Origin of the sequence: Streptomyces sp. NPDC020681 (assembly GCF_044334895.1) — a bacterium.
Classification (GTDB): domain Bacteria; phylum Actinomycetota; class Actinomycetes; order Streptomycetales; family Streptomycetaceae; genus Streptomyces.
In genome coordinates this window covers 109,259-166,929 of the sequence record NZ_JBIRTX010000005.1, presented here as the reverse complement: position 1 = coordinate 166,929, position 57,671 = coordinate 109,259, and the positions used below count along the sequence as shown (strand labels likewise).

General features: G+C 70.2%; 46 protein-coding genes and 1 pseudogene (2 of these 47 running past the window's edge). 29 read left to right on the top strand and 18 right to left on the bottom strand.

The window, feature by feature from the left end:
* Together ACH4YL_RS13790 and ACH4YL_RS13785 are read right to left on the bottom strand one after the other, a co-directional pair.
* Window positions 1–283, bottom strand: partial view of a GMC oxidoreductase gene (locus ACH4YL_RS13790; RefSeq protein WP_398507503.1) — the 5' portion only. 1,352 nt of this gene lie to the left of the window's left edge; the window shows 283 of its 1,635 coding nt (coding positions 1–283); it begins with the start codon at window positions 281–283; its stop codon lies beyond the left edge, outside the window.
* A gap of 155 nt (window positions 284–438) precedes the next feature.
* Window positions 439–1,206: an SDR family oxidoreductase gene (locus ACH4YL_RS13785; protein ID WP_398507502.1), complete on the bottom strand. Its 768-nt coding sequence runs from the start codon at window positions 1,204–1,206 to the stop codon at window positions 439–441.
* Between the two features lie 269 nt (window positions 1,207–1,475).
* Here ACH4YL_RS13785 and ACH4YL_RS13780 point away from each other — a divergent pair, with 269 nt between their 5' ends.
* Entirely contained in the window at window positions 1,476–1,778 is a 303-nt protein-coding gene (locus tag ACH4YL_RS13780) for a hypothetical protein (RefSeq protein WP_398507501.1), read from the top strand.
* A gap of 27 nt (window positions 1,779–1,805) precedes the next feature.
* Here the strand turns inward: ACH4YL_RS13780 and ACH4YL_RS13775 are convergent, their stop codons facing one another.
* Window positions 1,806–3,170 (bottom strand): RNA polymerase subunit sigma-70, encoded by a 1,365-nt coding sequence (locus ACH4YL_RS13775; protein WP_398507500.1) that lies wholly within the window; start codon window positions 3,168–3,170, stop codon window positions 1,806–1,808.
* 44 nt (window positions 3,171–3,214) lie between these two features.
* Window positions 3,215–3,667 carry a nuclear transport factor 2 family protein gene (locus ACH4YL_RS13770; RefSeq protein WP_398507499.1) on the bottom strand — a complete coding sequence of 151 codons (453 nt, stop codon included), beginning with the start codon at window positions 3,665–3,667 and terminating at the stop codon, window positions 3,215–3,217.
* Between the two features lie 75 nt (window positions 3,668–3,742).
* Between ACH4YL_RS13770 and ACH4YL_RS13765 the strand changes: the two genes are divergently transcribed.
* The 11 genes from ACH4YL_RS13765 (at window position 3,743) to ACH4YL_RS13715 (ending at window position 21,668) form a co-directional block, all read left to right on the top strand.
* Window positions 3,743–4,249: a winged helix-turn-helix transcriptional regulator gene (locus ACH4YL_RS13765; protein ID WP_398507498.1), complete on the top strand. Its 507-nt coding sequence runs from the start codon at window positions 3,743–3,745 to the stop codon at window positions 4,247–4,249.
* Window positions 4,250–4,440: 191 nt separating this feature from the next.
* Window positions 4,441–5,175 (top strand): ABC transporter ATP-binding protein, encoded by a 735-nt coding sequence (locus ACH4YL_RS13760; RefSeq protein ID WP_398507497.1) that lies wholly within the window; start codon window positions 4,441–4,443, stop codon window positions 5,173–5,175.
* 196 nt (window positions 5,176–5,371) lie between these two features.
* Entirely contained in the window at window positions 5,372–8,713 is a 3,342-nt protein-coding gene (locus tag ACH4YL_RS13755) for an FtsX-like permease family protein (protein ID WP_398507496.1), read from the top strand.
* Window position 8,714: 1 nt separating this feature from the next.
* Window positions 8,715–11,444, top strand: coding sequence for an FtsX-like permease family protein (locus tag ACH4YL_RS13750; RefSeq protein WP_398507495.1), 2,730 nt, complete (start codon window positions 8,715–8,717; stop codon window positions 11,442–11,444).
* Window positions 11,441–12,412 carry an ABC transporter ATP-binding protein gene (locus ACH4YL_RS13745; RefSeq protein WP_398507494.1) on the top strand — a complete coding sequence of 324 codons (972 nt, stop codon included), beginning with the start codon at window positions 11,441–11,443 and terminating at the stop codon, window positions 12,410–12,412. Before ACH4YL_RS13750 ends, ACH4YL_RS13745 begins: the two co-directional genes overlap by 4 nt.
* A gap of 468 nt (window positions 12,413–12,880) precedes the next feature.
* A complete protein-coding gene (locus ACH4YL_RS13740; RefSeq protein WP_398507493.1) occupies window positions 12,881–14,092 on the top strand; it encodes an isochorismate synthase in 1,212 nt (403 codons plus the stop codon).
* A complete protein-coding gene (locus ACH4YL_RS13735; RefSeq protein WP_398507492.1) occupies window positions 14,089–15,711 on the top strand; it encodes a (2,3-dihydroxybenzoyl)adenylate synthase in 1,623 nt (540 codons plus the stop codon). Before ACH4YL_RS13740 ends, ACH4YL_RS13735 begins: the two co-directional genes overlap by 4 nt.
* 35 nt (window positions 15,712–15,746) lie before the next feature.
* Window positions 15,747–16,379 (top strand): isochorismatase family protein, encoded by a 633-nt coding sequence (locus ACH4YL_RS13730; protein WP_398507491.1) that lies wholly within the window; start codon window positions 15,747–15,749, stop codon window positions 16,377–16,379.
* A 5-nt stretch (window positions 16,380–16,384) separates the two neighbouring features.
* Window positions 16,385–16,615, top strand: coding sequence for a phosphopantetheine-binding protein (locus ACH4YL_RS13725; protein WP_398507490.1), 231 nt, complete (start codon window positions 16,385–16,387; stop codon window positions 16,613–16,615).
* On the top strand, window positions 16,612–20,544 hold the full coding sequence (locus ACH4YL_RS13720; RefSeq protein ID WP_398507489.1) for an amino acid adenylation domain-containing protein: 3,933 nt from the start codon (window positions 16,612–16,614) through the stop codon (window positions 20,542–20,544). Before ACH4YL_RS13725 ends, ACH4YL_RS13720 begins: the two co-directional genes overlap by 4 nt.
* Before the next feature lie 53 nt (window positions 20,545–20,597).
* Window positions 20,598–21,668: a YncE family protein gene (locus ACH4YL_RS13715; RefSeq protein ID WP_398507488.1), complete on the top strand. Its 1,071-nt coding sequence runs from the start codon at window positions 20,598–20,600 to the stop codon at window positions 21,666–21,668.
* Here ACH4YL_RS13715 and ACH4YL_RS13710 read toward each other — a convergent pair.
* A complete protein-coding gene (locus ACH4YL_RS13710; protein WP_398507487.1) occupies window positions 21,596–22,669 on the bottom strand; it encodes an alpha/beta fold hydrolase in 1,074 nt (357 codons plus the stop codon). The two genes, ACH4YL_RS13715 and ACH4YL_RS13710, sit on opposite strands and share 73 nt — an antisense overlap.
* Between ACH4YL_RS13710 and ACH4YL_RS13705 the strand changes: the two genes are divergently transcribed.
* The gene (locus tag ACH4YL_RS13705; protein WP_398507486.1) at window positions 22,661–22,843 is read left to right on the top strand and encodes a hypothetical protein; all 183 of its coding nucleotides are present in this window, start codon (window positions 22,661–22,663) and stop codon (window positions 22,841–22,843) included. The two genes, ACH4YL_RS13710 and ACH4YL_RS13705, sit on opposite strands and share 9 nt — an antisense overlap.
* Window positions 22,844–22,849: 6 nt before the next feature.
* On the opposite strand, the gene ACH4YL_RS13700 is transcribed toward ACH4YL_RS13705, so the two are convergent.
* Window positions 22,850–25,222, bottom strand: coding sequence for an ABC transporter permease (locus ACH4YL_RS13700; RefSeq protein ID WP_398507485.1), 2,373 nt, complete (start codon window positions 25,220–25,222; stop codon window positions 22,850–22,852).
* The gene (locus ACH4YL_RS13695; protein ID WP_398507484.1) at window positions 25,219–25,911 is read right to left on the bottom strand and encodes an ABC transporter ATP-binding protein; all 693 of its coding nucleotides are present in this window, start codon (window positions 25,909–25,911) and stop codon (window positions 25,219–25,221) included. The genes ACH4YL_RS13700 and ACH4YL_RS13695 overlap by 4 nt, the downstream gene beginning before the upstream one ends.
* Window positions 25,912–26,125: 214 nt before the next feature.
* On the opposite strand from ACH4YL_RS13695, the gene ACH4YL_RS13690 reads away from it, so the two are divergent.
* From ACH4YL_RS13690 to ACH4YL_RS13665, 6 genes are all read left to right on the top strand, one after another.
* A complete protein-coding gene (locus ACH4YL_RS13690) occupies window positions 26,126–27,421 on the top strand; it encodes a sensor histidine kinase (RefSeq protein ID WP_398507483.1) in 1,296 nt (431 codons plus the stop codon).
* Window positions 27,406–28,134, top strand: coding sequence for a response regulator (locus ACH4YL_RS13685; protein ID WP_398507482.1), 729 nt, complete (start codon window positions 27,406–27,408; stop codon window positions 28,132–28,134). Before ACH4YL_RS13690 ends, ACH4YL_RS13685 begins: the two co-directional genes overlap by 16 nt.
* 215 nt (window positions 28,135–28,349) lie before the next feature.
* On the top strand, window positions 28,350–29,822 hold the full coding sequence (locus tag ACH4YL_RS13680) for a hypothetical protein (protein WP_398507481.1): 1,473 nt from the start codon (window positions 28,350–28,352) through the stop codon (window positions 29,820–29,822).
* A gap of 163 nt (window positions 29,823–29,985) precedes the next feature.
* Complete coding sequence (locus ACH4YL_RS13675; RefSeq protein ID WP_398507480.1) at window positions 29,986–30,378, top strand: GntR family transcriptional regulator; 393 nt, start codon at window positions 29,986–29,988, stop codon at window positions 30,376–30,378.
* Window positions 30,375–31,259: an ABC transporter ATP-binding protein gene (locus tag ACH4YL_RS13670; protein WP_398507479.1), complete on the top strand. Its 885-nt coding sequence runs from the start codon at window positions 30,375–30,377 to the stop codon at window positions 31,257–31,259. The genes ACH4YL_RS13675 and ACH4YL_RS13670 overlap by 4 nt, the downstream gene beginning before the upstream one ends.
* Complete coding sequence (locus tag ACH4YL_RS13665) at window positions 31,256–32,269, top strand: hypothetical protein (protein WP_398507478.1); 1,014 nt, start codon at window positions 31,256–31,258, stop codon at window positions 32,267–32,269. Before ACH4YL_RS13670 ends, ACH4YL_RS13665 begins: the two co-directional genes overlap by 4 nt.
* Window positions 32,270–32,301: 32 nt before the next feature.
* Here the strand turns inward: ACH4YL_RS13665 and ACH4YL_RS13660 are convergent, their stop codons facing one another.
* From ACH4YL_RS13660 to ACH4YL_RS13645, 4 genes are all read right to left on the bottom strand, one after another.
* Entirely contained in the window at window positions 32,302–33,291 is a 990-nt protein-coding gene (locus ACH4YL_RS13660; RefSeq protein WP_398507477.1) for a TolB family protein, read from the bottom strand.
* Window positions 33,288–34,529 (bottom strand): MFS transporter, encoded by a 1,242-nt coding sequence (locus ACH4YL_RS13655; protein WP_398507476.1) that lies wholly within the window; start codon window positions 34,527–34,529, stop codon window positions 33,288–33,290. The genes ACH4YL_RS13660 and ACH4YL_RS13655 overlap by 4 nt, the downstream gene beginning before the upstream one ends.
* Window positions 34,529–35,803: a discoidin domain-containing protein gene (locus tag ACH4YL_RS13650; protein WP_398507475.1), complete on the bottom strand. Its 1,275-nt coding sequence runs from the start codon at window positions 35,801–35,803 to the stop codon at window positions 34,529–34,531. The genes ACH4YL_RS13655 and ACH4YL_RS13650 overlap by 1 nt, the downstream gene beginning before the upstream one ends.
* A gap of 255 nt (window positions 35,804–36,058) precedes the next feature.
* The gene (locus ACH4YL_RS13645) at window positions 36,059–37,048 is read right to left on the bottom strand and encodes an acetylxylan esterase (protein ID WP_398507474.1); all 990 of its coding nucleotides are present in this window, start codon (window positions 37,046–37,048) and stop codon (window positions 36,059–36,061) included.
* Window positions 37,049–37,202: 154 nt separating this feature from the next.
* On the opposite strand from ACH4YL_RS13645, the gene ACH4YL_RS13640 reads away from it, so the two are divergent.
* The 6 genes from ACH4YL_RS13640 to ACH4YL_RS13615 all read left to right on the top strand — a co-directional run bounded on the left by ACH4YL_RS13640 (window position 37,203) and on the right by ACH4YL_RS13615 (window position 45,172).
* Complete coding sequence (locus tag ACH4YL_RS13640; protein ID WP_398507473.1) at window positions 37,203–38,306, top strand: LacI family DNA-binding transcriptional regulator; 1,104 nt, start codon at window positions 37,203–37,205, stop codon at window positions 38,304–38,306.
* Between the two features lie 68 nt (window positions 38,307–38,374).
* Window positions 38,375–39,973 (top strand): FAD-dependent oxidoreductase, encoded by a 1,599-nt coding sequence (locus tag ACH4YL_RS13635; RefSeq protein ID WP_398507472.1) that lies wholly within the window; start codon window positions 38,375–38,377, stop codon window positions 39,971–39,973.
* A 105-nt stretch (window positions 39,974–40,078) separates the two neighbouring features.
* Window positions 40,079–42,208, top strand: a complete 2,130-nt coding sequence (locus ACH4YL_RS13630) for a hydantoinase/oxoprolinase family protein (RefSeq protein ID WP_398507471.1) — start codon at window positions 40,079–40,081, stop codon at window positions 42,206–42,208.
* Window positions 42,205–42,837, top strand: coding sequence for a hypothetical protein (locus ACH4YL_RS13625; RefSeq protein ID WP_398507470.1), 633 nt, complete (start codon window positions 42,205–42,207; stop codon window positions 42,835–42,837). Before ACH4YL_RS13630 ends, ACH4YL_RS13625 begins: the two co-directional genes overlap by 4 nt.
* Window positions 42,838–42,842: 5 nt before the next feature.
* Window positions 42,843–44,123: a TRAP transporter large permease subunit gene (locus ACH4YL_RS13620; RefSeq protein WP_398507469.1), complete on the top strand. Its 1,281-nt coding sequence runs from the start codon at window positions 42,843–42,845 to the stop codon at window positions 44,121–44,123.
* Between the two features lie 44 nt (window positions 44,124–44,167).
* Window positions 44,168–45,172: a hypothetical protein gene (locus ACH4YL_RS13615; RefSeq protein ID WP_398507468.1), complete on the top strand. Its 1,005-nt coding sequence runs from the start codon at window positions 44,168–44,170 to the stop codon at window positions 45,170–45,172.
* Window positions 45,173–45,221: 49 nt separating this feature from the next.
* Here the strand turns inward: ACH4YL_RS13615 and ACH4YL_RS13610 are convergent, their stop codons facing one another.
* From ACH4YL_RS13610 to ACH4YL_RS13580, 7 genes are all read right to left on the bottom strand, one after another.
* Entirely contained in the window at window positions 45,222–46,193 is a 972-nt protein-coding gene (locus ACH4YL_RS13610) for an antibiotic biosynthesis monooxygenase (protein ID WP_398507467.1), read from the bottom strand.
* Between the two features lie 4 nt (window positions 46,194–46,197).
* The gene (locus ACH4YL_RS13605; RefSeq protein ID WP_398507466.1) at window positions 46,198–48,918 is read right to left on the bottom strand and encodes a molybdopterin-dependent oxidoreductase; all 2,721 of its coding nucleotides are present in this window, start codon (window positions 48,916–48,918) and stop codon (window positions 46,198–46,200) included.
* Window positions 48,915–49,742, bottom strand: coding sequence for an FAD binding domain-containing protein (locus ACH4YL_RS13600; RefSeq protein WP_398507465.1), 828 nt, complete (start codon window positions 49,740–49,742; stop codon window positions 48,915–48,917). Before ACH4YL_RS13600 ends, ACH4YL_RS13605 begins: the two co-directional genes overlap by 4 nt.
* Before the next feature lie 338 nt (window positions 49,743–50,080).
* A complete protein-coding gene (locus tag ACH4YL_RS13595; protein WP_398507464.1) occupies window positions 50,081–50,911 on the bottom strand; it encodes an alpha/beta fold hydrolase in 831 nt (276 codons plus the stop codon).
* Window positions 50,912–51,235: 324 nt separating this feature from the next.
* Window positions 51,236–52,021 carry a YqjF family protein gene (locus tag ACH4YL_RS13590; protein ID WP_398507463.1) on the bottom strand — a complete coding sequence of 262 codons (786 nt, stop codon included), beginning with the start codon at window positions 52,019–52,021 and terminating at the stop codon, window positions 51,236–51,238.
* Window positions 52,022–52,151: 130 nt separating this feature from the next.
* Window positions 52,152–53,138 (bottom strand): phosphotransferase family protein, encoded by a 987-nt coding sequence (locus ACH4YL_RS13585; RefSeq protein WP_398507462.1) that lies wholly within the window; start codon window positions 53,136–53,138, stop codon window positions 52,152–52,154.
* 81 nt (window positions 53,139–53,219) lie between these two features.
* On the bottom strand, window positions 53,220–53,804 hold the full coding sequence (locus tag ACH4YL_RS13580) for an ester cyclase (RefSeq protein ID WP_398507461.1): 585 nt from the start codon (window positions 53,802–53,804) through the stop codon (window positions 53,220–53,222).
* Between the two features lie 153 nt (window positions 53,805–53,957).
* On the opposite strand from ACH4YL_RS13580, the gene ACH4YL_RS13575 reads away from it, so the two are divergent.
* The 4 genes and pseudogenes from ACH4YL_RS13575 to helR all read left to right on the top strand — a co-directional run.
* The gene (locus ACH4YL_RS13575; protein WP_398507460.1) at window positions 53,958–54,569 is read left to right on the top strand and encodes a TetR/AcrR family transcriptional regulator; all 612 of its coding nucleotides are present in this window, start codon (window positions 53,958–53,960) and stop codon (window positions 54,567–54,569) included.
* Window positions 54,570–54,796: 227 nt separating this feature from the next.
* Entirely contained in the window at window positions 54,797–55,282 is a 486-nt protein-coding gene (locus ACH4YL_RS13570) for a VanZ family protein (protein ID WP_398507870.1), read from the top strand.
* A gap of 211 nt (window positions 55,283–55,493) precedes the next feature.
* A pseudogene (locus ACH4YL_RS13565) lies at window positions 55,494–55,700 on the top strand (glycosyltransferase); the annotation flags it as partial.
* A 59-nt stretch (window positions 55,701–55,759) separates the two neighbouring features.
* A protein-coding gene (helR, locus tag ACH4YL_RS13560) for an RNA polymerase recycling motor ATPase HelR (protein WP_398507459.1) crosses the window boundary here: on the top strand, window positions 55,760–57,671 show its 5' portion. 239 nt of this gene lie beyond the right edge of the window; the window shows 1,912 of its 2,151 coding nt (coding positions 1–1,912); it begins with the start codon at window positions 55,760–55,762; its stop codon lies beyond the right edge, outside the window.

The window sequence follows — 57,671 nt, the reverse complement described above, 5'->3', positions numbered from 1 at the left end:
TGCCGTCCGAACCGGGGGTGTCCCAGGCCATGCCCATCTCGATCATGTGCACGTTGACGCCGGCCTGGGCGAGACGCAGAGCGGCGACGGAGCCGCCGTATCCGGTGCCGATCACCAGGACGGGGACGTGGGCTCCGGGGGTGATCACGGCGGTGGCCGCCGCCTGGGCCGCGGTGTGGTGACCCGTTAAGGCCACGGCTCCAAGAATAGAACCGGTTCCAGCGATGAATCTGCGGCGTGATACGCCGTCAGAACCCGTACCACGCTTGACAGAATCGCTCATGTGACATTCCTCACTCTCGGTGGAGTGAGAACAGGTTCTACTGTTTCTGGCCTGTTAAGTCACGGCATACCAAAAAGTAACTTGTGTCCGATCTTGTACTGAAGGGAACCGGCCAGTCGCCGGCCGCGGCGGAAGGAGCCGCGGCCGACACGACGTCAGCTGGCGAACATTCCCGCGGTCGCGTTGACCCAGGTACCCGTGATGGAGCAGCCGGCGTCGGAGGCGAGGAACGTCGCCAGCGCGGCGATGTCGGCGATCCGCGGCGAGCGCCTGGTCATCCGCAGGTTGTCGAGGTGACCGCGAATGCCCTGGACAGCGGCCTCGTCCAGACCTGTGGCTCCGGCCGCGGCCAGCTTCTCCGCCGTCAGACTGTCGGTGACGCCGGCGGTCCAGATCCCGCAGACGCGGACTCCCGCAGGGCCGACCTCCTGGGCGAACTGGCGGATCAGCGCGTCGATCGCACCGTCCGCCGCGGCCGTGCCCCCGAGCATCGGACTGCCGTTGGCGGACCCGCTGTCCAGCGACAGGATGACGCCCGAACCCTGCGCGGCCATCCGGCGGGCCGCGGCCCGGGCGGTGATGAACTGGCAGGCGATGCCCTGCACGACCGGCCTCGTGTAGTCCGCGAGCGACATCTCCGTGAGCGGCACGCCCTGGAAGTCCCCTCGCGGCACGAGGTTGAGCGAGATGTCGATCCGGCCGGCCCGCTCGACGACCGAGGACGCATGAGCCTCGACGGCCGCTTCGTCACGGGCATCGAGCACGTCGTACTCGGCACCGGTCCCGGAGGCGGCCTCCCGCAGCGTGGACTCTGTTCGGCCCACCAAAAACACCCGCGCGCCGGCCGCGGCGTACGCCTTCGCGACACCTGCGCCCAGCGAACCAGCACCGCCGTAGATGACCGCGACCTTGTCCTTCAGCATGGCTCTCGTCTCCCTGCACGGGGGCGCCGTGTGCGCCCGTCGCCCCGTACGACGTGCCTGCCGCGCAAACTCATCGTTCGCCGCGCATTGAGCTGGTGAGCCGATTGGACGCCCTCGTCCGTCCTGCGTCCGGCCGGCCGAGGATGCGGGTGGCAACCCGAGCCCGAATGGCTGCTCCGAAGTGCCGGGCCGGCCTGACCCGCTTAGTTTGGCCGTGCCGTGCCGCACCGGCAGAGGCGCGCGCACCGAGGCGACAGAGAGGAACCGCCATGGCAGTCGTGATGACCTTTGTGTGGCCCGAGATCACACCCGACCTGTACGACGCGGTGCGCGAACGGGTGCGCTGGGAAAAGGACGTTCCGGACGGGTGCGTGCTGCACGTGTGCTGGTTCGCGGACGACGGCTTCCACGTGCTCGACATCTGGGAGTCGGAGCAGCAGTTCGCACAGTTCATCGCCGACCGGATCGCACCTGTGCTCAAGGGCGAACTGGGTGTGAAGAGCGACCCCCCGGCGGAGTTCGCCCCGCTCTACAGGCGATTTGTCGCGCCAGGCGTCAGCGGCGCTGCCTGAACTCCTCGCGCTGGACATCACGGGTACTCAGAGCGTCATCGGCAACCCGAACGCCGGGAAGAGATGCGGCTCGAACGTGGTGATCTCCGCGATCTGCCCTTCCTCGACACGCAGCACGTCGATCACCTGAGCCCTGAAGACACTGGTGCCGGGACGCTGCAGATAACCGGCGACCGACAACTGGCCATTGGCACGCACCGGCAGGAACCGCCAGTTTCCCGCGAACATCGGTGACGCCGGATCAAGGTTCGGCCGGACGAACGCGAAGAGCGCGTCGCGACTGGTGAACCAGAACGGATTCGGCGGCATCGTCAGCACCGCGTCCGCACGCACCAGCTCGACCATCGCGTCCACATCGGCCCGGTCGGCCGCGGCCATATAGCGATTCAGCAGCGCCAGATCCTCCGCGCTGGGCTCCTCCGCCGCCGACCAGTCCTCGCGCCGCCCCGGTAGCGCCTCCCGCAAGGCGGACCTGGCCCGCTGGACGGCACTGTTCGCCGAAGCCAGGCTGGAGCCCAGCAGATCGGCCGTCTCCTGGGCCGACCACCCGGCGACATCGCGCAGAATCACCGCCGCCCGCTGCCGCGCCGGCAGCCGCTGAATGGCCGTCAAGAAGACCAGCTCGAGCGTCTCGCTCGCCACCGCCTGATCGTCCGGCTCGTGCTGCGGCGTAGGCGACTCGGGCAACTGGTCGTCGGGGAACGGCTGCAGCCACGGCAGCCGTGGCGGCGGCGGCCCGTCACCGGAGTCCATGCCCGGCACCGGCTCGTAGGCGGTCGGTCGCCGGTTGTGCTTCCGCAGAAAGTCCAGGCAGACATTGGTGGCGATCTTGTAGAGCCAGGCCCGTGGATTCTCGACGCCCTCCAGTGTCGCCCGCCCCCGCCAGGCCCGCAGGAATGTCTCCTGCGTCAGGTCCTCCGCCTCGTCGTACGAGCCGAGCAGCCGGTAGCAGTGCACGCGCAGCTCACGCCGGTGCTGATCGGCGAGAACGCCGAAGGCGGCCTCACCGTCGTCACCGGGATTCGTCACATCGTCCGGCGTGACGAATCCCGTATCGGTGACGTCCGACGGGACACCCTCGGGCGCGGCAGATTTTTCACGCGCCTCACGCGCCTCACGCGCCTCACGCGCCTCGCGGGCCAGCCGCCGCAGCTGCGCGAACCGTGGCGACAGCGCCTCAACGTCCGCGTGGAAAGCCAGCGGGGGAGTCGGCCGCACCTTCCGCAGCCGGTCACCGATCTCGGTGATCAGCTCTTCGACAGGCACCCCGGCAGGCTTTCGCCGCTCCCGGTACGCGCGCTGCCGGCACGCCTGCGAGCAGTACGAAGCGGCCCGCCCAGGCCCGCCACCGGTCTCGATCGCGCGCCCACAGATCCGACACTTCGCCGTCATGCCTCACACGCTAAGGCCCACCGCCACCGAACCGGGGCGCACGGTCAGTCCGAGATCGGAGCCGCATGCGCCTCGGCGACACCGCTCGCCGCCACCGTGTCGAGCGCCCGCTCGAGCACCGCGGTGTCCTCCAGCGTGCGGACCTCGGTGATCTTGGCCCAGCGCAGATGCATGAACTGCATGAACACGTTCTCGTACCGGCTCCCGCCCGGCAGTTCTGCGCTGACGGAGACGCGGGTCGCGACGCGCGTTGCCCACGGGGGACCGGTGACGATGACCTCGTCGACCCGGAACCGCGGGTCCGGAATCAGCCGGGCGCCCCGCTCGGCCCAGCGGCGCAACGCGTCCAGGGTGTGGCGCTCGCCGGAGAGCGCGTGGTCGCCGTAGAAGCGGTAAGTGAACGTGGGAGCCATCGCGCTCGCCAGGGACTGGGGTTTGCCGGCGCTCATGTCGGCGAACGTGCGGCGGATCTTCGTGGCGACGATGCGGTGGTACACGGCGACCTCCAAGTTCAATGGTGCAACTGAGTCAAACACAGTCAGTTCAATGCTGCAATGCACTAGGGTTGAGCCGTGCGCCAGACCAGCTACTCCGCGATGCAATGTTCGATGGCCCATGCGCTGGAAGCGGTGGGCGACTGGTGGTCGCCGCTGATCCTGCGGGACCTGTACTTCGGCTTCCGCCGCTTCGAGGACCTCGTCGAAGACCTCGGCATCTCACGCAACCTGCTGACCGCGCGCCTGCGGACACTCACCGAACACGGCATCGTCGACCGCTCGCAGTACCAGGACCGCCCGCCGCGTCACGAGTACACACTCTCCGAGGCAGGTCGCGAGCTCGTGCCGATCCTGATGGCACTGACGGCGTGGGGCGACCGCTGGACCACCCCGGACGGAGGGCCGCCGGTCCTGTTCCGCCACGCCGCCTGCGGCCAGGAATTCGTTCCGTCGGTCACCTGCTCCGCCTGCGGCCGAACCGTACGTTCCGAAGACGTCGAGCCCGTCCCGGGACCCGGAGCGAAGACCGCACCCGGGACGATGCTCGTACACCGCTTCGTCGACGGCGAAAGCGGCGCGTGACATCACGCAAGTGAAATCATGCATTCCGACGTGCAGCCCGCCGCGGAGGAGCACGAGCTGCACGCGACCACAACGTCAGGGTGTCAAGGGTGACGCGGCATGACCGTGATGGCCTTCTGACGTCCGGCCATTGCCCGGCCGTACGCCCCTGCACATACTGAGCCGGACCGATTCCGTACGGGGGATTTCTGATGACCGAGAGCACCAGCGCGCACACCGGCACGGCCGTCGCCGTCGACCGGGACGACGAACCCATGGTGCGGGTGGAGAACTTGCACCGCTCCTTCGGTACCGGGGCCGCCGCCGTGCACGCGCTGCGTGGTGTGTCGTTCGACGTTCCGCGTGGCGAACTCGTCGCGCTCAAGGGCAGATCGGGTTCCGGGAAGACCACGCTCCTCAATCTGGTCGGTGGACTCGACTCTCCCGACCAGGGACGCATCACCGTCGGCGGTACCGATCTGGCCGGGCTCGGCGAGAACGGGCTGCTGGAGCTGCGCCGTGACCGGATCGGCTTCATCTTCCAGAGCTTCGGGCTGATCCCGATCCTGACGGCCGCCGAGAACGTCGGCGTGCCGATGCGGCTGCGCAGGACCGACCCGCAGGAGCGCGAGGAGCGTGTCGAGCTGCTTCTCGAGCTCGTCGGCCTGGCCGATCACGCGGCGCAGCGGCCCGGTGAACTCTCGGGTGGCCAGCAGCAGCGTGTCGCCATCGCCCGCGCGCTCGCCAACCGGCCGGCCCTGTTGATCGCGGACGAGCCGACGGGGCAGCTGGATGCGGAGACCGGGCTGGCGGTGATGGAGCTGCTGCGTGCCGTGGTGCGGGGAGAGGGCGTGACGGCGCTGGTGGCCACGCATGACGCTCAGTTGCTCGGGCTGGCCGACCGGGTGCTGGAGCTCAACGACGGGCTTGTCGTCGAGCAGCTCTGACGCCGCCGCACCGTCCAGCTGCTCGGATCGGTCGGTCCTCGGGCCGGAATCCGGTGTTCCCGTGCCGGAATCCGGTCACGATCTCATCAAGTCCTGCGTGAGAGCGGTTTCCTCCGCACGCCGACTCTGAAAGCATCCCGTTTCGAAAGGGCTTTCGGGGGACGTACGGCGTGAAAATCAGGGGGCGGGGCGACCGGTGGCGGGGTTTGTGTTTCTCCGTGTGCGTGGACACCGGTTGCTGCTCACAGCCGCATTGCTCGCGGTTCTGCTCACCACGGCCGTGCTGGCCGCCCTGGCGGCCTTCGCGGGCTCTGTCGGAGACGCCGGGCTGCGTCACGCTCTTGAGACCAGGAACGCCGGGGCGGCCTCGCTGGTCATCACCTCGGAGAATCCCGGCAGTCCCGGCGCCGACCGCGCTGCGGCCGGGCGGGCTGCACGGCTCGGGGCGCAGCAGTCCTTCGACGGACTCCCGGTGACTCTGCGGCAGTTCGACCGGTCGGGGCCGTACGGACTGCCGCGCAGTCTGCAGTCGGCGGCTGCCAGGAAGGGTGAACCTGATCTCACCAGGTTCGCGGTGGTGGACCGTTCGCGGGTCCGGCTGTCGGCGGGCCAGTGGCCGGTGGCGGGTCCGGGCGGGCCGGTGACCGAGGTCGCCGTGCCCGAGGTGGCGGCCAAGCGGCTGAAGCTCGCGCCGGGGCCGCGGGTGCTGAGTCTTGCCGACCGGCTGGGCGGTCCCGCGGTACGGGTACGGGTCACCGGCGTCTATCGTCCGGCTGATCGAAGCGATCCGTACTGGCAGTTGGACGAGTTGCGCGGGCGTGGTGTGCGCAAGGACTCGTTCACGATGTACGGGCCGCTGCTCACCGACGCCGCGGTCCTCGGCTCGGGCCGCATCAGCCAGGACGGTCCGTCGTGGCTGGCCACCGCGGACTTCGGCCGGCTGAGTGCGGACCGGATCGGCTCCTTGAGGACGGCGGCGAAGGGCAGCCAGAAGTTCCTCGCGGCGCAGCCTGAGCTGAAGCATGGTGTGGTGGCCCGCACTTCGCTGCCCGATGTGCTGGGTCAGTTGGAGCGCGCGCTGCTGGTGTCGCGCGCGACGTTGCTGATCGTCTCGTTGCAGTTGGTGCTGCTCGCCGCGTACGCGCTGCTGCTGGTGGCACGGCTGTTGAGCACGGAGCGCGAGGGCGAGACCCAGGTGCTGCTGGCCCGTGGCGCGTCGCGGGGGCGGCTTGCCTCGCTGTCCGCGCTGGAGGCGTTGCTGCTTGCGCTGCCGGCCGCCGTGTGCGCACCGCTGCTGGCCGGGCCGCTCACGCGACTGCTGGCCGGGCAGGGGCTGCTGGCCAGGATCGGGCTGGACCTCGACACCGGTCTGACCGCGCAGGTCTGGCTGGTCGGCGCGGTGGCGGCGCTGGCCTGCGCGGTGGCCGTGGTGGCGCCGGCACTCACGGCGGGCCGGGCGTCTCGGGGGCGTGCGTCCGCGCTGCCCGCCCCGCTGCGGGCCGGTGCGGATCTCGGTCTTGTCGTCGTGGCGGCTGTCGCCTACTGGCAGTTGGACCGGCGGACGTCCGGCAGCGGTGCGCTGAGCGGCGACCGTGAGGGTGAGCTGGGCATCGATCCGCTGCTGGTGGTGGCGCCTGCGCTGGCGTTGCTGGCCGGGACCGTTCTGACCCTGCGGTTGCTGCCGCCGACCGCCAGGCTCGCGGAGCGGCGTGCGACCGGGGGCCGTGGGCTGACGGCGTCGCTGGCGGGCTGGCAGTTCAGCCGCAGACCGTTGCGTGGCGCGGGTCCGGTGCTGTTGCTGGTGCTCGCCGTGGCGATGGGCATGCTGGCGATCGGGCAGGGTGCGTCCTGGGACCGGTCGCAGGACGATCAGGCGGACTTCAGGGCGGGTGCCCCGGTGCGTGTGCTGGGCAGTGGCACCGTCCAGTTCGGGCAGGGCGGGGTGTACGACGGGATGCCGGGCGTGACGGCCGCGGTGCCGGCCGCCCGTACCGGTCTCGGTCTGTCGGGCGGCCGTCAGGCCACGGTGCTGGCGCTCGACACCGGTCTCGCGGGCAAGGAACTGCGGCTGCGGGACGACCTGGCGGACGGCGACCCCGAGCGACTGCTTGCGGGCCTGCACCCGCAGAAGACCGCCCGTGCCGGGGTGGTGCTGCCCGATGACACGGCTCGTCTCGTTCTCGACATGACGCTGCGTGCTGCGGAGGACGGTCCGTACAGCGGGCAGGGCACGGGCATCACTCTCACAGTCGAGGACCGCTACGGAGTGCCGTACCGGCTGCAGTTGGACTCCGTGCCGGCGGCCGACGGCAAGCCGCATGCGACGACCGTGGACCTCGCCAAAGCGGCCGACGCGCCGGCGGGCAGGCCCGCGGGTCCGCTGGCGCTGACAGCGGTCGAGTTCGACGAGGCGGGTTCTCCGGACCGGATCGCGCCCAAGCGGCTGACGATCAACGCGATGCGTTCGATCACCGCAGGCGGTGCCGCACAGGCTGTCACTGTGCCGAAGGGGCTCGTCTGGGAGGCGAGCATTGCCGCGAGCATGGAGCCCGACCCGACGATCGGCGAGGCCGCTCCCAAGGTCACCGCTGTGAGTTCTTCGGCGCGGTCGCCGCTGGACCTCTCGTACCACACGGGCAAGGCGGTGTTCGACGCGATGTGGGGTGCCGAGCGCACGGTGACCGTCGTGGTCAGGGCCCGGCGCGCCGAACCGGCCGTGCCGGCGGCCCTGGCGACCGATCGCTTCCTCGAGTCCAGCGGCGCGAAGCCCGGCGCGGTCATCGAGGTCCCGATGCCGGGCGGAGGCATCCAGGTGAAGATCGCGGGCGTGCTGCGCGGCGTTCCGACGACCGGTCCCGGCGTTGTTGGACCCGACCCGGCCGCCGCCCCGGCAACCGACGGCGGCGCACTGCTGCTCGACCTGCGAGCCGTGAACCGGGTGCTCGCCGCCCGCCCCGACTCCGCCTTCCCGCCCACCGAATGGTGGCTGTTCACCGAGCCGGGCAAGGCGACGCAGGTGGCGGCTGCACTGCGGGACAGAGCCGAGATCGACCCGACCCAGATACAGGTACGCGACGAGATCGCCGAGGAACTGCACGACGATCCGCTGGGCGCGGGTCCGCAGTCGGCTCTGCTCGCGGTGGCTCTGGTCGCGGCCGCGCTGGCCGCGGTCGGCTTCGCCGTGAGCACGGTGGGCGCGGTGCGGGAACGTGGGGCGGAGTTCGCGGTGCTGCGGGCGCTCGGTACGCCGCGGCGTCAGCTGGCCCGGGTGCTGGCTGCCGAGCAGTCCCTGTTGATCGGCCTTGCGCTGTTGATCGGGCTGGGTCTCGGCGCGGTGCTCACCCGGGCCGTCGTGCCGCTGATCGTGCTGACCGGGCAGGCCACACAGCCCATCCCGGGCGTGCTGGTGGAGCTGCCCGTCGGCCGGGTGGCCGTGCTGCTGGCGGGAGTTGCCGCCGCGCCCGTGCTCATCGTGGCCGCGCTGGCGTTGCGTCGCGGTAATGCGGCGACGGAACTGCGTGTCCAGGGAGGCCGGTGAAGTGAAGGCTGTCGCCCCCTGGGTCCGTACCCGGCTGCGCACCGCACCCGGGACCGCCCTCGCGCTGATGCTGCTGGTCCTGGTCACGTCGTTCCTCGCTGCCGCCTTCCCGCGCGGCGTGGACACGTACGAGGGCGAGGGCCTGCGCCACGAGATGAGCAGTGCGTCACCGGACCGGAGCACCATCCAGCTGACCGACGATCCGGCGGAACACGAGGACACCGTCCAGAGCGACTGGGCCGCGTCGCTGGACTTCCGTCTGCTGACCCAGCAGCACCGCCAGATCCTGGCCGCGCTGCCGGATCCCCTGCGCGCCGACGCCGAACAGTCCACCTACGGAGCGCACATCACCAAACCGGTTGCGGCGACCGACGAGTGGCTTCCTCAACTGGACGGCGGAAGCCCGGTGTTCACGCTGAGCACCCGGACAGGACTTGCCGACCACTCCAAGCTGCTCTCGGGACGGCTGCCCGCGGCCGCTGCGGGCTCGGTCGGTCCGGCTGCGGATGCGGTGGAGGCCGCGGTCACCGAGGCCACCGCCAAGGCCCTCGGCATCAAGGTCGGTTCGACGGTCCATGTGCCACGGCTGGCCGCGGGCACGCCGCTGGCCATCAAGGTCACGGGCATCGTCGAACCGGCGCGGCCCCAGCTGAGCTACTGGTCGGTCGAGCCGGTCCTGCGCACGCCGACACGGCTGTACACCCCCGGGCCCCCACCCCAGCCGTACTGGCACGGCGCGCTGCTGCTGGCGCCGGAGGCAGCGCCGGTGCTGCTGTCGGTGAGCGCGGACACCGAGGCCTACTGGCGCGTCGCCGCCGATCCGAGCGGGCTCGCCATGAGCGATCTGCCCCGCATCACGGAGACGATCGCGGCTCTTGAACACGGCCCGCTTCAGTCCGAGTTGCGCACCATCGTCTCGCCTCAACTGCAGATCGACTCCGGCCTGGACGACGTTCTCATCGACTTCGAGAGCATTCGTACCGCCATCAATCCGGTCGTCGCGGTCGCTGCGTTCGGTGTCGGCAGCGTCGCGGGCGTCGTCCTGCTGATGGCCGGCGGCCTGGCCGCAGCACGTCGGCACACGGAGCTGGCGCTGCTGCGCTCACGCGGCGGTTCGGTGCGCGGTATCGCAGGACGGCTGGTCGCGGAAGTCGCCGTTCCTGTACTGCCCGCCGCGGCGATCGGCTGTGCCCTGGCCCTCGTCGTCGTCCCCGAGGGCCGGACGCTGCCGCCTCTGCTGGCCTCGGCCGCGGTCGCACTGGTCGCCTGTGCCGCGCTGCCGCTGCGGGCCGCGTTGTTGCACCGGCGGCCCCGGCTGCACGGCGATCGGGACGATCTCGCATCAGCCCGGCCCTCGCGGCGCCGGACGGTGGCCGAACTGACGCTGCTGGTGCTGACCGTGGCGGCTGTGGCGGCGCTCCGCCGCCGGGGCACGTCGGACGGCGACGCGGACGGACTGATCAGCGCCGCCCCGGTGCTGGTGGGTGTGATCGCCGCACTGCTGCTCGTACGGCTGTATCCGCTGCCCTTGCGGCTCGCGGCGCTGCCGCTGGCGCGGCGGCGCGGTGCCATCGGATTTCTGTCCCTGGCCCGCGCGGGCCGGTCCTCGGCCACCGCCGCGCTCCCGCTGCTCGCGCTGCTGATTGCCCTGACGACGGCGGCGTTCGGCGGCTCCGTGCTCGCCGGGGTCGCAGACGCCCGGGACAGGGCTTCGCTGGCGGCGGTGGGCGCCGATGCCCGTATCGATGCGGCCGACGAACTGCCGGACACGCTGGCCGATGAGGTACGGAAGGTGGCGGGGGTGCGCGATGTCGTGGCCCTCTACCGCGAGGCCGACCTGGATCTGCGGGACAGCGGCACTGAGAGCGTCACGCTGCTCGCCGTCGACCCCGACTCGTACGCAAGTCTGGCCCGCCGCACCGGCCTCGGCGCGTTCCGCGCCGACGAGCTGCGGAAGTCCTCCGGTCCACTGCCCGCGATCGCCTCCCCGCGGGTCGCCGAGCGGCTCGGCGACCAGGCGGCCACGATCGGTCCTACGAGCGGCATGTTCACGGTCCGGGTGGATGCCGTGCGCGGCACCACTCCGGCCGTGGCCGACGGTGAGTTCCTGGTGGTGGACGCGGCGGGTCTGCCGGACTCCCGCCCCGCCACCACACTGCTGGTCTCCGGCCCGTCCGTGTCCGGCGCCGACTTGCAGGCCGCGGCCCGGACGGCAGGCGGCGCCCTCACCGTCACGCTGCGCTCCGCCGAACGGGCCGCTTTCACCGAGTCGCCGGTGCAGAGCGGCGCCGAGCGGATCTACGTGGCGGCCGCAGCGGCGGCCGCCGGATACGCCGTCCTCGCGCTGCTGCTGTCGCTGCTTCAGAGCGCTCCGGAGCGTGCCGCGCTGCTGGCCCGGCTGCGCACCATGGGCCTGACCCGTCGTCAGGGTCGCCGTCTGCTGATCCTGGAGAACCTGCCGCAGGCGCTGTTGGCGGCGGTGGGCGGCGGGATGGTCGGCTGGGCGGCGATCCGGCTGCTCGCGCCGGGCATTGATCTGGGCCGTCTTGCGCTCGCCTCGCACGGCAGCTTCCCGTCCCTCGGCGGCGTACAGCTGCGCGCCGATCCCTGGAGCCTCATGCTGCCCGCGCTCGCCGTGGTGGTGATCGCGTCGGCGGTGGCCGCGGCGCAGGCCTGGGTGACCACCCGGCGCAGGACAACGACCGAACTCAGGGCAGGAGACACGCGATGACCGAGTCCGCTACGACCGGCTCTTCCACGGGGATCACCCTCGACGAGCTGGAGCGCCGCGCGGCCGCCCGCCGCGACCGGCCCGAGTACGGCCACGACGCGCTGATCACCTGCGACCGGCTGGTCCGGATCTTTTCCACGGACGGTGTCGAGGTGCAGGCGCTCCAGGGACTCGATCTCCTGGTCCGCGACGGCGAGTTGATGGCTCTGGTCGGCGCGTCCGGCAGCGGCAAGTCGACCCTGATGAACATCCTCGCGGGCCTCGACGAGCCGACGGCAGGCGCGGCCAAGGTGGCCGGCCGGGATCTGCTGACCATGGGCGCGAAGGACCGGCTGCGCTACCGGCGCGAGGTCGTCGGCTTCGTCTGGCAGCAGACGGCACGCAATCTGCTGCCGTATCTGAGTGCCGCGCAGAACGTGGCGCTGCCGATGCAACTCCGCGGCCGTACGAAGAACAAGGCGGAGCGGGCCGAGTCCCTGCTCTCCCTGCTGGATGTCGCGGACTGCCGCGACCGCCGCCCGCACCAGATGTCCGGCGGCCAGCAGCAGCGGGTGGCGATCGCGGTGGCGCTGGCGAACGAGCCGTCGGTGCTTCTCGCCGACGAGCCCACGGGCGAGCTGGACTCCCAGACGGCCGAGCAGGTCTTCGCCGCGTTGCGTACGGCCAACGAGGAACTGGGCACCACGATCGTCGTCGTCACCCACGATCAGGCGGTGGCCGACGAGGTCCGGCGCACGGTGGCCATCCGCGACGGCCGCACGTCAACGGAAACTCTGCGCCGCACGGAGGTCGACGCGACGGGCCAGGAATCGGTGGTGGCCAGGGAGTACGCGATGCTGGACCGCGCCGGCCGGCTGCAACTGCCCGCGGACTACACGGAGGCCCTGGGCATGCGCGATCGGGTCATGCTGGAGCTGGAAGCGGACCACATCGGAATCTGGCCGGACGACACGAGCGAGCGCGCGTAACCACTGCGGATACACGGGCGCTCCGCTGCTTGAGGCCCTCGCGGCGCACGCGGGCGGCGCGGCGCCGGCTGGCGCGCGGTCGGCCAAAAGCTCCTGGGGTTGAGCCGTTTGCGAACCCTTGACCAAAGGCCGCAGCGGATCGCTGCGCATGTCAGGGCGTGTCAGCCGACGGGTGCGGGGAGTCGTAACGGCGTTACTGTTCACGGCGGGCAGCTGGATCAGCCGCGTCCGCAATGAACCGGGTGACGAGCACAGGGAACGGGGCCGCCGGTGAGCTCGGCAAGAAATCCGCCGTCGGTGAACCGACGCCGTCCCGCACATGACATGCCCCAGCGCGGCGGCATCGGCCGACTGCCGTTCGGCCAACCGCGAGCCATGGTAGGTGAGCCTTGCCTCACATATCAAGGGGTGCCCGGTGCCCGGCTGTTCGCACATTCCTTACCCCCGGAGAGACTGGGAGATCCCAAGGTGGTCACGGTCCATGACACGCTCACCACGGAGGAGTCCGGAGCCGGCGTCGTCGGTACGGCGACAGCGCTCCTCGACGCCTACCGGCCCGCGACGGACCGCTTCTTCTCCTCACCGACCCGAACACTCCTGGCCCGTGGCATCAGCGTCCAAGTGCCGCACGACGCACGACCGTTGACGGAACGAGTACGAGACGCTCTGACCTCGGCCCGCGCATCGGGACAGCCGGACCCGATCGTCGTCGGAGCGATGCCGTTCGACCCTGCCGCGCCCGCCGCCCTCGCCGTCCCCGACACCCTGCACCAGGCGCCCGCACTCGGCAGGGACCCGCTGATCGCGCTGCCTGCGCCCGAACCGGCCGACACCGCCTGGGAGATGAGCCCGGTCCCGGCGCCCGAGGTGTACGGAGCAGCTGTCGCCGCCGCCGTCGGCCGGATGAAGGCGGGCGAGTTCAGCAAGGTCGTCCTGGCCCGTGCACTCGATCTGAGGGGCGACCGGGAGCCCGATGTGCCAGGGATGCTGCAACGCCTCGCCCGTCGCGACACCCGCGGCTACACCTTCGCCATGCCCACCGGAAGCGGCCGCACCCTGCTGGGTGCCAGCCCCGAACTCCTGGTCTCCCGGCGCGGCGACGCTCTGGTCGCCAACCCGCTCGCCGGTTCCACACCTCGCAGTGCCGACCTCGCCGAGGATGTGCGACGGGCCGCGGCGCTGCTCGAGTCGCCGAAGGACCTGCACGAGCACGCCGTCGTCGTGAACGCGATACGCGAGGCACTGGCCCCGTACTGCACCGACCTCGTCGTGCCCGAGCGGCCCACGCTGGTGAAGACCGCAGCGATGTGGCACCTGTCGACGACCATGACCGGATCCCTTGCGGACCTCGGGGGCGGAGCGCCGGCCTCCGCCCTGGAACTCGCCTGCGCCCTGCACCCCACACCCGCCGTCTGCGGGCAGCCAACCGCGTTGGCCCGAAGGGTGATCGGGGAGCTGGAGCCGTTCGACCGCGGGCTGTACTCCGGGGTCGTGGGGTGGGGCGACGCGGCGGGCGACGGTGAGTGGGTGGTGACCATCCGCTGCGCCGAGGCGGCCCCGAGCGGACTGCGGCTGTTCGCCGGAGCGGGCGTGGTGGCCTCGTCCGACCCGGCGGCGGAGATAGCCGAGACGAGCGCCAAGTTCCGCACCTTTCTCGACGCTGTCGGGGCCACGCTGTGAGCGCGGATGCGCCGACCTGGCCCGCCGACTTCGCGGAGCGCTACCGCGCCGCCGGGTACTGGCAGGGCGAAACGTTCGGGCAGATGCTGCGCACCCGCGCCGGGCAGCATCCGGACCGGATCGCCGTGGTCGACCCGGCCGGACTCGGGCGGCGCTGGACCTACGGCGAGCTGGACCTGCGCGCCGACCGGCTCGCCGCCGGTTTCCTGGCCGCCGGGATCGGCCGGGGCGACCGTGTTGTGGTGCAACTGCCGAATGTCGCGGAGTTCTTCGAGGTGGTCTTCGCACTGTTCCGGATCGGCGCGCTGCCGGTGTTCGCGCTGCCGGCCCACCGAGAGTCGGAGATCGGGTACTTCTGCTCGTTCTCCGAGGCCGTCGCGTATGTCACCGCCGACCACCATGAAGGCTTCGACTACCGCGACCTCGCCGCGAAGGTGAAGGATCAGGCACCAACGCTGCGGCATGTGTTCGTGGTGGGCGAGCCGGGCGACCACACGGCGCTGAGCTCGGTGCCGCGTGATCCCGCAGAGGAATACGACCGGCCGCAGGCATCCGACCTGGCGTTCCTCCAGCTCTCCGGCGGCAGCACCGGTGTGCCGAAGCTGATCCCACGCACACACGACGACTATCTGTACTCGCTCCGCGGGTCGAACGAGATCTGCGCGATGGACGAGAACAGCGTCTATCTGGTCGTCCTGCCGGCCGCGCACAACTTCCCACTCAGCTCGCCGGGTTCGCTGGGCACCCTGTGTGCGGGCGGACGAGTGGTGCTGTGCCCGAGTCCGGACCCGGAGACCGCGTTCCCTCTCATCGCACGCGAGCACGTGACGATCACCGGTCTCGTGCCGCCGCTCGCGCTGGTGTGGACACAGGCCGCACTGAACACAACGCACGACCTCTCCAGCCTGAACGTCCTGCTGGTGGGCGGCGCAAAGCTCAGCGAAGAGGCGGCGCGGCGGGTACGTCCCGCGCTCGGCTGCACGCTCCAGCAGGTCTTCGGTATGGCCGAAGGGCTCGTCAACTACACGCGGCTGGACGACGACGAGGAAACGATCGTCACCACCCAGGGCCGGCCGATCTCGCCCGACGACGAGATCCGCATCGTCGACGACGAGGACAACGACGTCGCGCCCGGCGGCACGGGCCATCTGATCACCCGCGGCCCCTACACCATCCGGGGGTACTGGCGCGCCCCAGAGCACAACACGCGCTCGTTCACGCGCGACGGCTTCTACCGCACTGGCGATATCGCCCGTGCGACGCCGAGCGGGCATCTGGTGGTGGAGGGGCGCGCCAAGGACCAGATCAACCGCGGCGGCGAGAAGATCGCGGCGGAGGAGGTCGAGAACGTCATCCTCGGCCACCCGGCCGTGCACGACGTGTCCCTCGTCTCCGTCCCCGACGACTACCTGGGGGAGCGGACCTGCGCGTACGTCATCCTCCGCGCCGGCGCCGAGCTGCGTCCGGCGGCTCTGCGGCGGTTCGTACGGGAGCGGGGTCTGGCCGCCTTCAAGGTGCCCGACCGGGTCGAGTTCGTCGATGTCTTCCCGGCCACGGGTGTCGGCAAGGTCAGCAAGAAGCATCTCCGCCAGAGCGCTGGCCAGCCCGCCACATCGTGATCTGTCCGCCGCTTCGTGAAAGGCACCTGATTTCCATGGCGCTGCCCGCCATCGCCCCATACGCCATGCCCGGCGTCATCGACCTGCCCGACAACCGCGTCGACTGGACCATCGACCCGGCGCGCGCGGTCCTGCTCGTCCACGACCTGCAGAACCATTTCCTGTCCGCCTTCGAGCCCGACGCCTCGCCGGTGACCGAACTCCTCATCAATACGGCCCGGTTGACGGCCCATGCGCGAACCCAGGGTGTGCCGGTCGTGTACTCCGCGCAGCCCGGAGGCCAGAGCCCCGAACAGCGAGGTCTGCAGCAGGACTTCTGGGGACCGGGACTGCCCGCCGACCCGCACGCCGAAGCCATTGCCGAGGCTGTGGCACCGCAGGAGGGCGACACGCTGCTGACCAAGTGGAAGTACAGCGCCTTCGTACGGTCCGACCTCGCCGCGCTGCTGGAGCGCCACGGCCGCGACCAGCTCATCATCACCGGCGTGTACGCGCACATCGGAGTGGTCATGACGGCCTGCGACGCCTGGATGCGCGACATCAAGGCCTTCGTGGTCGCTGACGCCGTCGCCGACTTCGCGGAGGAGGAACACCGGTGGGCGCTGCGCTGGGCTGCCGGCAGATGCGCCGTCGTCACCACCACCGACGCGATCCTCAAGGGGGAGTGACATCTGTGGCACTGACCGTGCATCAGATACGTGCGGACGTCGCCGATGTGCTGGGGGAGGACCCGGCGGACATCCCCGACGACGAGAACCTCGCGGACTACGGCCTGGACTCCATGCGGCTGATGAGCCTGGTGGAGCGGTGGCGGCGCGAGCATGGCGCCGATGTGTCGTTCGTGGACCTGGCCGAGCGTCCGGTGATCGAGGCGTGGACACCCTTGCTGGGGGCCGAGGCATGACAGCCGTATCCCCGGTGGACCGTGCGGATGCGGCGGGCCTTCCGCTGACCGCGGCGCAGTTGGGCATGTGGTACCTGCAGGCCCTCGATCCGGACAGCCCCGCGCTGAACACCGCCGAGTACTGGGAGATCGAGGGCCCGTTGCGGCCGGAGCTGCTGGCGCAGGCGCTGCGCCGCACTGCTCGGGAGGCCGAGGCGTTGTGTGTGCGGATCACGGAAACCGCGGACGGGCCACGGCAGTTCAGCCTCGACCCGGGCGCGCTCGGGTCCGGGTTTCCGCTGCACAGGGCGGATCTGCGCGGGGAGCAGGATCCGTGGGCGGCGGCCCGGGTGTGGATGGACGACGATCTGAAGCGGCCCTTTGATCTCGCCGCCGGGCCGCTGTTCCGGCATGCGCTGCTGAGGATCGGTGACGAGCGCTGGCTGTGGTACCAGTGCGTGCACCACGTGGTCATGGACGGCTTCGGCTACTCGCTGCTGGCCCGCCGCACCGCGGAGGTGTACTCGGAGCTCGCCGCGCACACGGAGCCGGGCGAGTCTCCGTTCGGCCGACTGGCCAACCTGATCGCCGACGACGCCGGCTACCGCGCGGACGACCGTTTCGAGGAGGACCGGGCTCACTGGGCGAAGGCGCTTGCTGAGCGTCCCGAGTCGCCGGCGCTCGCCGGGCGTACCGCGCTGCCGTCGCGCACGTTCCTGCGGCGCGGCTCCCGCGTGCCGGACTCGACAACGGCCGGCCTGCGGGCGGTCGCGGACAGGCTGCGGGTTACCTGGCCGGAGGTGCTGATCGCCGCCCAGGCGTTGTACGTCTCGCGGGCGACGGGCAGTTCGGACGTGGTGCTGGGGATGCCGATGATGGGCCGGATGGGCTCGGTCGCCCTGCGGATCCCCGGCATGGTGATGAATGTGCTGCCGCTGAGTCTGACCGTCACCCCGGACGCGACACCGGCTTCTCTGATTCGGCAGGTTGTGCTCGCGGTGCGGGCCGCGCGTCGGCATCAGCGCTACCGGATCGAGGACATCAGGCGCGATCTGGGCCTGCTGGGTGAGGGCCGAGCGCTGGTGGGTCCGCTGGTCAACGTCATGCCGTTCGACTACGGGCTGGTCTTCGCCGGGCTGACCGCCGTCCCGCACAACCTCTCCGCCGGGCCGGTCGACGATCTCACCGTCAACGTCTACGACCGCACCGACGGCCGGGGCCTGCACATCGACTTCGACGCCAACCCCGCCGTGTACACCGCCGACGAACTCGCGGCCCACCAACAGCGCTTCCTCCACCTGCTCGCCCGGATCGGCTCGTGTGATCCGGCGGTACCGGTCGCCCAACTGGGGATGGCGACCGAGGCGGAAAAGGAGCGTGTACTGGTCGAGTTCAACGACACGGCCCGGCCGCTGCCCGCCACCACCCTCATCGGCCCGATCGAGGCCCAGGCCCGTCGCACCCCGGACGCTCCGGCACTGGTCTTTGGCGAGACGACGCTGACATACGCGGAATTGAACGCGCGGGCGAATCGTCTCGCCCGTCATCTGGCCGGGCAGGGCGTGCGACCCGGTGTGCTGGTGGCGATCGCGCTGCCGCGTTCGGTGGAGCTGATCGTCGCTCTGCTGGCGGTGCTGAAAGCGGGCGGAGCGTATCTCCCGCTCGATCCGGGCCATCCGCCGAGCCGACTGGCCGACATGCTCGACGACGCCGCCCCGGTCTGCGTCGTCACCGATACCACGACCCGAAACCGGCTGCCTGATCACGGACCCGCACCCGTCCTCCTCGACGGCACGGACCTGTCGGCTCTCCCATCGCTTGACCCGCCGCGTGCGCTGACGCCGCAGCATCCGGCGTACGTCATCTACACGTCGGGTTCGACGGGCAGGCCGAAGGGTGTGGTGGTGTCGCATGCGGCCATCGACAACCGCCTCCGCTGGATGCAGCACACCTATCCGCTCGCCCCCGGCGACCGGGTGCTCCAGAAGACACCCGCCGGATTCGACGTGTCCGTGTGGGAATTCTTCTGGGCTCTGCGCGAGGGCGCCACGCTCGTCGTCGCCGAGCCCGACGGGCACAAGGACCCGCTCCACCTTGCCCGTACCGTCCAGGAACAGGCCGTCACCGTCTGCCATTTCGTGCCGTCGATGCTCCAGGTGTTCCTCGCGGAAGCGGCGGCGGCCGGATGCTCCTCACTGCGGGATGTCTTCTGCAGCGGCGAGGCCCTGCCCCGTGACACCGCCGACGACTTCCACCGCACCCTGCCGAGCGCCCGGTTGCACAATCTGTACGGGCCCACAGAAGCAGCCGTCGACGTCACCCATCACACGTGCGTGCCCGGCGAGTCGGGGCCGGTGCCGATCGGCCGTCCGGTGTGGAACACCCGGCTGTACGTCCTGGACCAGGCGCTCCAGCCCTGCCCGCCCGGGGTCACTGGCGAGCTCTACCTCGCCGGGGCGCAGCTCGCCGACGGCTATCTCCGCCGGCCAGACCTGACGGCCACCCGTTTCGTGGCCGACCCCTACGGCCCGGACGGCTCCCGTATGTACCGCACGGGCGATCTCGCCCGCTGGACCGCGGACGGTGAGGTCCTCTATCTGGGGCGCACCGACCAGCAGGTCAAACTCCGCGGCCAGCGCCTGGAACCGGGCGAGATCGAGGCGCAGTTGGCGGCGGTCGACGGGGTGACGGGTGCATGTGTGATCGTGCGTGAGGACCGGCCGGGCGATCAGCGGCTGGTTGCCTATGTCAGGGGCAGCGGCGCGGTACCGGACCAGGACTTTCTGCGCACACGCCTCGGCACGGTGCTGCCCGACTACATGGTGCCCGCCGCGATCGTCCGCCTCGACGACTTCCCGCTCAGCCCCAACGGCAAGCTCGACCGCAAGGCGCTGCCCGCGCCTGCCACCGGTGCGAAGGCCGGGGGCCGGGCCCCGCGCAACCCGACCGAGGAGACGCTGACCCGGCTGTTCGCCGAAGTCCTCGGCCTGGAACGGGTGGGCACGGACGCCGCTTTCTTCGACCTCGGCGGCACGTCTCTGTTGGCGGCCCGCCTCATGTCCCGTATCCGCGACACGCTCGGCCTCAGCGCGCCGCTCGGGACACTGTTCCGGGCGCCGACACCGGCCGCGCTCGCCGACCGCCTCACCGACGACAGCGCCCCCGACACCGCGCTGGAGGTGCTGCTGCCGCTGCGCGCGAGCGGCGAGGGCATCCCGCTGTTCGTGTTCCATCCGGCCGGTGGCATCAGCTGGTGCTACTCGGGGCTGCTGCGAGGTCTGGGCCCTGGCCGGCCGGTCCACGGGCTGCAGGCCCGCGGTCTTGCGGACGACGGCGAAACCCTGCCCGGCACGATGGACGAGATGGCTGCGGACTACGTGGCGCAGATCCGCGCTGTTCAGCGGCACGGCCCCTACCGACTCCTGGGGTGGTCGGTCGGCGGTGTCATCGCCCACACGGTGGCCGTCCACCTCCAGCAGGCCGGCGAACAGGTCGACCTGCTGGCCCTGATGGACGCCTACCCCTCCGACCAGTGGCGCGATCTGGCCGGACCGACCGAGGCGGATGCGCTCAACGCCCTGCTGCGGATGGCCGGTTTCAACGGCGAGGGCCTGACCCGGGACAGTGTGCTGGCCACGCTTCGCCGCGAGGGCAGCGCGCTGGCGGCCCTTCCGGAACGGGTGCTCACCGCGGTCCTCGGCATCGTCTCCAACAACGCCCGCCTGATGCGCACTCACGAGCACCAAGTCTTCGACGGCGACCTGCTGTTCTTCACGGCCGCCGCTCCCCGTGCCGAGGACTGGCTCACTCCGCACGCCTGGCGGCCGTACCTGACGGGCCGGCTCGATGATCACCCGCTCCAGTGTCTGCATCCGGAGATGACACAGCCGCGGCAGCTGGACGAGATCGCCGCCGTCCTGGACGCCCGGCTGAAGGAACTCGACACCTGACCCGTCCCTTGGACTCCACTCCCGAACCGGCTCCCTCATCTGGAGGCACACCAATGTCCCAATCACGTACCACGATCGGCCGCCGAGTCCTGCTCGCCGCCGCGATATCCGCGACCTGCGCGCTCACCCCCGCGGGCCTGGCGAACGCCGCGCCTGTCGCCCAGGTCCATGCCCGTCAGGCCGCCTACACGGTCGACTCCGCGGAACTGGGTCAGGGCCTGTACCAAGTGGCCTACTCGGCGCGGAACAACGTGCTGTGGGTGACCAGCTCTGTCGGCTTCCCGCCGGTCACCCAGTCGCAGCTGCTCAAGGTGGACCCGCGGACGTTGACGGTGAAGGCCGCCTACACGCCGCCGGTCACGGACGCGGCCACGGGTGCGCGGGAGGCGGTGTACGGGGTGGCGGTCGACGACGAGCACAACACCGTGTGGACCACCAACACGGTCGACAACTCCCTGGCCGTCTACAGCCAGAGCACCGGCGAGCACCTTGCCTCACTGCCCGGCGTCGAGCACGCCCGAGACGTCGTCGTCGACGCGCGGCGCAATCTCGCGTGGGCCACCGGGCTCATGGACGGCAGCGTCGTCGCCTTCGACACCCGTACGTACCGGGAGAAGCGGCGGATCAAGGTGGCGGGCGCGGCCCCGGCGGGTTTGGCTGTCGACGAGCGCACCGGCACGGTGTACGCGGCCGACCTGACCAACGGTCAGCTCATCGAGGTCTCCGCCAGTTCAGACCAGCCGCGGCTAATCCCTGCGGGAAAGGGCTCCATCGACGTCTCGCTCTCGGCCGACGGCCTCACCGCCTACACCGCCAATCAGGGCAGCGGCACGGTCTCGGTCATCGATCTGCAGGCCGGCACGGTGCGCCGGGAGATCGCGACGGGAGCGGGCGCTCTCGCGGTGGCGACCGACCACTGCACCGGCAACGTCTTCGTCGCCAACCGGGTTTCCGGGACGACCACGGTGGTCGACCCGCGCAGGGGAACGGTCGTCGCGGACCTTGCGACCGGCGCGAACACCGACCACGTGGTGATGGTCCGCGGTACGGCCTACGTCGTCGACAAGGCGGCGGCCGGTGCACAGGCGATGGACTCCATCCACCGCATCCGCACCACCGGCTGACCGGCCGTCGGACATTGCACGATCATCCGTGCGAAGTCCGGCCGATGACGAGCCTGATCGCGCTGATCGTGAGGTCGGGGTCGTTCACCTGCACGTAGTGGTCGCTCCCCGTGGCGAGGAATTGAGGGGTCTGCGGCGCCAGTTCCACCAGCGCCTGCTGTACCAGCGGCCAGGCCCCCTTCCACCCGCGCCAGTAGCTGCTTGGAGGTTCCCTCGGCGACGCCGAACGGTTCCGTCTTGCTGAGGACGGCGAGCGGCACCTTCGGCAGCGGACCGGCACGCTCCACCGCCGCGACGGCACCGTCGACATCGACCTTCTCGAATGCCGGATCGTCGTCGAAGGGCGTGCCGGGATTGTTCAGGAGCCGCAGGTACGCGGCCCAGTCCGGGCCCAGGAACGGCTTCATGTTTGTGCCGAACGAGTCGACGAGGACGAGGCCGTCGACCCGATCCGGGTGCTCCTGGGCGAACAACCGCGTGATCATGCCCCCGAACGAGTGACCCACCAGCACGTAGGGACCCGGTACCTGCCCCGACGTCAGCACCTTGTCGAGGTCGCTCACCATGTCCGGGAGCGAGCGCGTACCCGTCACCGGCGTACTCCGCGCGGTGAGGACGGGAGGTTCGACGTACCGGACCGTGCCGGGCCGGTCGTAGGTGCAGACACGGGTGAACTCCGCGACTCCGGGGAAGACCGCGGGCGCCTTCGGCACCGGCGGGCGGGTGTCCGTGATGGTCCAGGTGTCGGACGAGTCGTGGAGCCCCGAGACGAGGACGACGGTGGGGCTGCCGCTTCCCCGGCAGCGCAGGTAGATCTTCCGGCCGCCGCCGATGTCCACCTGCCGAGCCACGTCACCGGAAGCCGTCGCCGTCGTCCCAGTCCCGGTCGCAGGTGCCGTTGCCGCCGCGGCGCGGTCGGCCGGAACGGTGTCACAGGCGGGCAGCAGCATCAGCGCTGCCGCGGTCGATGCCAGTACTACGACGGGCATTCGTTGTCGCATGGCACCAGCCTCGACGCGGGCGCGGGCGCTCGCCACCGCGCGCGGCCCGAGCAGTGCCTGCTCATCGATGACACGGCGGTCAACTGTGCGGCCGCCCGGCGCCGCGGCTGGACTGCCGTGGGCCACCTCGACACCGCACGCACCATCACCGACCTCGCTCGGGTCGCGCGCTGAAGCCGGCTACTCCGTGCGCAGAGCCGTAGCCGTACGGGTCCGGGCCGCCCAGCCCGCCGGGAGCAGCGCGCCCAGCACCGCGATCACGATGCCCGCCAGCCCCAGCAGCACCAGCTGAGGAGTCTCGTACACCTCGAGGACCGACGGCGGCAGATTGGTGCCCGCGGCATGCCCCATCACCGGCAGCACAAAGCCGTGCAGCGCGAACCCGGCCGGCACGCCGATCAGGCCGCCGAGCACGCCGATCCCGGCCACCGAGGCGAGCACGAGGCTCACGGTCTGCCGTGGCGACATGCCGAGCGCCTTGCAGACACCGAGGTCGTGGACGCGTTCCCGGGTGTCGAGGACAACGGAGTTGAGCACGCCCATGCCTGCCACGGAGACCAGCATGAGGGTGAGCAGCACCGCCATCGAGTTGAGGATGAGGATGAAGCTCTCCTGCTCCGAGGAGGAGCGGGCCACGGCGTCGCCGCCCAGCGGCTGTACCACTCCGGCGAGTTGTTGGGCGTATTCGGCGGGGGAGACGCCCGGCTTCACCTCGACGAGGAACATCTGGGGTTTGGCCGTGGCGAAGCCGGCGAGGTCCGCGATGAGATGCAGGCCGTCGTCCGAGGTGTCGAAGGCCTCGCCGACGATCCGCAGGGTCTGCGTGTCCTTCTTGAGGGTCACGCGAACCGTGTCGCCGATCTTGGTGCCGGTCCTCTCCAGGAAGCCCGTGGGCACCACCACCTGCCCCGCACCGCTGATCCAGTGCCCGGAGATCATCTCGTAGCTGCCGGGACGCGAATCGCCCTCGTACAAGCTGGCCTGCACCGAGCCGGAGATCCCGGGCACCGTGACCTCGGCGTGGGTCAGGCCGTAGTACGAAGCGGTGCCCGCCTGCGCCTCGATGGCAGCGCGCACCTTGGCCGGGTCGACGGCCGGAGGCGCGGACTCGCCTTCGGCGACGCGCGGTCCGCCGGGGCCGATCTTCGGTCCGCCGCTGAAGACGGTGACAGGGGCACGCTCCTCGGGGTCCGATGCGGCGCCAACCGCGTTCAGCGACGCGGTCAGCCCCACCGCGAAGGTCGCCGCGACCGTGCCGAAGGCCACCGCGAGCAGCAGGGCGAGGGTACGGACCGGGTGCGCGAAGGGACTTGCGAGCCCGTAGGTCACCGCCCGCGGCAACGGCAGCCGCCCCGCCGCCCGGTGCGCCCACTGGCCGCGCCCCGTGCGCGGCGCCCGGCCGACCGCGATGGCCTCGGCCGTACGCAGCCTTCCGGCCCGCAGCGCAGGGACCAGCGCGGCGATCCCGACGATGAACAGCGCGACGGCCGGCACGACGACGTCCACCCACCAGGCCACCGTGAGCGAAGCGGTGCCGTACGCCTGCTCGGTGTCCTCAAGCAGCGGCACGGCCAGCAGGTTTCCGAGCACGACGCCCAGTGCGATGCCGGCGCCGGCCGGGATCAACGCCTGGGCCACATAGGCGCGCACGACCTCGCGCGGGGTGAAGCCGATGGCTTTGAGGATGCCGATCCTGCGCAGGCTGGTGCCGACCGCGCCGCTGATCACACTGCCGACGATGATCACCGACATGACGATGCCGAGCACGCCGAACGCGATCAGGAACGGGATGGAGGGTGCCGCGCCCTGATCGGCGGCGCGCTTGGTGTCCAGCCAGGACTGGGTGCCCAGCAGCGCTCCTGACGGTACGGCGGAGGCGAGTTGTTTACGGGCGGCGGCGATCTGCTCCTTTGTCGCTGCAGAGTCGAAGCGGTAGAGCATCTGACTCGTGACCGGGTCGTCTTTCGAGGCCAGCGCTCTGACCTGCGCGGGCGTCGCCCAGGCATCGGCACTCCTGCCGGCCGACACGGCGAAGCCGACGACCGTCAGGGGCCGGCTGTCCGCGGCGTCCGAAGTCTTCAGGGTGGTGCCGGTATTGAGGACGGGTCCGGTGAATGACGCGGAGAGCACGATCTCGCCCGGCTTCTGCGCCCACCGGCCGGACTTGAGGTCCAGGTCGTCCACGTCGCTCTGCGGACCGGACCGGCCGACGAGGGTCAGGCCCGGCAGCTGCCCGCCTCGCGGATCCACCGGGTGGATCGTCGTGGACGGGTACGGGCCCGCAGTCGCGGTGACGCCGGCCAGCTGCCCGGTGTCCGCCAGCTTCGCCGCACTTGCCTTCGCCGGATCGAACTGCGCGGTGATGTGCGCGCCGTGCTGCTGCGCGAAGGCATGGTCGAAGGGCGCGTTCGCGGCGACCATCAGCGACCCGGCGACCACGGCCGAGGCCACGGCCATCATCGTGGCCACGGCGATCACCACGGTCTGCACCCGCCGCCGGCCCACCCCGGAGCGTACGACCCGGCCGAGCGCGCCGGCGGGGAAGCGGCTCATCGGACGACCTCCGCATGTGTGTCGAGGGCGAGGTGACCGTCGACCAGATGAATGGTGCGGCTCGCGCACGCCTGCGCCAGCGCCAGGTCATGGGTGACCAGCACGATGGTCTGACCGCCGCGGTGCAGATCCACGAGGAGTTCCCGTACGTCCTGACCCGAGGCGGTGTCCAGGGCGCCGGTCGGCTCGTCGGCGAGCAGCAGGGCGGGCCGGTTGACCAGTGCCCGGGCGACCGCGACCCGCTGGCGTTCGCCGCCGGACAGCCGGCCCGGGTAGGCGCGGGCGTGCTTCTGGATGCCCAGCACCTCCATGAGTTCACCGGCGCGGGCCGCCGCCTTCCGCCGGGCGGTCCCGGTGAGCTGGGCGGGGAGCTGGATGTTGTCGGCGACCGTGAGGTCGTCGAGCAGATTGAAGAACTGGAAGACCATGCCGATCTGTTCGCGGCGGAAGCGGGCCAGCGCGTGCTCGCTCAGCTGGTCGATCCGCCGCCCGGCCACGGTCACGGCACCTTCGGTCGGCTTGTCCAGCCCGGCGACGAGGTTCAGCAGCGTGGACTTGCCGCTGCCGGAAGGGCCTGTCACGGCGAGCGCTTCGCCCTTTTCCACGGTGAGCGTGAGCGGTCCGAGCGCGGGCGCGCCGGCGCTGTCGTACCGCTTGGCCACGCCCTCCAGTTCGATCACCTGGGTCATGGGAATTTCCGTCCTTACGCTCGAGAGGGCCGATGTCGGCTGCGGCGAACGTAGGGGCGGCCGCTGTCCGGTCGCGTCGGCCGCGGCACCGACATCGGGCCCTCCCCGCGGAGGATCCGGCGGCGGGGTCATCCCTGCGACGTACTCCCGGCGGACAGGGCCGTGGTCGCACAGTCTGATGTGGGCCGCAGCGGTCGGCCCGCACAATGTGCCGGTGGATACGGAAGACCGGCGCGGCCGGCGTCAGCAGTTGCGCGACGCGCTACGGCCGGAGGCGAAGCCCGCCCCGCTGTCGCGGCGGGCGGTGCGCGCCGATGTGCTGCTGGCGGTCGTGCTGACCGTCATCGCGCTGATCGTGGCGGCGCGCTATCCCGGCGACGGGCCGATACGCATCAGCCCGAAGTCCGAGTACGGGTTGGGGGTTCCGGTCCCGCCCCCGTTCCCCGAAGCCGGTCTGCGGGTGATGGAGGAGGAAACCTCCTCCTGGCTCTGGCCCCTGGTCGTCCTGTCGGCGCTGCCGCTGGTGGCCCGGCGCCGCTATCCGCTGGCCGCGTTCGCGGTGGTGGTGACCGCGACGCTGGCCATGGTCGACGACGCCTCCTGGATCAACGTGCTGACCTGCGTCATCGGCGCCTACAGCGCCGTCATCCACAGCCGGTACCGGGTGCGGGCGATGGCCGGACTGGTGGCCGCCGCCGTGCTGGCCGGGTTCGCGTTCCGGGAGACGGAGCCCATCATCCCGGGCTGGTCGAGCCCGGCCGTCGTGCTGCTGGTCGCCGGGGTGCTGGCCGGCCTCGTCCGCTTCTCGCAGCGGCAGCTGTCGGCGAGCCGGGACCGGTACGCAAAGCTGCAGCAGGCCCAGGAAGAGGCCACGCGGCGGGCCGTTGAGGAGGAACGCTCCCGGATCGCCGCCGAGCTGCACGACGTGGTGACCCACAATGTGAGCGTGATGGTGATCCAGGCAGGCGCGGCGCGCAAGGTGATGGACGCGGCGCCGGAGCGGTCCAAGGAAGCGCTGCTTGCGGTCGAGGCCGGAGGCCGGGCCGCCATGGCCGAACTCCGCCATGTGATGGGCCTGCTCGCCGCCCCGGACCACGAACGGCCCGACGGCCTCGAGCCCCAGCCCGGGCTCCAGCAGCTCGACGCCCTGGTCGAGCGGGTGCGCGCCGCCGGGACACTGGTGAGCGTCGCGGTGTCATTGCCGCCCGACGCTCCGGCGCCCGGCGTGGACTTGGCGGCGTACCGCGTCGTCCAGGAGGCGCTGACCAACACGATCAAACACGCGCCCGGCGCGGAAGCGTTCGTCACGATCGGCCATACCGACGACTGTCTGGAGATCGAGGTCACGGACACCGGCGGCGCCCACGACTCCCCGTCGGCGGACGGCAACGGCCGCGGGCTGATCGGGCTGCGCGAGCGGCTTGCGGTCTACGGCGGCGAACTCACGACCGGCCCTACCCTCGCCGGCGGCTACCGGATCAAGGCCCGCATCCCGTGGCGGACCGCGTGAACCGGCCACCGCTGCGTGCCGTCATCGCCGACGACCAGGCCCTGGTGCGTACCGGTTTCGGGATGATCCTCGCCGCCGACGGCATCGAAGTGGCGGCCGAGGCGGCTGACGGGGCGCAAGCAGTCGCCGCCGTCCGGCGCACCCGGCCGGACGTCGTCCTCATGGACATCCGGATGCCGCAGATGGACGGCATCGAAGCCACCCGGCGGATCCTCGACGACGGCAGCCCGGACGGCACCCGCGTCATCATCCTCACCACGTACGACCTCGACCACTATGTGTACGCCGCGCTCACCGCCGGAGCCAGCGGCTTCCTGCTCAAGGACGTGACGCCTGAACATCTGGTGGCCGCCGTCCGCCTGGTGAAGTCAGGCGACGCCCTGCTCGCGCCCACGATCACCCGTCGGCTGATCGAACGCTTCGCCCACCGCGACGAGCCGCAGACCGCCCTCCACCGCGACCTGTCCGGCCTCACTCCCCGCGAACTCGAGGTGCTCCGCCTGCTCGCGACGGGCCTCAGCAACGCCGAGCTCGCCGACCGCCTCTTCCTGAGCCCGACCACGGTCAAGACGCACATCGGCCGCATCCTGTCGAAGCTGGACCTCCGCGACCGCGTCCAGGCCGTCGTACTCGCCTACGAGACCGGACTGATCTCCCCGCGCGGCCCGAACGGGACCGGGCCTGGGACGGGGACTGGGAACGGGACCGAATGACCGGCCGCCGCTGCTAGCCGCACGGTGCGGCCAATTCCTTGGGGATTACCCCAGAACGGCCCCTGGGGGAAATGCCGCCGAACAACCGCACCCGTCGCGGACCGGCCCTGTGAACAATAAGAACGAAATGATGAGGCCATGGGATTGCGGCCAGCCCGTCCTTAGCATCGCCTCTGCCGCGCAACGCCGCGCCAATGAGGACGAGGAGCACGCCCATGTCCAGGCCCAGATCCATCGCTTCGAGTATTCGCAGGTGGTCCGGAGTCGGCCGGCGCCGCCGCGCGGTGGTGGCGGCATGCATCGCGGGACTTGGCCTCGGTTCGCTCGCCTGCCCGGCTACCGACTCGGCAGCGGCGGCGAGCGGACCGATACCCGTCGCGTGCCCGGCCGCCATGACGGGCAAAGCCACCTGTTACACCGGCCAGGACGCCCAGGGCGCCTACTACGCGATCGCCGTGCCCAACAAGTGGAACGGCTCGCTCGTCATGCACGCCCACGGCGGCCCCGACCTCGGCGAGGGCTCCGACCCGGACCGCAGCGTCGGCGACCTGGACCGCTGGTCGGTGATGGTGGACCAGGGCTATGCATGGGCCGGATCGTCCTATCGCCGCGGCGGCTACGGGACCCGGATGGCCGCCGCCGACACCGAGAACCTGCGCCGCCTGTTCGTCGAGGAGTTCGGCAAGCCGATGCGGACCTATGTGCACGGCCAGTCCTGGGGCGGCAACGTCGCCGCCAAGGTCGTGGAGGTCTACGGCTCGGCGAAGCACGGCCCGTACGACGGGGCGCTGCTCACCAACGGTGTCCTCGGCGGCGGTTCGCGCGGGTACGACTACCGGGTGGACCTGCGCGTGGTCTACCAGTACTACTGCCAGAACCACCCGCGCCCGACCGAGCCTCAGTACCCGCTGTGGGAAGGGCTGCGCGCCACTTCGACGTTGACGTCTTCGGGGCTGCGCGCGCGCCTGCAGGAATGCACGGGATTCGCCTCCGCACCGCACGAGCGGACCGCTCTGCAGCAGCGCAATCTCGACGACATCCTTGCTGTCACAGGAATACCGGAGCGAACCCTGGAGTCCCATCTGCGGTTCGCGACATTCACCTTCCGCGACATCGTGCACACCCGGCTCGGCGGGCGTAATCCATTCAGCAACCAAGGTGTTCGCTATTCCGGATCCCATGACGACAAGGCGCTCAATGCCGGAGTGGAGCGTTTCTCCGCCGACAAAACCGCCGTGCGGGACCTTTCCTACGACAGCGACCTCACGGGCAAGGTCGCGATCCCCGTTCTCACTCTCCACGCGATCGACGACCCGACAGCCTTCGTCGAGCACGAGGCGGCCTACCGCGACAGCCTCCAGGGCGCCCACCGGGCGAAGAATCTGGTGCAGACCTTCAGCCGGGAGAGCGAACACAGCGGGCTGAGCAACTCCGAGTACGCCAACTCGATCTCCACGCTGGACTCCTGGGTACGCACCGGGAAGAAGCCGACGCCGAAGTCGATCGCCGCATCCTGCCCGGCATTCGACGACACCTACGGCACCGGCTGTTTCTACGACCCGGGCTTCTACCCCGATTCCTACGCCTCGCGGGTCAACCCCCGGCCGGGCGGTCTGCGCTGGCCGGCCATGACCGCCGCCCAGGAGGAGATCTGGAGCCGGTACGACGGCGTGGGCATCGCTCACTGAGCCCGCCACCGATCCGGGGCCAGGCCCGCTGCCGCCCATGCGCGGCGGCCTCCCCGCACAGACCACACAACTGACGGGCAAGCAGGGGCCGGTGGGGTTGACACCGGCCCCTCTCGTGCACCACCCTTTCACTACTCAATTAGTGAAAGGGTGGTGCAGCATCGTGGTCGAGTTCCGTATCGATCGGCGCAGCGGCGTCGCCACCTATCTCCAGATCGTCCAGCAGACCAAACAGGCCCTGCGCCTGGGCCTGTTGGAACCGGGCGACCGGCTGCCCACGGCCCGCGAGGTTGTCGAAGCGACCGCGGTCAACCCGAACACCGTGCTCAAGGCCTACCGCGAACTGGAACGTGACGGCCTCGTCGAAGCACGGCGCGGCCTCGGCACCTTCGTCACCCGCACGCTCGGCGGCGGCACCCAGGCCGACCATGCGGCCCTGCGCGCCGACCTCACCGACTGGGTGACCCGGGCCCGCGACGCCGGTCTGGAGAAGGACGACATCACAGCGCTCTTCACATCCGTAGTGGAAGAGCAGGACAAGGGGGACCACGCATGACAGTCGCAGCCATCGAGGCAAGGAGCCTCGGCCGGACATACGGCAGGCGACGCCGCCCCGCCCTGCGCGAATGCTCGTTCCGGGTGCCCGCCGGACGGGTCTGCGCCCTGGCCGGCCCCAACGGCGCCGGCAAGTCCACCCTTCTCGCGCTCGCGGCCGGACTGCAGCGCCCGAGCGAAGGCGTCCTTCGCGTCCTTGGCACCAACCCCGCAGCCGTACGCGAGAAGTTCGCGTACGTCGCCCAGGACAAGCCGCTCTACCCGCAGCTGACCATCGGCGCCACCCTGCGCCTGGGCCACGAGCTCAACCCCGGCCGCTGGGACGCCGCGACCGCCGAACGCATCGTCGCGGAGGGCGACTTGGACCATGGCACCCGCGTCCGGTCCCTCTCCGGCGGCCAGCGCACCCGCCTCGCCCTCGCGCTCGCACTCGGCAAGCGTGCCGAACTGATGCTGCTGGACGAGCCGATGGCCGACCTCGACCCGCTCGCCCGCCACCGTCTGATGGGCACCCTGATGGCCGAGGCCGCCGAGCACGGCACCACCATCGTGATCTCCTCGCACATCCTCACCGAGCTGGAGAACACCTGCGACTACGTCCTCCTCGTCGACGGCGGCCGTATCCGCCTCGCCGGCGAGACCGAGGACCTGCTCACCGCACACACCCTGATCACGGGGCCGGTCGCCGACCTGGACCCGCACATCGTCGTCGAATCTCGGACGACGGGACGTCAGCTGACCGCGCTGGTACGGGGGTCCGGCGCGGTCAGCGACGTCTGGCAGAAGGACCGGCCGTCCCTGGAGGAAGTGCTCATGGCCCATCTCCGCAGTCCCGGCGCTCCGGCACTGCTCACCCCGAGCGCGGAGGTGGCAGCGGCATGAGCGCCCCCGCCACCCCCGCAGTCCCGGCGGCCTCCCCGGCCCCGGCGGCCCCTGCCTCCCGTGGTCTCCACGGCCTGCCCTGGGCGGTGCTGCGGCTGCACCGCGGCGCGCTGCTGCTCGCCCTCGCCTTCGTAGCCGCCGGCACCGCCGCCCTCGTGTGGCTGCACGCCTCAGGCCCGGAGGCCGTACGGTCCCTCTCGTGCGGATCGCCCGACAGCGGCCTGCGGCCGTGCCTGGAGTCCACCACCACCTCCGCCGCGTCCGAATACGGCGGCAGCATGAGTACGGTGGCCACGCTGATCGCCTGGCTGCCGTTCGCCGTGGCCGTGTACGCGGGCGCCGTACTGATAGGCCGCGAACTGGAGCGCGGCACGGCCGCCCTGGCCTGGACCCAGTCCGTCACGCCGACCCGCTGGCTGGCCGCGAAACTCCTGCTCCCTGCGGTGCTGATCACCACGGGCATGGTGCTGCTCTCACTGCTGTACCGCTGGGCGCGCGGCTCCGGCACGGAAGCGCTGGTCGACGAGTGGCACTACGACGACGTGTTCCGTGCGCTCGGGCCCGTAGGCATCGCGTACGCCCTCTGCGGCCTTGCCATGGGCGCGCTCGCCGGCCTGCTGCTCCGCCGCGCTCTGCCCGCCGCAGGGCTCGCCTTCCTTGCCACCGTCTTCCTGGCCGTCCTCGGCGAACGGCACCGCGAAGAGCTGTGGCCGGCCACCGATCGGACCACCACCGGTTCCGCCTCCGAGCTGACCAACGGTGTCTGGCAGCTGGAGAACGGCGTGCTGAGCACCTCTGGGCAGCGCATCGCGGAGACCCCGTGCTGGGACCAGTACGGCGCGGCTCTGGCACAGTGCCGGTCGCAGGAAGGCATCACCGGCGCCTACGCCGTCTTCCACCCCTCCTCGCACTTCTGGCCGCTCCAGCTCGTGGAGACCGGTGTCGTCCTCGCCATCACCGCGGTGCTGACCGCCGCGGCGTTCGTGGTGCTGCGCCGCCGCCACACCTGACTGGAACCACATGAGAGTTGGGCTCCCGCCCGTCACCGCACATACGCGGGTGACGAGCCGCCCGGCACCGTGAGGCGGGGTTCTCCCGTGCCGTCCGCCGGGACCGACCAGATGTCGCTCGGGCGGCCGTCCCGGCCCGGCAGGGCGTAGCCGAGCGTCGCGTCGTCCAGCCAGGCCGCCTGGTCGTCCACGCCACGCCGCTCGGCCGGCTGGTGTTCGCGCAGGTCCGCCAGATCGAGGACATACAGCCGCCAGGGCGCCCGTGGGTCGTCGGAGACTTTCTTCTTGAAGGCGATCCGGGTGCCGTCGGGCGACAGCGACGGGCATTCGGCGTTCTGCCGCAGCGCCTTCGCCGACCAGTTCCGCAGGTTGCCCTCCACCAGATAGGTGCGGCCCCTGGTCGAGACGGTCGCGTAGAAGCGGTTGTCGTCGCGGGCGAACGTCACGCCCCAGTAGTTGACGTCCGGGGCGTGGTAGCGGGCCCCGTCGACGGTCAGCGGGATCTCCTCCATCGACTTGATCAGATAGCCGGTGCGCAGGTCCAGGATCGACGTCCGGGTGGAGAAGCCTGAAGTGGCGTACGAGTCGCCGGTCGCGAACGTCGTCCAGGACAGCAACTGTCCCGAGGCGGAGACCCGGGCCCGGTTGGGGATGCCGGGAACGGTCACGCGGCGCACCTCCCGCAGCCCGCGGTCCAGCACCAGCGCCTGGGTGCGGGCGGGCACTCCGGGCAGCTTCCGCAGGCACAGTGCGCGCTCCGCGGCGGCGTAGAACCGCTCGCAGGACGGGCCGCCGGAGACAGCCGGCGTGTCGGGGCCGGGGCTGCGCGCGACCCGCCCGGTGGCCGCGTCACGGAAGTAAAGGCCCGGCTCGGTGATGGTGAACGAGCCGTCCGCGTCGGCCGGTTGAGGTGGATGGCCGCGATGCCTGGCATGCAGTACGTAGCCGAGTGAGCAGCCCGCGAGGACGAGCACGGCGACGACCACCAGGGCGAGGCGCAGGTGCCGGGAGCCAGGCTTCATGGTGCCTCCGCGGTGGGAGCGGGAGTGGGAGCGGGCAGGATTGCCCAGGCCGCCGCGAGCGCGGCGGCCAATGCGAAGGCCGCCGCCCACAGCGCCGGACCCTGGCCCCACACCGTCCACGCCGCCCCGAACCCGGCTGTGCCGACGAGCCGGGCCAGCGCCTGGACGGTCTGGAGCAGCGCGAGGCCGCCCGCCCGGCCGTGGGCGGGCAGCACCGGGCCGACGAGCGCCATCAGCACCCCGTCGGTCGCGGCGTAGAAGACGCCGAGGAGGAACAGGACGGCGACGAGGGTCACGGCCGATGCGGGGGCGAGCAGCAGGGCGTACGCGCCGAGGAGTGCGGCGTGCCCGAGCAGGAAGGGCAGTCGGCGGCCGACGCGATCGGCGATCCGGCCCGCCGGGACGGCGAGCAGCAGATAGCCGGCGGCGGCGCCCAGTGGCAGCAGCGGGAAGCGGTCCGGCGGGAGGTCGAGCCCGCGCTGGAGCAGCAGGTAGACGAAGGAGTCGCCGATGGTGGCGGCGCCGAGCAGGGCCGCGGCGTACAGGACGCGACGGAACACGGGGTCGCGAAGTGCCCCTTTGTGGAAAGGAGTTCGGCGTTTCACGGTCGGGCCGGGCGCCCCGGGAACGTAAAGGACCAGGAGCAGGACGCCGAGCAGGCCGGTGCAGAAGCTGACGACGAACACAGCGTCGTAGGCGTCGGCCGTGGCCCACAGCACCGCGACTGCGACGAGCGGGCCGAGGAGTGCGCCGGTGGTGTCCATGGCGCGGTGCACGCCGAAGGAGCGGCCGAGCGTCTCCGGCGGGCCGCTGAGCGAGATCAGGGCGTCGCGCGGTGCCGTCCGGATGCCCTTGCCGAGCCGGTCGGCGGCGAGCGCGGCGGCGATCCCGGCGGTGGCGCCGCCCGCGAGGAGCAGCCCGAGCCGGGACAGCGCGGAGAGCAGATAGCCGGCTCCGGCGACCTGCTTGTGCCGTCCGCCCCGGTCGGCCAGTCGCCCGCCGAGCAGCCGCACGAGCGCGGTTGCGCCGTTGAACAGCCCGTCCAGAAAGCCGAATTGGAGCGGGGAGAGGCCGAGGCCCAGGACGAGGTAGAGCGGCAGCACTGCCGTGACCATCTCCGAGGAGATGTCGGTGACGAGGCTGACCGCGCCGAGTGCGAACACGGTGCCGGGGACGCGCCGCGCCGCCGCCGGGCCGGCGGCGGGCGCGTCCGGGCGGCCGTTGGTGGCCAGGTACATCAGTGGCAGTTGTACTTCGGGCTCGTGTCCTTGACCTGTCCGTCGGCCGTGACGTAGGTCCATCCGTACCCGGAGTCGGTGAAGTCGAGCTTCAGGACGCCGTATTGGCCGCTGATCCGCTTCTGGCTGTTGGGCTGGACCTGCTCGATCGGATAGGGCTCGGCGCCGCCCATGCCGCCGACGATCTCCACGATCCCGTCGGCCTTCGCCCGGCCGTCGGGGTCCTGCGGCGCGAACCGCTCGTAGTGGTGGTCGTGCCCGTTGAGAACGAGGTCGGCCTTCGCGGCGTAAAGGATCTTCCAGACCGGCCGGGACACGGGGTCGTTGCCGTGTCCGCCGGAGGAGTACAGCGGGTGATGCCAGTAGGCGGCAACGCACCGCTTGCTGTTTGCCGCCAGGTCGGCCTTCAGCCAGTTGAGCTGGGCGCTCTGGTCGAAGGAGTTGGAGTCGAGTGCGACGAAGTGCCAGTTGCCCTCGTCGTAGCTGTAGTAGCTCTTGCCCTGCGGGAAGGCGAGGGAGCCGTAGTACGCCTTGTAGCCCGCGAGGGCGCCCGCCGGGTCGTATGTCTCGTGATTGCCCGGCACCGGGCGGGTCTTCGCCTTGAAGGCGCCCCAGGTCTTGTCGTAGTAGGCCCGGTAGTCCTCGATGCGGGCGTCGTCGTACTGGTTGTCGCCCATCGTCAGATAGAGCTTCGGGTCGATCCGCCGGGCGAGCGCGGCGGTCTTCGGATGGGCGCAGGAACTGTCGGACGCGGTGCACTGGGCAGCGATGTCACCGGCCGCGACGACCGTGAAGGCCCCGGCGGGCGGCTGACCGCCGTCGAGCGTGCCGTACACCTCGATCTCGAAGAGCGAGTAGCCGTACGTCGTGCCGCGCGCTGTGCCGTACACGCGCAGGTACCTGCCCTGGCCGGACAGTCCGGTCCAGTCGTCGGTGCCGCCGTTGCCCGCGGCCTCGGTGGCGACCGGGGTCCATGCGGCTCCGTCGGCGGAGACCTCGACGCGGTACGCCTTGGCGTAGGCGGCCTCCCAACTCAGCTTCACCCGCGAGACGGTGGCGGCCGAGCCGAGGTCGACCCGGATCCACTGTGGGTCTGTGCCCTCGGCGCTGGCCCAGCGGGTGGCCGGGTCGCCGTCGAAGGCGTTCCGCGCGCCCAGCGACGAGGTTTCGGTGGAGGAGGCGTTCGCGGGCTTCCCGTGCGAGATGAGCGGGTCGGCGGCGGCACCGGCCCGTTCGGGCAGCGCGAGCAGGAGCCCGACGACAAGCGCCAGCACGGCGGTGAGGAGGAGGGGGAGGGTGAGTCTGGGGGGTCGAACTGAGGCGTTCAGGCGCATACCTGGACTCCCTGGCCTTGGGGGCGGCGAGAGCTGGACACCGGTGCGCAGCGCGCCGTACCCAAGCCCGCGGACGGGCATGGGGCAGCGCACCGGCGGCCGGGTCAGAGCTCTCGCTGAGCGCGTCATGCCCACGTGTGTCGGGCACCGCGCCAAGCCACCGCCAGGGATGCTAGCGGACAGGAAAGTTTCCTACTAGTCCCGTTGAGGGCCCGGGTCCGCCATTTGCTGTGCCAGCCACCGCAGTTGAACCGCCTGTTGATGCGGACCGCCGCCCTCGTGGCCGTTGAAGTCGTAGACCTCGATCTCCTTGTGGGGACCCGCATAGGCGTTGAAGGCCGCGAACACCGTCGACGGCGGGCACGTCAGGTCCTCCAGGGCCGCCGAGAACAGCGCCGGCGCCCGGCCCCGGGCCGCGAAGTGCACACCGTCGAAGTAGGCCAGCGTGCTCCGGACCCGTTCCACACTGCCCCGGTGCGTGCTGAGATAGTGGCCCACCTCCCGGTACGGCGTACGGTCCGAGATCGCGGTGGCCCGCGGGAAGTCGCACAGGAACGGGACGTCCGGCGCGATCGCCACCAGGTCGGGCACGAGCGCGCCCACCGCCAGTGTGATCCCGCCGCCCTGGCTCACTCCCACTGCCGCCGTGCGGGCCGCGTCCGTGCGGGGGTGGGACCGGGCTGCCTCGACGGCCCTCACCGCGTCGGTGAACACCCGCCGGTAGTAGTAGGCGTAGGGATCCTCAATGCCCTTCGTGAGAAACCCTGGATAGGCCGGTGCGCTGCCCACCGGGTCCGCCGTCGACCCGGCGGCCCAGCCGCTGCCCTGGCCGCGTGTGTCCATCACGAAGTGGGCGAAGCCCGCCGACGCCCACAGCAGATGAGTGTGGGGGAGGCCGCGGCCGCCTCCGTAGCCGACGAACTCGACGACCACGGGCAGCGATTCACTCGTGCCGGCGGGGAGGACCAGCCAGCCCTTGACCGGATGGCCGCCGAAACCCGCGAAGGTCGCGTCGTACACGTCGACGGTCACCAGGCCCGTGTCCACGAGGTCGAAGCGGGCGTCGAGTTCATGCGTCCGCGCCTGCGCCAGCGTCTTCGCCCAGAACCGCTCGAAGTCCGCGGGCTCGACGGATCGGCTGCGCCAGGTGCGGAGTTCGTCGAGAGGAACGTCGAACTGGGCCATGCGGCACCGCCTTTGGTTCGGGAGCCCGACCGGAGGGGCGAAGGGGAAGGGCCCGGGAAAGTCGTGTCCGGTCCCTTGACCGAGGGCCGAAGGGCCCTCACAGTACTCGTTAATGCGCATTAGTAATACGCATTAGCGACCAGGAGGAGTGAGGGTGGAACAACCCCGGAAGCGTTCCAAGCCCGGCCGTACCCCCGCACCCGCGGGCCGTACGTCACGGCCGCGGCAGGCCGAGGTCGCACGGCTGGCCGGCGTCTCGCAGGCCACGGTGTCCCTGGTGCTGGCGGACAACAAGCGGCAGGGCGCGACGATTTCGGAGGAGACCCGGCAGAAGGTGCTCGACGCCGCCCGCGAGCTGGGGTACGTACCCGATCCCGCGGCCCGCAGGCTCGCGGCGGCGCGCAACAACCTGCTCGGTGTCTTCAGCTTCACCGCCACGTTTCCCACCGATGTGCGGCACTCGTACTACCCGTTCCTGGTCGGTGTCGAGCAGGAGGCCGCGGCGTGCGGCTACGACCTGGTGCTCTTCACCGGCTCCAGCAGTGGCGGCGCGGGGGCGGGAGGACCGGACGCGCTGAGCCGCGTCAGGCTCGCCGACGGGTGTCTCTTCCTCGGTCGCCACGCACCCGCCGACGAACTGCGGCGGCTGGTGGCCGACGGATATCCCGTGGTCCACCTGGGCCGCAGGGACGAACTGGAGGGCCTCGCCTGGGTCGGCGCCGACTACGTCAGCGCCAGCCGTGAGGTCGTGGAGCACCTCGCACGGGCGGACCACCGGCGCATTGTCCTCGTACGTGAGGACGATGACGCGCCGGCCTCGACCGACCGCGAGCACGGCTTCCTCAAGGGCCTGGAAGCCGCCGGGCTGCCCGCGGGCCCCGCCGCCGTCTTCCGCTCGGCGGACCCGGAGCGCGAGCTGACCGCCGAGCGGCTGCGCGAGTGGCTGGGCGACGGCGTCACCGCGTTCGTCGCCGAGGAGACCGACACGGGAGGGGCCTGGCGAGCACTGTGGAACGCCGTCCGTCAGGCCGGGCTCGACTGCCCGCGCGACGTCTCCCTCGCGCTGCTGGGCAGCCCGCCGGCCGATCTGGCGGACGGGCCGCAGCCCACGGGATTCGACATACCGCGCCCGCAGTTGGGCGCTGCGGCCGTGCGGACGCTCGCCGCCATCGTGGCCGGAGAGGACGTCGAGGAACCCCTGGTGACCTGCGTCTTCCGGCCGGGCGCCACGGCAGGCCGGCCGCCGGCCGCCACCTGAACCAGCAACAGGACTCAACCGACAGCTGAACCAACTCCACGCGGAACCGAACTCGTACAAGGAGATACGTGATACCCGAACCGGACATCCTCGTCGTGGGCGGCGGACTGGGCGGCGTGGCCGCGGCACTCGCCGCCTGCCGGGCCGGCCGCACCGTCGTCCTCACCGAGGAGACCGACTGGATCGGCGGACAGCTCACGTCCCAGGCCGTGCCGCCGGACGAGCACCCCTGGGTCGAGCAGTTCGGCACCACGGCGAGCTATCGAGCCCTGCGCGAGGGGATCCGCGAGTACTACCGCCGGTGGTATCCCCTGCGCTCCGAGGCGTTGGCGCTGACTCGGCTCAACCCGGGCGCCGGGCGCGTGAGCAAGCTCTGCCACGAGCCGCGAGTGGCCCTGGCCGTGCTGGAGTCGATGCTCGCGCCGCACAGAGCGTCGGGCCGGCTCACCCTCCTCACCGAGCACCTGCCTGTCGGTGCCGAGGCCGACAACGATGTCATACGCTCCGTCACGTTCGACGACCGCCGTGAGGGCTGCCGTCGCACGGTCTCCGCCCGCTATGTCATCGACGCCACCGAAACGGGCGAACTGCTCGAACTCGCCGGAGTGGAGCACGCCGTCGGCGCCGAGTCCCGTGCCGAGTTCGACGAACCGCACGCCCCCGACCAGGCCGATCCGCTCAACCAGCAGGGCATCACGGTGTGCTTCGCGCTCTCGCACCACGAGGGCCAGGACCACACGATCGACCGCCCCGCCGACTACGACTTCTGGCGCTCGTACCGCCCCGGCTTCTGGCCGGGTCCCCTGCTCGGTTTCGAGGCGCCCGATCCCCGATCCCTGGAACCGGTTCCGCGCACCTTCGTGCCGAACCCGGCTCTCGATCCGCTCGACGTCACCGCCGACCAGAGTGCCGACGCGGGCGACAAGGAACTGTGGGGCTTCCGCCGCATCCTCGCCCGCAAAATGCACCGCCCGGGTGCCTTCCACTCCGACATCACCCTCGTCAACTGGCCGCTGAACGACTACTGGCTCAAGCCCTTCATCGGCCAGGAAGCCGAAGCGCTGCGCGAGGCACGGCAGTTGTCGCTGTCCCTCCTGTACTGGCTGCAGACCGAGGCCCCGCGCGAAGACGGCGGAACCGGCTTCCCGGGACTGCGGATCCGCCCCGACGTCACCGGCACCGCCGACGGCCTCGCGAAGTCGCCGTATCTGCGCGAGTCCCGCCGCATCAAGGCCGTCACCACCGTCACCGAACACGACGTCGCCGTCGACCTCGTCGGGCCGTACGGCGGCACGCGGCACCGCGACTCGGTCGGTGTCGGCAGCTACCGCATCGATCTGCATCCCTCCACCGGCGGCGACAACTACATCGACATCGCTTCGGTGCCCTTCGAGATCCCACTCGGCGCGCTGCTCCCGCGCCGCGTCCGCAATCTCCTGCCCGCCGGCAAGAACATCGGCACCACTCACATCACCAACGGCTGCTACCGGCTCCACCCGGTGGAGTGGAACGCCGGCGAGGTCGCGGGCGCACTCGCCGCCCACTGCCTGACCGACGGAGTCGAACCGCACCAGGTCCAGTCCGAGGAGAAGAGGTTCCAGGAGTTCGCAAGGCTGCTCGACCGCGACGGGGTCCAGCGTCACTGGCCCGACGTACGCGGCTACTGAACATCCGACGGGGCGTGCGCGGCGGACCGCCGGGCGGGACAGCTCCACCTGTCCCACCCGGCCCGTCCGCGCATCGCGCCGACCGGCACAAGGAGGTGCCCAACCATGACCACCCACCGCATCCGCGTCGGCATCGACGTGGGCGGAACCTTCACCGACGCCGTGGCCGTCGACGCCGCGACCCTGGAACTGCTCGGCCAGGTGAAGGTTCCCACCAGCCACCATCACGAGGACGGAGTCGCGCACGGCATCGTCGAAGCGCTCGACCGGCTGCTCCAGCAGACCGGACACGCCCCGCAGGACATCGCCTTCCTGGCCCACGGCACGACCCAGGCTACCAACGCGCTGCTGGAGGGTGATGTCGCGACCGTCGGCCTGATCGGCATCGGCGCCGGGCCCGGAGCGGCCCTCACCCGCCGGCTCTCCGCACTGCGCAAGCTCGAACTCACGCCCGGCAAAAGACTTCCGCTCGCCTATGCCCATGTCGCCGACCCCTCAGACGCCGGTGCGGTCCGGGCCGCCGTCGACGCGTTGGTGCGCGATGGCGCCCATGTCCTGGTCGCCAGCGAACCGTTCAGCGTCGACCGGCCCGAAGGGGAAGCAGCCGTGCTGGAGGCGGCACGCGCCCACGGGCTGCCGATGACCGCCGCGCACGAGATCACCTCGCTGTACGGGCTGCACAAGCGCACCCGTACCGCCGTCGTCAACGCGGCGATCCTGCCCCGGATGCTGGCCACGGCCGACCTCGTCGACGCCTCCGTCACCAAGGCCGGCGTCGGCGCCCCGCTGATGGTGATGCGCTGCGACGGCGGCGTGATGTCGCTCGAAGAGATGCGCCGCAGACCCCTGCTGACCGTCCTGTCGGGACCTGCGGCGGGCGTCGCGGGCGCTCTGATGCAGGAACGGATCAGCGAGGGCGTGTTCCTGGAGACCGGCGGCACCTCCACCGACATCAGCGTCGTACGGCGCGGAAAGGTCGCCGTCCGGCACGCCACCGTCCTCGGCCGGACGTCGTACCTGAACGCGCTGGACGTACGGACCGTCGGCGTCGGCGGCGGATCGATGGTCCGTATCGGCGAAGGCCGGATCACCGGGGTCGGACCGCGCAGCGCCCACATCGCCGGGCTGCCGTACGCCTGTTACGCCACGCTCGACGACCTGCGCGACGCGGTGGTCACCACAGTCCGGCCGATGGACGGCGACCCCGCGGACTACGCGGTGCTCGACGCGGCCGGCGGGCGCTACGCCGTCACCATGACCTGCGCCGCCAACGCGCTGGGCCGGGTCCCAGAAGGCGACTTCGCCCGCTGCGACCAGGAGGTCGCCAAGGCTGCCGTCGCCCCGCTCGCGGCCCGGCTCGGCGTCGACGTGGCGACGGCCGCCGCCCGCATCCTCGATGCGGGCACGGCACAGGTCCGCACCGTCGTCGACGCGATGATCCGCGAGTACCGGCTCGACAAGGACACCGCCGTTCTCGTGGGCGGGGGAGGGGGTGCGGCGAGCGTGACTCCGCATCTGGCCGCAGCCGGCGCCATGGAAGGGAGAATCGCGCGCCACAACGAGGTCATCAGCCCCATCGGCGTCGCCCTCGCACTCGTCCGCGAGCAGGTGGAACGGATCATCCCGGGCGCCGGACAGGAGCAGATACTCGCCGTGCGGGCCGAGGCGGAGGCAGCCGTCATCGCCCAGGGCGCAGCCGCCGACGGCGTCGAGGTCGAAGTCACCGTCGACCCGCAGACCTCCACCGTGCGGGCCGTCGCCACCGGTGCGACCGAGTTGCGCACGCAGGACCGGGCGCACCGGGCCGACGAGGCCGAGCGGTTGCGCACGGCGGCGGCCAGTCTCAGGACAGACCCGTCCGCGGTCCGGAAGCTGGCCGGGACCGCCGCGCACACGGTGTACGGCGCCGAGGCGCGCCGCCGGTTCCGCGCCACACGCCGTCCCGTACGGGTCGTCGACGCCGACGGTGTGGTCAGGCTCCATGTGGCGGACGCACACGTGGAGTCCACCACCGTGGGCCGGGCCGGTGACGTGCTCGCCGCACAGGTGCGGGAGACCACGTCGTACGGAGACGGCGGAGTACGCGCTCCGGCGGTCCGGCTGCTGCTCGGCTCGAGGATCGCTGATCTCTCCGGCGTACTCGACCCCGAACCGCTGCTCGCACTCGCCCGCAGCGAGCTGCGTGACCGGCCCGCCGACGAGCCCGTCGTCGCCGTCCTGGAGGTGCGGACATGACCGCGCGTCGCAGGACAGCGACGGAGACCGCCACGCCCGGCGCGAGCGCGGCAGGCCTGGCCGGACCGGATGCGATCACCCGGCTGGAAGCGGCCGACGACCTCGATCTCGCCGCCGACTTCCTCGCCGCGACCCCCACGCACGAGGGGCGCGACCGTGCACTGCTGAGCGCATGGGCGCGCGCCGCCGAGGAGTTCGGGGCCACCGTTGCGCAGACGTCGGCGCGTGCCCGCGTCGTGGAGCGCGCCGGCGGCCTGGAACTCGGCCTGCTGGCCCGCTACACATCGAGGCCCACCGCGACGGTCGAGCTGTATACCGACACCCTCGCGCTCGCAGAGGCACTGATCGAGCAGCGTGGCTGGCGGCACTGGTACCCGGAAGGTTCGGTGCGTGCCGCCGCCCTCGCCCACGAGGCGGTGCACGAACAGCTCCACCACGGACCGGCCAAGGCGGCGCTGAAGAGATCCCTGGGCCATGTCGTTCTGCGGATCGGCCGCCGCCGCGTCCTCGGCCATGTCGCGGGTGCCGAGGAGATCGCCGCCCACGCACACGCCCGCACCGTCTGCGGACTCGGCCGCAGCCCGCTCCTGCTCACCGCCGCGCTCGCCTCGTACGAAAGAGAGAACTGACCGCCATGGGCATCGTGATCCTGATCGTCATGGCGGCCGGTGTCGCCGCGATGCTTGCCCGCAAGCTCCCCACGGCCTTCGCCCTCGTGCTGCTGGCCGTCGTCATCGCCTTCGTCTCCGGCGCCCCGCTCACCGGCAAGGAGAGCGTCCTCGACACGGTCCTCCAGGAGGGCGCCCCGACCCTCGCCGCGACGATGATCGCGGTGCTCCTGGGCTCCTGGCTCGGCAAGCTGCTCGACGAGACCGGCATCGCCGGCACGCTGGTCCGGAAGATCGTCGAATTCGGCGGCGACCGGCCGACCGTGGTCGCGCTCGGTGTCCTCGCGGTCTCCGCGCTCGTCGGCACCGTGACCGGTTCGGCGCCGGCGGCGATGCTGGCCGGCATCATCGGCATCCCCGCCATGATCGCCGTCGGCATCCCCAAGGTCACCGCGGCCGGCACGATCCTGATGGGCATCGCCGTGGGAATCCCCTTCGAGCTGCCGATCTGGCAGTTCTTCTCGACCGCCTTGGAGCTGCCGGTCCCGACCGTCCGCGGCTTCATGGTGAAGCTGTTCCCGTTCGCCCTGGTCGCGGCCGTCGCCTTCGTGCTCGTCGAGTCGCGTCGCCGCGGCGTCGAGCATGCCTGGTCACTCAAGTCCCCGGCCACCAAGCGGCGTTCACGTCGCGAACACCTCGGCGACGCTCCCTGGTACGCGCTGCTGACGCCGGTCGTGCCGCTGGCCCTCGCCCTCGGCCTCGAGGTGGCCATCATCCCGTCGCTGCTCGCGGGCGTGCTCTACGCACTGGTGACCACGACCCGGCCGCGTGAGATGAACAAGCGGCTGCTGCGCACGCTGTACGGAGGTTTCGAGATCGCGGCTCCGCCGATCGCACTGTTCATCGCGATCGGCATCCTGCTCGCGGCGGTGAAGCTGCCGGGCGCGGTCGAGGCGCTCGAACCGCTGGTCAAGGCTGTCAGTCCGCAGAACGCGGTGCTGTTCGTCCTCGTCTTCACGCTGCTGGTGCCGCTCTGTCTGTACCGCGGCCCGCTCAATGTCTTCGGCCTCGGCGCGGGCATCGCCGGCGTCCTGATCGCCGCCGGTATCTACCCGGCGACCGCCGTGCTCGGCCTCGCCACGTCCTACAACCAGGTGTTCGGCGTCGCCGACCCCACCAGTACGCAGACCGTGTGGAGCGCCCAGTACTCAGGAGTGACCCCGCAACAGGTCATGCTGCGCACCCTGCCGTACGTGTGGGCCGTCGCGCTCGGCGGGTTCTGCGTCACCGCCGCCACCTATCTCTGACACACCCCCATCACCGGCATCAGCTCCCGGGACGGAGTCACGACATGCACGAGCCCCAACACCCCAGCCGCCGCCACATACTGCGCGGTGCGGCCGCCACTGCCACGGTCCTCGCCGTCGGCGGCACGACCGGCGGGACCGCGGCCGCCGCCCCCGGCGGATTCCCCGACTACCGCTATCTCAAAACGCTGCTGACGCCCGCTCAGCTGCGGTACAACCCCACCGGCGAGATCATCTTCCCCTGCATCAGGGGCGCTTCGGGCCGTGTCCCGGCACCGCTGGGCCGCTACTACCTCTACTACGCGCCCCACGACGCCCCCGGCGGCATCTGCCTCGCCTACAGCAACGCGCTGGAGGGCCCGTACACGGAGTACCCGGCCAACCCGATCGTCTCCAACGACTGGCAGCCCCACTACCGGGTCAGCCATGTCTCGTCCCCGCACGTGCTGTGGAACGAGGACGCCAAGGAGATGTGGCTGTACTTCCACGGCGAGAACACCACGACGCGCCTCGCCCGCTCCAAGGACGGCATCCACTTCACCTACGACAAGGTCGTGCTCAGCACATCGATGATGCCCTCGGGCACCACCGAGACCTCCTACGCCCGCGTCTTCCGGCACGATCTGCCGTCCAGGGGCGCGCGCTACGTGATGCTGTTCATGCTCAACAACACGACCAACCACCGTGACATCCACTGGGGTTGGTCGCCCGACGGCCGCGGGTGGACCTTCGATCAGCGGCCGCTGGTCCGCCACTGGGACGTCGGTGCCGTCAACATCGGCGGCCCGCACCTGCTGACCAGGAACGGCAGCGCGTACGTCGTCTACAACAAGGACAAGGGAAGCGGCGGCGACCTCATGATCACCGAGGTCGGCAACGACTTCTCCCGCCGCAACCACCTGGGCGTCTTCCACAATTCCCTGAACGGCGCGCCGGACAACGGACGCGTCGCGGCGCCCTCGTTCGGGACGCAGAACGGCGTCCAGTACATGGTCTATGAGGCGGGGGAGCGTCTCCAGGGCGTGATCGCTCTCGCCCGGGCGGTGTAGCGACCCGCGCGGTGCGGGACCCGGGCAGGCTCCGTGTCCCGCACCGCGGTCAGGGCAGGGTCCAGAACTGGGTCGTCACGAGGTAGAAGACAACGCCCCAGAACACGGTCACCGCGGCGACGATGCCGAGGCCGGCGAGGTTGGTCTTCGCCGCCGGTCTGTCCGGCGACGGCCGCAGCCACCGCTTGAGCAGCCGGTTCACGTAGTAGGGCATCGTGAGGAAGCTCATGATGAAGCTCGACAACAGGTTGCCCACAAGCAGCCCGAGCCAGAGCGGCATCTCCAGGGGCGACAGGGCGAGCGTCAGCAGCACCACGGTCGGGTACAGGCCGACCCAGACCGCGATGGCCGTCTTGGTCTCCGAGGGCGGCGGTGCCTCCTTGCCGTTCTCTTCGAAGGCGAACCAGCTGCCGAACGAGTTGTCGATCGTGCGCAGTTTGAAGTCGTTGAACTTCTCGCCTTCAGCGAGAAGTTCCTGCCGCTTGGGCGAGGTCAGCCAGGCATCGAGGTGCTCGGCGTTGTCGTAGCGGTACAGGGTGGTCCATTCGTCCTGAAGTCCCTCGATCGGACGGAACAGCTCGGTTCCGCGAAAGCCTTCGAATTTGCTCTCCTCCTCGCTCATGTGGTGCTGCCAGGCCAGAAAGTCGTCGACGTGGCTCGGGAGGACGCGATGGGTGACCACAACGGTCACCAGCGGATCCGTTGGCTGTGTGCCGCCGCTGACAACCTGCTGGGTTGCGGGGCCGTCAAAGAACCTGGTGCCCGCGTCGAGAAGGCGCTGCCTGGTTGCGCTGTTGATCCACGCCTGCAGATGAGCTATTGAGTCGAACCGGAAGACGACAACCCAGTCCGGTTGCACGGGCGTCGGCGCGGAGATCGAGGAACCGAGATACCCGGGGTAGTGGGCGGCAGCGGCGTTGAGGTCCTCCTGCCACGCTTCGTACTCCTGCTCCAGTCCGGGCACAACGCGCTGGCCGATGATTGCCGTTGCCGCGGATTCGTCGAGCTTTTCGGTCTTCATCTGCTCAGGCCGTCGTCGGTGCCGACTGCTTTTCGCCGAGCCGGCTGTAGATGCGTTCCGGGGTCAGGGGCAGCGCGCGGTAGCGGACGCCGGTGGCGTCGTGGAGCGCATTTGCCAGCGCGGGGGCCACCGGGTTGATGCAGCATTCCGCCATCCCCTTCGACCGCATGGGCCCAAAGGAGTCTGCCGAGTTCACCAGGAGCACGTCGGTGCGCGGGATGTCGGCGTAGGTGGGGATGCGGTAGTTGCGGAAGTTCGGGTTGACCATGACACCGTTTGCGTCGACATGGAAATTCTCGGTCAGTGTGAAGCCGATTCCCTGGGCGATTCCGCCTTCCACTTGTCCCCGGACCTGCGCCGGGTTGATGACCACGGCAGCGTCGGTCGCGTGGACGCTGTAAAGGATGCGGATCTCACCCGTCACCCGGTGGACGGCGACTCGGAACCCCTGCGTATTGGAGGTGACACTTCGGGGTGAGCCGTAGGCCTTGCGGGCGGCGGTGAATCGGATTCCGCGCGACCGGGCCAGTGCGACCAGCTCGGCCAACGGCACGCGCCGGTCGCCGCAGACGACGACCTCGTCGTCCATCGAGCACATCACGAGATGGACGCCTGTGTGCGCGGCAGCGAACTCCAGGATGCGGTCGCGCACCGCGTTGGCCGCTCGAAGTACCGCGTTGCCCGATACGAAGAGGCCGGCACTCGCAAAGGCTCCGGTGTCGAATCCCGTGCGGTCGGTGTCCGATTGCACCAGGCGAATCCGCGACGGTGTCGTGCCGAGCTGGTTGGCCGCGATCTGGACATGCGCGGTCGACGTACCCTCGCCGAATTCGACTGTCCCGACGGCCAACTCGTACACGAGGTCGTCGCCCAGCGTGACCCAGGCCTCCGAGATGTGTTCGGTCGGCGGCGCGGTCTCGTGCAACGAGCTCGCGACGCCGGTCCCGACGAGCCAACCGGGGCCTGGAGAGGGCTCATCGGCTGTACGGGTCATGGCGGCATCCACCAGATCGATGCACTTCGCGAGGCCGTCCTCGCTGAACATCACGTCGTCGGGGCCGTCATCCATGGCGACGAGCGGATCACCGGGTCGCACGATATTGCGCCGTCGCAGTTCGAGCGGATCGATGTGCAGGGCCAGTGCCAGTTCGTGCATCGCCGATTCCACGGCGTACGCCGGTTGTGTCATCCCGTAACCGCGCAGTGCCCCGCTGGGAACGGTGTTCGTATAGACGGAGTACGCGTCGTACTTCTTGTTGGGGCAGCGGTAGATCATGACGGCAGAGCCACCCGCGTACAGCGTTTCGCCTCCGTGGTTGCCGTAGGCGCCCGTGTTGGACACATTGCGGACCTGGAACGCCGTGAGCGTTCCGTCTGCCTTCGCGCCGAGCTTGACCGTCAACGTCATCGGATGCCGGGGCGAGGCGGTTGTGAACTCCTCTTCGCGGGTGTACTCGAAGCAGACGGGCCGCCCGGTGTCCAAAGTGGCGAGCGCGGCCAGATCCTCCGAGATCACTTCCTGTTTGCCGCCGAAGCCGCCGCCAACGCGCTTGCAGAACACGCGGAGCTGGTCCGGGCGCAGCGCGAACAGATGGGCAAGTTTGACCTTTGCGATCGACGGCGACTGCGAACTGGTGCGGACGTTCAGGCGACCGTTCTCCATCCAGGCAATCGAGCCGTGGGTCTCCAAATGCGCGTGCTGCACGCGCGGTGAGGAGTAGGTGCCTTCGTGGATCACGTCGGCCGCGGCGAACCCTGCGTCGACATCGCCGATGTGCGTATGGATCTCGAGCAGGATGTTGTGGACGGGGTCGAGAGCGAATGGATCGTCCGCGCCGTGCAGTTGTGGCGCGCCGTCGGCCATTGCCTCTTCGGGGTCGAATACTGCCGGCATTGTCTCGTACTCGACGACGACCTTTCGGCAGCCTTCTTCCGCGGCCCCGACCGTGTCGGCCAGTACCGCGACGACGCGTTGGCCGACGAAGCGGACCGTTTTGTCAAGAATGTAGGTGTCGTCCGGATCGACGAGATGGTCGGTGTGGATTGCCGTGGTAAAGCGCCTGCGCGGCACATCTTCCCAGGTGTAGACGCGGTGCACGCCGGGCACGGCGAGTGCTGCGGTCTTGTCGATCGAGACGATCCGGGCGTGCGCGTGTGGTGAGTGCAGCACCTTGAGGTGCAGCATGCCTTCCATGCGGGTGTCCATCGTGAACTCGGCGCGACCGGTCACCACGTCGTTGGCGGCCGGCGCACTGACGCTCGTCCCAACGGCCTTTCCCGGAGCGGCTGTCTCGACGCCGACGACGCCCTTCACGGCATCCTCGATGCCTCGATAGCCGGTGCAGCGGCAGAGGTTGCCCTTCAACGCCCGTGGCAGGTCCTCTTTCTGGGCCTCGGTGAGCGTTGCCGACGTCATGATCATTCCTGCGGTGCAGAAGCCGCATTGGAATCCCGGGGCGTCGCGGAACTGGCGCTGCATGGGATGGAGGTTGCCGGGTGAGCCCATGCCCTCGATCGTCGTCACCTCACGACCGTCGGCGCGGAAGGCAGGGGTGATGCAGCTGTGTATCGGATTGCCGTCCAGCCACACCGTGCAGGCGCCGCAATCGCCTGCGTCGCAGCCCTTTTTGACGCCGTAGTGGCCGAGTGAGCGGAGGAAGGTGCGCAGGCACTGGCCGGGGCCGGGTTCTTCGTCGAAGCTCTTGCCGTTCACGATGTATGTCATGCCAGGTCCCCAGCCATGAGTTCGCGACGAATGTCTTCGGCGAAGTGCCTTGTCAGATGGCGACGGTGGTCAGGCGTCCCGTTGGGATCGGCGAACCAGACGTCGGCGGGTACAACGTCGATGCTCTGCTGCAGAGTTCGGGCATCGGGCATGGTGTCGAAGGCAATGCGCACGGGCCGCGTCGTGCCGGCCGTGATGGTGAGCAGCAGGTCGCTCACTCCGGGCGTTTGAGTACCGATGAGGAACACCGTCGAACGGCCGAGGCGGGTCAGTGTGAAGCGGCGGTGCGCGGTGCGTTTCCGCAGGGCACGCGCCGGGATGTTGATGCGCCGCAGGATTTCCCCGGGCGCGAGAATGTTCTGGTTGTCGCCGGTCACGAAGTCGAGGGCATCGACGGTGCGCGCGGGCCCGTCAGGAGCCCACAGCTCGTACGTGGCCTCGAGTGCGACCGTCAGCGTGATCATTGGGCCGGCAGGCAAAGACATGCAGATATTGCCGCCGACGGTCGCCGAGTTCCAGACCTTGAACGAGGACAGGAACGCCTCGCAGCTCTTGGCGAAGAGGGGGCCCGCGGTCCAATCACCCGGCGGCGCATAGGCGTACAGGTCGCGGATGGTGCACGTGGCGCCGATCTCGAGGCCCGCGTCGCTCGGTACGAGAGGATCCCAACCGAGCGCTGTCAGGTCGATCAGGCGGCCCAGGCTCGGCTGCTCCACCGAAAACAGCCACGTTCCGCCTGCGAGCCAAGCGTCCCCTTCGCGCCAGTCCACACCTGGCCGATCGGACGGTCGCCGGACGACTTCGGTGATGGTGTTGAGGTCCATGGGGACTGATCTCCCTCACGACGACATTCGTGCGACGGCCCCCTACCGAGCTCGATCAACCAGAGCGTGGCACCGCTCGCGTATTCCGATTGCGGGCATGCGCGCTCGATAAACGCGACCTCGACAAACTCGGTCTCGATAAACGCGGTCTCGATAAACGCGTCGAATGGCGACGTCGACCACTCACGACGTGCACTGGGAGCGACACGACCTCGAGCCACGGAATCGAATTATGGCCGCTGCGGTCGATCTGCTCGAGGAAGGACCGGCGGACTCCGAGACTCCCGTCAAGCATACGCAGAGGGGGCCGACCTCGCCAAGTCAAGGCTTCGGCTGCCCTATGCCTCGAAGAACGCCAGGATGTCGGGATTGACGACATCCGGATGGGTCGCCAACATGCCGTGCGGAAGCCCTTCGTAGCTCTTCAGGGTGCCGTGCTTCAGGAGCTTGACCGACAATGGCGCGGAATCCGCGTACGGCACGATCTGATCGTCGGTGCCGTGGGCCACCAGCACCGGAACGTCGATCTTTTTGAGGTCGTCATTGAAATCTGTCTCGGAGAACGCCTTGATGCATTCGTAGTGGGCGTTGGCCGCACCCATCATTCCCTGCCGCCACCAGTTGTCGATCAGCCCTTGCGACACTTTGGCGTCGGGCCGGTTGAAGCCGTAGAACGGGCCTGACGGAAAGTCGATGTAGAACTGCGCGCGATTGGCGGCGACGGCGCTGCGCAGGCCGTCGAAGACTTCGATCGGCAGGCCGCCGGGATTGGTGTCCGACTTGACCATGATCGGCGGCACCGCGCCGGCGAGCACCGCCTTCGCAACCCGGCCCGGCTTGGCGCGCGCAACATAGCGCGCGACCTCGCCGCCGCCGGTGGAGTGCCCGACGTGGAAGGCCCCTTTGAGGTCGAGCGCGTCGGTCAGCGCCGCCACATCGGCGGCATAGGTGTCCATCTCATGACCGGTCGCTGTCTGGCTGGAGCGCCCGTGGCCACGTCGGTCGTGGGCGATCACCCGATATCCGTGCGCGAGGAAGAACAACATCTGGTTGTCCCAGTCATCGGCGCTGAGCGGCCAGCCATGGTGGAATACGACCGGCCGCCCGTCGCGCGGACCCCAATCCTTGTAGAAAATGGTCGTGCCGTCCTGCGTGGTGACCGTGCTCATAGCTGATCCTTCCCCGTGAATGGCTGAAGCGGCTGGGGCTGGCTGGGCGGTTTGGGCGCGCAGCAAGTTTTCTGGCCGCAGCAAATCAGGGAGGCCGGCGGGGACGGGGCCGCGTTATCGGCGGCACCGGGTCAGGAGGCTGCGGCCCGATCCATCGCCAGCCACGATACGCTCACGTCCGGCACGGCTCATCTCCTGGCGCCTATGGATCGGCGGCACGGCAAAGGCCCGAGAATCGCTTCTCAATCAACGGCAATTCTTGAATTCGGCCTCAAGCCGCACGGATTGAAGTGCCTAGGTGCGTGCGTGGGGTGCGTTGGAAAGTCAGGGAGTGGGGATGCCGCCGGGGCGGCGGGCCGGGCGGCCGAAGCGCACGGGCACTCCTGGCGAGTACAGCACGCTCACCGGATCACCGACCGGCTCGGGCAGTCCCGCCGCGGCCACCAGATCCTCGTTGCACTCGATGAGGTCGGCCCGGTGCAGCGGCCAGCGGGGGTGCGTGTTCGGCAGGTACATCGACCGGCCGAAGAAGGCGCTGTGCATGCCCCAGCGAGCGGTCAGGAAGTGCTCGAGCTCGGAGGGATCCTCCACACGCTCGCCGACCCGGATCGTGATCCGGCTGTGCGCGCCCCTCGGCCCGGGCCAGCGTCGCTTGCTGGTGTAGGTGACGGCGTCGCCGTCGTGGCGGACGGCCATGCGGGACCACAGGTACGGCAGCCGGAACGCGGCGCGTGCGACCGTCACCGGGATCAGACGGGAGGCGTCGAGCGAGCGGAAGACCACGCCACGCCGACCGTGTGCATCGACCGAGTAGAGGCGGACGTTGGTCTCGGGGAAGGTGCCGAGATAGGGAACGCCGGGAAGGCTGAACCATCCGACGCGGTGCATGCGGAACGCGACGAGACCGACGTACGTCACCCCGTCCAGCGTGTCGGGAACGGTCCCGGCGGGCAGGAGCGGCGCCACGTCGGCCGGGTCGGCAGCCCAGTGGAGAAAGGCGAGGTCCAGCCAGGACTGGGTGAGCAGAGGGCTGGGCGTGCTGTGTGGAGGGTCGGCCGTTATGGGCTCCGGTTCCGGGCCCGGTTGCCGGGCGGTAGGTGTGAGCGACACCGACCCAGGATCCCAGGCCCCTCCGCGGGCCCCGGAACCGCCCCCCATATGTCGGCCCGTACATGGAGGGGCGGGCCGGCTCAGCCTGTTGTCCGCCGCCCGGCATGTGGATGGTCGTTCCTGATCCCGATCATCGGGCGAAGCGGTCGAGGAGCGCCTGCAGGTAGTCCTCCAGGCGGCCGGTCAGTACCTCCGCGGTCAGGTCGCTGCGTCCCAACTCCCGCCACGGGACCGCGACCTTCTCCGCATCCGGCGCGAAGGCGAGGGCATCCAGCACACGCCAGTACAGATGTGCCGCCGGATCTTCGCTCAACGTGCCCCCTGCGGCGAGGTAGTGACCGGCCAGCCGCATGCCCGCCTCGGCGCCGTGCAACAGCGCCAACGCCGAGGAACAGTGCGCCACATCCAGATCCGCCGGCCCCCACGACGTCTCCACCCAGTCCACAACGCCTGTGATCGCGAGCCCTGCACCCTGCCCGGTGAAGAGCACATTGCCGGGATGGAAGTCCCGATGCAGGAAGCAGCCCCGATACTCGGGCGGCTCGCGGCGAATGACGTCCACAGCCTGCTGCCACACCTCGGGCCGGCTGGTGTCCTCGGGCAGCCGTATCAGTTCGGGAGACGTCCAGGCCTGATAGCTGCGCGGCCGGTGCCGTTCGGGGACAGGCAGCCGGTGAATGGCGACCAACTGGCGGGCCAGCAGCTCGGCCCGCAACTCGGCTTCGTCGTCGCTCAGTCGCAGGCTGCCAGGAAGATGCGACATCAAAAGGGACGGGTGATCACAGTGCTTCGCCGTCGCGTCGACGCCTCGGAGCCGCGCCGCGGGTACATCAGTGTCTGCCAGCAACCGCAGGATGTCCGCCTCGCGGGAGAGCAGCCCTTCGGCATGCCGAACGAAGAACGGCTTGACGAACGACCTCAGAACGAGCCGGTGCGGGTCCTGGCCTCCGCCGATGAACAACTGCCGCATCTCGGAAGTCCATCCGCCGCGCAACCGCTCAACGGCTTCGATGCGGCCGTCCTCACCGAGGCACTTCTCCACCCACTCGCGTGTGCCGGACCAGCCTCGGTCATCAATGCCCGGCCGGCGGGAAGCCGCATCCTCGTCCGCGATCATGCGGACAACCTAACGTTCGCCCGGTCGGTCCGTGGCCGACAGGGGACGTACAACGCCGATGCCGTCGGCGGAGGCCGCGGCTCAGTCCTCGTCCCGCTTGTTCCGCAGCAGAGCGGCCGCCTCGGCCGCCTGCTCGGTGACGTGGGCGGCCGCGCGGGCGGCTCGTCCGGTCAGCCGCCAGGCGAGCATCCGCACGGCGGTGGCCGGGGCCGGTGGGAAGACGCCGAGCTGGCCCAGCATGGTGATGTCGTCGCGTACCGCCTCGTGCCCGATCACCTGGCCGTCGCGCAGGCGGAGGACATGGATCTGTTCGAAGTCGATCTCGCGTCCGGTAGGCGGTATCGCCTGGTCGAGGGCGCCGTCGCGGAAGCGGACGAACGGGCCGGTGTGCCGGGCCTGCATGCGCAGCCGCACCCAGACCTGGTCGTCGTTGTGAGCGGTGCCGAGGACGGGGAAGCGCAGGTCGCTGAAGGCGGACCGCATCCAGGCGCCGGAGGCGAGGACGCCTGCTGGTCCCGGGGTCTTGCAGGCCGGCGGTGACACGACTGCTTCGCGGTTGTGGAAGTCCTCGTGCACCACGTCGGCGGCCAGTGCCGGATCGCCCGTCTCAAGGATCCGGAAGAGCCCGTGGGCCAGCTTCGTCGCGTCCATTCCCATTGCGTCCATGCCTCTCACCGAATGCGGGATCTGCGCTGTGACGTCGGTCGGCCCGATGGGCAGGGGCAGCCCGTGACGGGACCGTCCGTCGACCGGTTATTGAGGTTATAAGCCGCCTATTGAATAGGCAAACAGCGTGATCACAGTGGTTAGGATGGCGTCATGCCCTCCAAGCGCGCCTATGTCTCCCCTCTCCGCGAGCAGGCCGCCGCACAGACGCAGGCGCGGATCCTCCAGCAGGCCACCGCACTCTTCGCCGACCGCGGCTACGGGCGGGTGACCGTCACGGACATCGCGTCGGCGGCCGGCGTCGCGTCGAAGACCGTCTTCGCGAGTATCGGGAGCAAGAGCGACATCCTGAACCGGATCGTCGACCAGGGCGTGGTCGCCTCCGGCTACGAGCAGGCCATGCAGGATCTGTTCGCCCTGCGGACACCGGAGGAGGTCCTGGAAGCGCTGGCTCGCGGTACGCGGAGGGGCAACGAGGGGCAGTTCACGGTGCACGAGGCGATCCGCAAGGCGCTGCCCGTCCACGAGAACGGCGAGGCGCTGTGGGAGCGCGCAACTGCCGCCTACCGGGACGCACTTCACGCCGCCGCCCGCCACCTGCACACCCTGACACCGCCGCCCACCTGCTCGGTGGAGGAGACGGCCGACCTGCTGTGGTTCTGGTTCGGCCCCACCGGCTGGCGCACTCTGGTGGTCGAGAACGGCTGGTCGTGGGATCGCGCCGAAGGCTTTCTCCACCGCACGGCCGTCGCAACTCTGTGCTGACCTCGATCGTCAAGTCCGCAGCACGCAGGGCGAAAGGGCAACGCCCCGCCGTCCAGCCGGCGCACCATCACCGGCCCGTCGTCACGTACGCAGGGCATGTGGGGACGAACCTCGGGTAGCCGCTCAGGACACCGGACGACTTGCTGGAGGCGACCATCGTGCGGACGGGATCCCACGACACCGCGGAAAAAGGTGCGAGCGCCCGGGTCCCTGCCCGAGCGGTGCCCATGACGCCGTTCTTCAGAGGCGTGGCCATGCTGCTGGCCTTCGTGGCAACGGTGGCCTTCAGCCTGGTTCTCGCCCGGCTGACGCTGGAACCGTCCGCGGCGTCGGAGCCGTTGACCCACAGCAACTTGCGCCCAGGGGACTCGATCAGGGACTACCTGTCCCAACCCGCGTTGCGCGACACCGTGAAACAGCTTGGTGGGAATGTCCTGTTGGGCGTTCCCTTCGGCCTGCTGCTGCCGGTCCTGGTGCCGCGAGCCCGCGGGCTGCTGCGCGTGGTGGCGGTGACGGCGCTCGTGATGACGTTGGTCGAGCTGGTACAAGGCGCCGTGATCACGGGTCGTGCCTTCGACATCGACGACGTCATTCTGAACACGGCCGGTGCGTTGCTGGGGTATCTCGTGCTGGGCCGTCGCCTTGGACGCGCCGTTCACCCGAGGCGACGACACTGGTGGCACCGCTGGACCGGGACCGAGCCGAGCCGCTGACCCGAGCCGCTGACCGTCGTCGCTTCGCGTGGAGGCTGTTCGTCCGCTGCGAACGAAAGGCGAAATGAAAGGCGAAATGAAAAAGGGCAAGGAGAGCACTCGCTCCTTGCCACTCTTAACTTATAGCGCACTGGGGGGCTTGCGGCAAGGCCCGGGTCGTGCCGCAGAATCTCCGGCCTAGGCCACAACCTGGGGAAACGGGAGTCGCAGAGTGCGTGTGTTGTTGTCGACGTATGGGTCGCGCGGGGACGTCGAACCGATGGTGGGACTCGCGGTGCGGTTGCGGGAGTTCGGCGCTCAGGTGCGCGTGTGCGCGCCGCCGGACGAGGAGTTCGCGGAACTGCTGGCCGGTGTCGGCGTGCCGCTGGTGCCGTTCGGCCGCTCGGTGCGCTCGCTGGTGACCGGGTTCGTCACGCCGGTTCAGAAGCCTTGCTGTGCGCAATGGCTGCAAGCGGCCTCAGAATCGGAGCTCTTGAAGTGAACCCCCTGACCACCAGCGCGTTTGACCTTCCCGACCATCTGACTCCCAAGGCCGACCCGACGCTGATCGCCGGCGATGAGCAGCACTTCGCGGCTATCGCGGAGTGCCTCGAGCAGTCGATCGCCGAGCTGGACGACCGTCTCGATGCCGAGCGCAAGGCGCCCGGCGGCGTTGGCCGGCAGGCGATGGACCGTGACGCGGAGATCCACCGGCTGACCGCTCGCCTGCGCGCACTGCGTCGCTTCGGTCTGGACCTGTGCCTCGGACGCATGGTCGGCGCAGACGACACCGAGCCCGTGTACGTGGGACGACTTGGTCTTACGGACAGCACGGGTCGTCGACTGCTGGTCGACTGGCGTTCTCCCGCGGCTGAGCCCTTCTTCGGAGCCACCCACGGCAACCCGATGGGTCTGGCAAGCCGCCGCAGGTATCGCTGGACCGGCGGCCGGATCAGCGACTACTGGGACGAGGTGTTCACCTCGGACGGGATTGCCGGGCACGCCGCGCTCGACGACCAGTCCGCCTTCATCGCCAGCCTGGGCAGCAACCGGTCGCCGCGGATGCGAGACGTGCTCGGCACCATCCAGGCCGACCAGGACGCCATCATCCGCGCGGGATCCCGCGGTGCTCTCGTCGTCGACGGCGGACCGGGTACGGGCAAGACCGTCGTCGCTCTGCACCGCTCCGCCTACCTCCTCTACTCCGACCCCCGTCTCGGTCACCGCAGGGGCGGCGTGCTGTTCGTCGGCCCGCACCGGCCCTACCTGGCCTACGTCGCCGACGTCCTCCCCAGCCTGGGAGAGGAGGGCGTGCAGACCTGCATCCTGCGGGATCTCGTCGACGAGGGAGCCGCGGCCGCGGTCGAGGCCGACCCGGACGTGGCCCTCCTGAAGTCGTCCGCGAACCTGGTGAAGGCGATCGAGCCGGCCGTCAGGTTCTACGAGGAGCCGCCCACCAAGGGGATGACGGTCGAGACCCACTGGTCCGACATCTGGCTGAGCGCCGACGACTGGGCCGCGGCGTTCGAAGCAGCACCCGGTACTCCGCACAACGAGGCGCGCGACCAGGTCTGGGAGGAGCTGCTCACGATCCTGGTGGACAAGCACGACGGCGACGCCCCGGACGACCTGCTCCGCAAGTCGCTGCGGCAGAACAGGGAACTGCTCACGGCCTTCAACCGCGCGTGGCCGCTGCTCGAAGCGGCCGACCTCGTCGGAGACCTGTGGTCGGTACCGGCCTATCTGCGGAAGTGTGCTCCCTGGCTCAGCCGCGATGACGTGTCGAAGCTGCAGCGCGCGGACGCCCAGGCCTGGACGGTGTCCGACCTGCCGCTCCTGGACGTGGCCCGGCAGCGGCTCGGCGACCCGGAGGCGGCACGGCGCAAGCGTCGGCACGAAGCCGCCGTCGCTGCCGAACGGGCGCGCAGGTCCGACGTCATCGACGTCCTGCTGCGGGACACCGAGATCGACGAGAGCCAAGGCGCGGTGGGGATGCTGCGCGGACGGGACCTGCAGGACACCCTGGTCGACGAGACCGCATCGCTCAGCACCGAACCGGACCTGCTCGCAGGCCCGTTCGCGCACATCGTCGTGGACGAGGCTCAGGAACTGACCGACGCAGAGTGGCAGATGTTGCTGCTCCGGTGCCCGTCCCGGAGCTTCACCATCGTCGGGGACCGTGCCCAGGCCAGGCACGGGTTCACGGAGTCGTGGCAGGAACGGCTCGAGCGGATCGGGCTCGACCGGATCAACATGGCCTCCCTGAGCATCAACTACCGGACGCCGGAAGAAATCATGGCGGAAGCCGAGCCGGTCATCCGGGCCGCGCTCCCGGACGCCAACGTGCCGACCTCCATCCGCAGCGGCGACGTCCCCGTCGTACACGGATCCGCCTCGGATCTGACCTCGA

Coding starts and splice junctions, on each gene's coding strand:
- ACH4YL_RS13695 (WP_398507484.1), bottom strand. CDS start 25,911: ATGACCCAGGTGATCGAACTGGAGGGCGTGGCCAAGCGGTACGACAGC.
- ACH4YL_RS13610 (WP_398507467.1), bottom strand. CDS start 46,193: ATGAAGACCGAAAAGCTCGACGAATCCGCGGCAACGGCAATCATCGGC.
- ACH4YL_RS13745 (WP_398507494.1), top strand. CDS start 11,441: ATGACCGAGTCCGCTACGACCGGCTCTTCCACGGGGATCACCCTCGAC.
- ACH4YL_RS13575 (WP_398507460.1), top strand. CDS start 53,958: ATGCCCTCCAAGCGCGCCTATGTCTCCCCTCTCCGCGAGCAGGCCGCC.
- ACH4YL_RS13655 (WP_398507476.1), bottom strand. CDS start 34,529: ATGTACCTGGCCACCAACGGCCGCCCGGACGCGCCCGCCGCCGGCCCG.
- ACH4YL_RS13630 (WP_398507471.1), top strand. CDS start 40,079: ATGACCACCCACCGCATCCGCGTCGGCATCGACGTGGGCGGAACCTTC.
- ACH4YL_RS13680 (WP_398507481.1), top strand. CDS start 28,350: ATGTCCAGGCCCAGATCCATCGCTTCGAGTATTCGCAGGTGGTCCGGA.
- ACH4YL_RS13780 (WP_398507501.1), top strand. CDS start 1,476: ATGGCAGTCGTGATGACCTTTGTGTGGCCCGAGATCACACCCGACCTG.
- ACH4YL_RS13580 (WP_398507461.1), bottom strand. CDS start 53,804: ATGGACGCAATGGGAATGGACGCGACGAAGCTGGCCCACGGGCTCTTC.
- ACH4YL_RS13710 (WP_398507487.1), bottom strand. CDS start 22,669: ATGCGACAACGAATGCCCGTCGTAGTACTGGCATCGACCGCGGCAGCG.
- ACH4YL_RS13660 (WP_398507477.1), bottom strand. CDS start 33,291: ATGAAGCCTGGCTCCCGGCACCTGCGCCTCGCCCTGGTGGTCGTCGCC.
- ACH4YL_RS13720 (WP_398507489.1), top strand. CDS start 16,612: ATGACAGCCGTATCCCCGGTGGACCGTGCGGATGCGGCGGGCCTTCCG.
- ACH4YL_RS13605 (WP_398507466.1), bottom strand. CDS start 48,918: ATGACATACATCGTGAACGGCAAGAGCTTCGACGAAGAACCCGGCCCC.
- ACH4YL_RS13730 (WP_398507491.1), top strand. CDS start 15,747: ATGGCGCTGCCCGCCATCGCCCCATACGCCATGCCCGGCGTCATCGAC.
- ACH4YL_RS13570 (WP_398507870.1), top strand. CDS start 54,797: ATGACGCCGTTCTTCAGAGGCGTGGCCATGCTGCTGGCCTTCGTGGCA.
- ACH4YL_RS13585 (WP_398507462.1), bottom strand. CDS start 53,138: ATGATCGCGGACGAGGATGCGGCTTCCCGCCGGCCGGGCATTGATGAC.
- ACH4YL_RS13700 (WP_398507485.1), bottom strand. CDS start 25,222: ATGAGCCGCTTCCCCGCCGGCGCGCTCGGCCGGGTCGTACGCTCCGGG.
- ACH4YL_RS13665 (WP_398507478.1), top strand. CDS start 31,256: ATGAGCGCCCCCGCCACCCCCGCAGTCCCGGCGGCCTCCCCGGCCCCG.
- ACH4YL_RS13760 (WP_398507497.1), top strand. CDS start 4,441: ATGACCGAGAGCACCAGCGCGCACACCGGCACGGCCGTCGCCGTCGAC.
- ACH4YL_RS13785 (WP_398507502.1), bottom strand. CDS start 1,206: ATGCTGAAGGACAAGGTCGCGGTCATCTACGGCGGTGCTGGTTCGCTG.
- ACH4YL_RS13670 (WP_398507479.1), top strand. CDS start 30,375: ATGACAGTCGCAGCCATCGAGGCAAGGAGCCTCGGCCGGACATACGGC.
- ACH4YL_RS13615 (WP_398507468.1), top strand. CDS start 44,168: ATGCACGAGCCCCAACACCCCAGCCGCCGCCACATACTGCGCGGTGCG.
- ACH4YL_RS13645 (WP_398507474.1), bottom strand. CDS start 37,048: ATGGCCCAGTTCGACGTTCCTCTCGACGAACTCCGCACCTGGCGCAGC.
- ACH4YL_RS13600 (WP_398507465.1), bottom strand. CDS start 49,742: ATGGACCTCAACACCATCACCGAAGTCGTCCGGCGACCGTCCGATCGG.
- ACH4YL_RS13625 (WP_398507470.1), top strand. CDS start 42,205: ATGACCGCGCGTCGCAGGACAGCGACGGAGACCGCCACGCCCGGCGCG.
- ACH4YL_RS13715 (WP_398507488.1), top strand. CDS start 20,598: ATGTCCCAATCACGTACCACGATCGGCCGCCGAGTCCTGCTCGCCGCC.
- ACH4YL_RS13595 (WP_398507464.1), bottom strand. CDS start 50,911: ATGAGCACGGTCACCACGCAGGACGGCACGACCATTTTCTACAAGGAT.
- ACH4YL_RS13775 (WP_398507500.1), bottom strand. CDS start 3,170: ATGACGGCGAAGTGTCGGATCTGTGGGCGCGCGATCGAGACCGGTGGC.
- ACH4YL_RS13620 (WP_398507469.1), top strand. CDS start 42,843: ATGGGCATCGTGATCCTGATCGTCATGGCGGCCGGTGTCGCCGCGATG.